The 42,206-nt window shown below is 70.1% G+C and carries 45 protein-coding genes and 4 pseudogenes; 13 read left to right on the forward strand and 36 right to left on the reverse strand.

The annotated features are described in order from the left end of the window. Window positions 1–307: 307 nt before the first annotated feature. Entirely contained in the window at window positions 308–622 is a 315-nt protein-coding gene (locus ACIBTS_RS16465) for a hypothetical protein (protein ID WP_399319926.1), read from the reverse strand. A gap of 142 nt (window positions 623–764) precedes the next feature. Here ACIBTS_RS16465 and ACIBTS_RS16470 point away from each other — a divergent pair. Beyond that, a pseudogene (locus tag ACIBTS_RS16470) lies at window positions 765–1,535 on the forward strand (aminotransferase class I/II-fold pyridoxal phosphate-dependent enzyme); the annotation flags it as partial. Between the two features lie 110 nt (window positions 1,536–1,645). Then, entirely contained in the window at window positions 1,646–2,812 is a 1,167-nt protein-coding gene (locus ACIBTS_RS16475; protein ID WP_399319928.1) for a pyridoxal phosphate-dependent aminotransferase, read from the forward strand. A gap of 453 nt (window positions 2,813–3,265) precedes the next feature. Here ACIBTS_RS16475 and ACIBTS_RS16480 read toward each other — a convergent pair whose 3' ends face one another. From ACIBTS_RS16480 to lxmK, 16 genes are all read right to left on the reverse strand, one after another. Further along, a complete protein-coding gene (locus ACIBTS_RS16480) occupies window positions 3,266–5,068 on the reverse strand; it encodes an ABC transporter ATP-binding protein (RefSeq protein WP_399319930.1) in 1,803 nt (600 codons plus the stop codon). Between the two features lie 73 nt (window positions 5,069–5,141). Next, window positions 5,142–5,339, reverse strand: coding sequence for an LxmA leader domain family RiPP (locus ACIBTS_RS16485; RefSeq protein ID WP_109497454.1), 198 nt, complete (start codon window positions 5,337–5,339; stop codon window positions 5,142–5,144). 248 nt (window positions 5,340–5,587) lie between these two features. Further along, the gene (locus ACIBTS_RS16490; RefSeq protein WP_399319932.1) at window positions 5,588–6,886 is read right to left on the reverse strand and encodes a M16 family metallopeptidase; all 1,299 of its coding nucleotides are present in this window, start codon (window positions 6,884–6,886) and stop codon (window positions 5,588–5,590) included. After that, entirely contained in the window at window positions 6,883–8,145 is a 1,263-nt protein-coding gene (locus tag ACIBTS_RS16495) for a M16 family metallopeptidase (RefSeq protein ID WP_399319934.1), read from the reverse strand. The genes ACIBTS_RS16490 and ACIBTS_RS16495 overlap by 4 nt, the downstream gene beginning before the upstream one ends. 129 nt (window positions 8,146–8,274) lie before the next feature. Beyond that, window positions 8,275–8,472, reverse strand: a complete 198-nt coding sequence (locus ACIBTS_RS16500; protein ID WP_109497451.1) for an LxmA leader domain family RiPP — start codon at window positions 8,470–8,472, stop codon at window positions 8,275–8,277. A 181-nt stretch (window positions 8,473–8,653) separates the two neighbouring features. Then, window positions 8,654–8,851, reverse strand: coding sequence for an LxmA leader domain family RiPP (locus ACIBTS_RS16505; RefSeq protein WP_109497451.1), 198 nt, complete (start codon window positions 8,849–8,851; stop codon window positions 8,654–8,656). 220 nt (window positions 8,852–9,071) lie between these two features. Continuing rightward, window positions 9,072–9,338 carry a hypothetical protein gene (locus ACIBTS_RS16510; protein WP_399319937.1) on the reverse strand — a complete coding sequence of 89 codons (267 nt, stop codon included), beginning with the start codon at window positions 9,336–9,338 and terminating at the stop codon, window positions 9,072–9,074. A gap of 73 nt (window positions 9,339–9,411) precedes the next feature. Beyond that, a complete protein-coding gene (locus tag ACIBTS_RS16515; protein WP_399319939.1) occupies window positions 9,412–10,155 on the reverse strand; it encodes a class I SAM-dependent methyltransferase in 744 nt (247 codons plus the stop codon). Next, window positions 10,152–11,201: a hypothetical protein gene (locus tag ACIBTS_RS16520; protein WP_399319941.1), complete on the reverse strand. Its 1,050-nt coding sequence runs from the start codon at window positions 11,199–11,201 to the stop codon at window positions 10,152–10,154. The genes ACIBTS_RS16515 and ACIBTS_RS16520 overlap by 4 nt, the downstream gene beginning before the upstream one ends. Before the next feature lie 47 nt (window positions 11,202–11,248). Further along, complete coding sequence (locus ACIBTS_RS16525) at window positions 11,249–11,896, reverse strand: flavoprotein (RefSeq protein WP_399319943.1); 648 nt, start codon at window positions 11,894–11,896, stop codon at window positions 11,249–11,251. Beyond that, window positions 11,889–12,872 (reverse strand): LLM class flavin-dependent oxidoreductase, encoded by a 984-nt coding sequence (locus ACIBTS_RS16530; RefSeq protein WP_399319945.1) that lies wholly within the window; start codon window positions 12,870–12,872, stop codon window positions 11,889–11,891. Before ACIBTS_RS16530 ends, ACIBTS_RS16525 begins: the two co-directional genes overlap by 8 nt. Next, window positions 12,869–13,747: an ABC transporter permease gene (locus ACIBTS_RS16535; RefSeq protein WP_399319946.1), complete on the reverse strand. Its 879-nt coding sequence runs from the start codon at window positions 13,745–13,747 to the stop codon at window positions 12,869–12,871. Before ACIBTS_RS16535 ends, ACIBTS_RS16530 begins: the two co-directional genes overlap by 4 nt. A 2-nt stretch (window positions 13,748–13,749) precedes the next feature. Next, the gene (locus tag ACIBTS_RS16540; protein WP_399319948.1) at window positions 13,750–14,619 is read right to left on the reverse strand and encodes an ABC transporter ATP-binding protein; all 870 of its coding nucleotides are present in this window, start codon (window positions 14,617–14,619) and stop codon (window positions 13,750–13,752) included. Between the two features lie 63 nt (window positions 14,620–14,682). Further along, entirely contained in the window at window positions 14,683–15,045 is a 363-nt protein-coding gene (locus ACIBTS_RS16545) for a transposase (RefSeq protein WP_399319951.1), read from the reverse strand. A 2-nt stretch (window positions 15,046–15,047) separates the two neighbouring features. Then, on the reverse strand, window positions 15,048–16,097 hold the full coding sequence (locus ACIBTS_RS16550) for a T3SS effector HopA1 family protein (protein ID WP_399319953.1): 1,050 nt from the start codon (window positions 16,095–16,097) through the stop codon (window positions 15,048–15,050). After that, window positions 16,094–17,230, reverse strand: a complete 1,137-nt coding sequence (lxmK, locus tag ACIBTS_RS16555; RefSeq protein ID WP_399319955.1) for a class V lanthionine synthetase subunit LxmK — start codon at window positions 17,228–17,230, stop codon at window positions 16,094–16,096. Before lxmK ends, ACIBTS_RS16550 begins: the two co-directional genes overlap by 4 nt. Before the next feature lie 454 nt (window positions 17,231–17,684). Here lxmK and ACIBTS_RS16560 point away from each other — a divergent pair, with 454 nt between their 5' ends. Further along, a complete protein-coding gene (locus ACIBTS_RS16560) occupies window positions 17,685–18,341 on the forward strand; it encodes a LuxR C-terminal-related transcriptional regulator (protein ID WP_399319956.1) in 657 nt (218 codons plus the stop codon). Window positions 18,342–18,599: 258 nt separating this feature from the next. Here the strand turns inward: ACIBTS_RS16560 and ACIBTS_RS16565 are convergent, their stop codons facing one another. The 6 genes from ACIBTS_RS16565 to ACIBTS_RS16590 all read right to left on the reverse strand — a co-directional run bounded on the left by ACIBTS_RS16565 (window position 18,600) and on the right by ACIBTS_RS16590 (window position 23,922). Next, window positions 18,600–18,836, reverse strand: coding sequence for a hypothetical protein (locus ACIBTS_RS16565; RefSeq protein ID WP_399319958.1), 237 nt, complete (start codon window positions 18,834–18,836; stop codon window positions 18,600–18,602). Window positions 18,837–18,885: 49 nt separating this feature from the next. Then, window positions 18,886–20,142 (reverse strand): hypothetical protein, encoded by a 1,257-nt coding sequence (locus ACIBTS_RS16570; protein WP_399319960.1) that lies wholly within the window; start codon window positions 20,140–20,142, stop codon window positions 18,886–18,888. Beyond that, window positions 20,139–20,828 (reverse strand): hypothetical protein, encoded by a 690-nt coding sequence (locus tag ACIBTS_RS16575; RefSeq protein WP_399319963.1) that lies wholly within the window; start codon window positions 20,826–20,828, stop codon window positions 20,139–20,141. Before ACIBTS_RS16575 ends, ACIBTS_RS16570 begins: the two co-directional genes overlap by 4 nt. Before the next feature lie 9 nt (window positions 20,829–20,837). Beyond that, a complete protein-coding gene (locus ACIBTS_RS16580; RefSeq protein WP_399319965.1) occupies window positions 20,838–21,680 on the reverse strand; it encodes a helix-turn-helix domain-containing protein in 843 nt (280 codons plus the stop codon). A 412-nt stretch (window positions 21,681–22,092) separates the two neighbouring features. Further along, complete coding sequence (locus ACIBTS_RS16585) at window positions 22,093–22,296, reverse strand: hypothetical protein (protein WP_356151694.1); 204 nt, start codon at window positions 22,294–22,296, stop codon at window positions 22,093–22,095. Window positions 22,297–22,473: 177 nt separating this feature from the next. Further along, window positions 22,474–23,922: a recombinase family protein gene (locus tag ACIBTS_RS16590; RefSeq protein WP_399319967.1), complete on the reverse strand. Its 1,449-nt coding sequence runs from the start codon at window positions 23,920–23,922 to the stop codon at window positions 22,474–22,476. A 23-nt stretch (window positions 23,923–23,945) separates the two neighbouring features. On the opposite strand from ACIBTS_RS16590, the pseudogene ACIBTS_RS16595 reads away from it, so the two are divergent. Continuing rightward, window positions 23,946–24,383: pseudogene (locus ACIBTS_RS16595) on the forward strand (aminotransferase class I/II-fold pyridoxal phosphate-dependent enzyme); the annotation flags it as partial. A 783-nt stretch (window positions 24,384–25,166) separates the two neighbouring features. Here ACIBTS_RS16595 and ACIBTS_RS16600 read toward each other — a convergent pair. Continuing rightward, entirely contained in the window at window positions 25,167–25,517 is a 351-nt protein-coding gene (locus ACIBTS_RS16600) for a hypothetical protein (RefSeq protein ID WP_188287761.1), read from the reverse strand. Next, the gene (locus tag ACIBTS_RS16605; RefSeq protein ID WP_399319970.1) at window positions 25,514–25,999 is read right to left on the reverse strand and encodes a prevent-host-death family protein; all 486 of its coding nucleotides are present in this window, start codon (window positions 25,997–25,999) and stop codon (window positions 25,514–25,516) included. Before ACIBTS_RS16605 ends, ACIBTS_RS16600 begins: the two co-directional genes overlap by 4 nt. Before the next feature lie 177 nt (window positions 26,000–26,176). Between ACIBTS_RS16605 and ACIBTS_RS16610 the strand changes: the two are divergent. The 4 genes and pseudogenes from ACIBTS_RS16610 to ACIBTS_RS16625 all read left to right on the forward strand — a co-directional run. Further along, a pseudogene (locus ACIBTS_RS16610) lies at window positions 26,177–26,602 on the forward strand (aminotransferase class I/II-fold pyridoxal phosphate-dependent enzyme); the annotation flags it as partial. A gap of 164 nt (window positions 26,603–26,766) precedes the next feature. Next, on the forward strand, window positions 26,767–27,024 hold the full coding sequence (locus ACIBTS_RS16615) for a type II toxin-antitoxin system Phd/YefM family antitoxin (protein WP_399319972.1): 258 nt from the start codon (window positions 26,767–26,769) through the stop codon (window positions 27,022–27,024). Window positions 27,025–27,034: 10 nt separating this feature from the next. Further along, window positions 27,035–27,295, forward strand: coding sequence for a Txe/YoeB family addiction module toxin (locus tag ACIBTS_RS16620; RefSeq protein WP_103544660.1), 261 nt, complete (start codon window positions 27,035–27,037; stop codon window positions 27,293–27,295). A 76-nt stretch (window positions 27,296–27,371) separates the two neighbouring features. Next, window positions 27,372–27,580 (forward strand): annotated as a pseudogene (locus tag ACIBTS_RS16625) (aminotransferase); the annotation flags it as partial. 410 nt (window positions 27,581–27,990) lie between these two features. Here ACIBTS_RS16625 and ACIBTS_RS16630 read toward each other — a convergent pair. Beyond that, the gene (locus ACIBTS_RS16630; protein WP_399319974.1) at window positions 27,991–28,545 is read right to left on the reverse strand and encodes a Uma2 family endonuclease; all 555 of its coding nucleotides are present in this window, start codon (window positions 28,543–28,545) and stop codon (window positions 27,991–27,993) included. Between the two features lie 239 nt (window positions 28,546–28,784). On the opposite strand from ACIBTS_RS16630, the gene ACIBTS_RS16635 reads away from it, so the two are divergent. Continuing rightward, window positions 28,785–29,633, forward strand: coding sequence for a serine protease (locus ACIBTS_RS16635; protein ID WP_399319976.1), 849 nt, complete (start codon window positions 28,785–28,787; stop codon window positions 29,631–29,633). 204 nt (window positions 29,634–29,837) lie between these two features. Here ACIBTS_RS16635 and ACIBTS_RS16640 read toward each other — a convergent pair whose 3' ends face one another. The 10 genes from ACIBTS_RS16640 to ACIBTS_RS16685 all read right to left on the reverse strand — a co-directional run bounded on the left by ACIBTS_RS16640 (window position 29,838) and on the right by ACIBTS_RS16685 (window position 38,752). Beyond that, on the reverse strand, window positions 29,838–31,484 hold the full coding sequence (locus ACIBTS_RS16640) for a M4 family metallopeptidase (RefSeq protein WP_399319978.1): 1,647 nt from the start codon (window positions 31,482–31,484) through the stop codon (window positions 29,838–29,840). 467 nt (window positions 31,485–31,951) lie between these two features. Then, the gene (locus tag ACIBTS_RS16645; protein ID WP_399319980.1) at window positions 31,952–32,506 is read right to left on the reverse strand and encodes a hypothetical protein; all 555 of its coding nucleotides are present in this window, start codon (window positions 32,504–32,506) and stop codon (window positions 31,952–31,954) included. Beyond that, a complete protein-coding gene (locus ACIBTS_RS16650; protein ID WP_399319982.1) occupies window positions 32,503–33,126 on the reverse strand; it encodes an alpha/beta hydrolase in 624 nt (207 codons plus the stop codon). The genes ACIBTS_RS16645 and ACIBTS_RS16650 overlap by 4 nt, the downstream gene beginning before the upstream one ends. Before the next feature lie 33 nt (window positions 33,127–33,159). Next, a complete protein-coding gene (locus tag ACIBTS_RS16655) occupies window positions 33,160–34,326 on the reverse strand; it encodes a hypothetical protein (RefSeq protein ID WP_399319984.1) in 1,167 nt (388 codons plus the stop codon). A 9-nt stretch (window positions 34,327–34,335) separates the two neighbouring features. Then, window positions 34,336–34,800 (reverse strand): hypothetical protein, encoded by a 465-nt coding sequence (locus ACIBTS_RS16660; protein WP_399319986.1) that lies wholly within the window; start codon window positions 34,798–34,800, stop codon window positions 34,336–34,338. Window positions 34,801–34,998: 198 nt separating this feature from the next. Then, on the reverse strand, window positions 34,999–35,271 hold the full coding sequence (locus ACIBTS_RS16665) for a toxin-antitoxin system, toxin component, PIN family protein (protein ID WP_399319988.1): 273 nt from the start codon (window positions 35,269–35,271) through the stop codon (window positions 34,999–35,001). Further along, a complete protein-coding gene (locus ACIBTS_RS16670; protein ID WP_399319990.1) occupies window positions 35,156–35,563 on the reverse strand; it encodes a hypothetical protein in 408 nt (135 codons plus the stop codon). The genes ACIBTS_RS16665 and ACIBTS_RS16670 overlap by 116 nt, the downstream gene beginning before the upstream one ends. 58 nt (window positions 35,564–35,621) lie before the next feature. After that, window positions 35,622–36,521 carry a hypothetical protein gene (locus ACIBTS_RS16675; protein ID WP_399319992.1) on the reverse strand — a complete coding sequence of 300 codons (900 nt, stop codon included), beginning with the start codon at window positions 36,519–36,521 and terminating at the stop codon, window positions 35,622–35,624. A 338-nt stretch (window positions 36,522–36,859) separates the two neighbouring features. Next, a complete protein-coding gene (locus ACIBTS_RS16680) occupies window positions 36,860–37,360 on the reverse strand; it encodes an NUDIX domain-containing protein (RefSeq protein WP_399319994.1) in 501 nt (166 codons plus the stop codon). A 36-nt stretch (window positions 37,361–37,396) separates the two neighbouring features. Then, window positions 37,397–38,752 (reverse strand): tetratricopeptide repeat protein, encoded by a 1,356-nt coding sequence (locus ACIBTS_RS16685; RefSeq protein WP_399319996.1) that lies wholly within the window; start codon window positions 38,750–38,752, stop codon window positions 37,397–37,399. A 224-nt stretch (window positions 38,753–38,976) separates the two neighbouring features. On the opposite strand from ACIBTS_RS16685, the gene ACIBTS_RS16690 reads away from it, so the two are divergent. The 4 genes from ACIBTS_RS16690 to ACIBTS_RS16705 all read left to right on the forward strand — a co-directional run bounded on the left by ACIBTS_RS16690 (window position 38,977) and on the right by ACIBTS_RS16705 (window position 42,021). Further along, window positions 38,977–39,726, forward strand: a complete 750-nt coding sequence (locus tag ACIBTS_RS16690; RefSeq protein WP_399319998.1) for a hypothetical protein — start codon at window positions 38,977–38,979, stop codon at window positions 39,724–39,726. Window positions 39,727–39,800: 74 nt separating this feature from the next. Further along, on the forward strand, window positions 39,801–40,712 hold the full coding sequence (locus tag ACIBTS_RS16695; RefSeq protein WP_399320000.1) for a phosphotransferase family protein: 912 nt from the start codon (window positions 39,801–39,803) through the stop codon (window positions 40,710–40,712). Beyond that, a complete protein-coding gene (locus ACIBTS_RS16700; protein ID WP_399320002.1) occupies window positions 40,713–41,405 on the forward strand; it encodes a class I SAM-dependent methyltransferase in 693 nt (230 codons plus the stop codon). A gap of 31 nt (window positions 41,406–41,436) precedes the next feature. Beyond that, the gene (locus tag ACIBTS_RS16705; RefSeq protein ID WP_399320004.1) at window positions 41,437–42,021 is read left to right on the forward strand and encodes an HAD domain-containing protein; all 585 of its coding nucleotides are present in this window, start codon (window positions 41,437–41,439) and stop codon (window positions 42,019–42,021) included. Window positions 42,022–42,206: the final 185 nt, after the last annotated feature.

Raw genomic sequence — 42,206 nt, forward strand, 5'->3', positions numbered from 1 at the left:
CGCTCGGGACGTCCGAAGGGGTCCGAGGGGCTGCGTTGGTGTTTTAGAGGGAATCATGAACTGTGGTGCCGCCACAGCGTTTTTACCCAACTTCGTGGGGTTTCCATCCCTCGGGGGGTTCCACAGCTCAACTGTTCAACTGTGGCGCACGCCAGGCGGTGGGAGATGCATCCGCGCGCCCCACATGAACGGCGTGACCGCGGGTACACGCTGCGGCCGCCAGAGACGTGGCGCGACCGCGGAGCCCGTGGTCGGCCGGGCCCCGCGGTCCGGATGCGGCTCCCCCCGGGAGCTCAGCTGCCCCGTGTCAGCTGCCTCCGCCGCATCCGCCGCCGCCTCCGCCGCAGGACGACCCGCCCCCGCAGGACGACCCGCCGCCGCACGAGTGACCGCCGTGACCACCGCCGTGACCGCCACCGTGACCGCCGTGGTGGCCGCCGCCGGAGCCGCCGTCTCCCCCGCCGGCCCACCAGCTGCCGCCGGCGGCTGCGCTGCCGCTGCTGCTGTGTCCGTGGGACCGGCCGCCGCGGTGCGACCTCGCGGCGTTGCTCTTCCCCGCGTTGACCACCAGGGCCGCCACGAACACGATTCCGATCACCGCCAGGATGATGCCGAAGACCATGGCGCCACCCTCCTTCCCTCTCTCCCCCGAAGCGGCCCCCCGTGGGCGCCTCGCGCGCCGCGTGAGCGTTGCGTGAACGGGGGATGCCCGACCGTCCCGGCCGTCAAAGCAGAGTTGAGGAACTCCAGAGCTTCGGCGCAGGATGACGGGCATGACCTCCACCGCGCGCCCCCTCCTCAACCGTCGCCTCGCCGAGTTCGGGACGACGATCTTCGCCGAGATGTCCGCCCTGGCTCTCACGACGGGCTCGATCAACCTGGGCCAGGGTTTCCCGGACACGGACGGCCCCGAGGAGGTCCGCGAGGCGGCCGTGCGGGCGCTGCGGGACGGGCGCGGCAACCAGTACCCGCCGGGACCGGGCGTCCCCGAGCTGCGCACGGCGATCGCCGACCACCAGTCCCGCCGCTACGGCCTGTCCTTCGACCCGGACACCGAGGTCCTGGTCACCGCGGGCGCCACGGAGGCCATCGCCGCCACCCTGCTGGCCCTCCTGGAGCCCGGCGACGAGGTGGTGGCCCTGGAGCCGTACTACGACTCCTACGCGGCCTGCATCGCCATGGCGGGCGCCGCGCGCGTGCCCGTCACGCTGCGTCCGGACCCCGAGCAGGCCCGGTTCCGCCTCGACCTGGACGAGCTGCGCGACGCGGTGACGGACCGCACCCGGCTGCTGCTGATCAACACCCCGCACAACCCGACCGGCACGGTCCTCACCCGCGAGGAGCTGACCGCGATCGCCGAGCTGGCGGTGGAGCGGAACCTGCTGGTCGTCACGGACGAGGTGTACGAGCACCTGGTCTTCGACGAGGCCGAGCACGTGCCGCTGGCGACCCTCCCCGGGATGCGGGAGCGCACGGTCACCATCGGGTCGAGCGGCAAGACGTTCTCGTTCACCGGCTGGAAGGTCGGCTGGGTCAAGGGTTTTTCACCTGCCTATTGGACTCTGGCCGCGTGAACGCCTTGCCGGGCATCGGCCAGGATGGTCTCCGAAGGATCGACGGATACCCGGGTGAGGACGGTGGAGACATGAGCGGCAGGCCGCTGCTGAACCGCAGGCTGGACGGACTCGGGACGACGATCTTCGCGGAGATGTCGGCGCTCGCGACCGCGACTGGCGCGATCAACCTGGGCCAAGGCTTCCCAGATACGGACGGGCCGGAGGCCGTACGTGAGGCCGCCGTCCGTGCCCTGCGAGAGGGCTGCGGCAATCAGTACCCGCCTGGACCGGGCGTCCCGGAGCTGCGCACGGCCATCAGCGACCACCAGCGCCGCTTCTACGACCTGAACTACGACCCCGACACGGAGGTCCTGGTCACCGCAGGTGCTACGGAGGCAATCGCTGCGGCCATGCTCGCCCTCCTCGAACCGGGAGACGAGGTGATCGCCTTCGAGCCCTTCTACGACTCCTACGCCGCCTGCATCGCGATGGCCGGAGCGAAGCGCGTACCGCTCACCCTGTGTGCCCCGTCCTTCCGCCCGGACCTGGACGAGCTGCAAGCCAAGATCACCCCGCGGACGCGCCTTCTCCTCCTCAACACCCCCCACAACCCAACCGGAATGGTCCTCACCGCCGAAGAGCAGAGCGCCATCGCCGCACTCGCCGTCGAACACGATCTCCTCGTGGTCACCGACGAGGTGTACGAGCACTTGGTCTACGAAGGCACGCACCGCCCCATCGCTGCCCTGCCGGGCATGCGTGAGCGCACCGTCTCCATCTCCTCCGCCGGCAAGACCTTCTCCTTCACCGGTTGGAAGGTTGGCTGGGTCATGGCTGACGGCCCGCTCGTCTCCGCCGTCCGAACGGCCAAGCAGTACCTGACTTACGTCAGCGCGGGCCCCTTCCAGTACGCGATCGCCGAAGCACTGCGCCTGCCGGACGCCTACTTCGACAGCTTCCGCACCGACCTCCGCCGCAAGCGCGACCTGCTCGGCAACGGCCTACGCGCCGCCGGGTTCGAGGTCTACCAGCCCCAGGGCACCTACTTCATCACCACCGACATCACGCCCTTCGGCGAGAAGGACGCCTACGCCTTCTGCCGCGCCCTCCCCGAACGCTGCGGCGTCGTCGCCATCCCCAACTCCGTCTTCTACGACGACCCCGACGCCGGCCGCAGCCAGGTCCGCTTCACCTTCTGCAAGAAGGACGACGTCCTCCGCGAGGCGGCCGGCCGCTTGCGGCACCTGGCGTCCTGACCCACACCCTCTTCGTCCCGAAGGATCGGTTAATGAGCTTTCCTGCCTGGATTGTGTTTGCGCAGGTCAGGTGGGTGGTCCCGGTTGATCTCGGGTGGTGTGGAGGGGGCATCGGGAGCAGGGCGGCTCCCAGATGGCTCCAAGAGAAGGGGGATGCCGTGTCCCTCAGCTGGGAGGCTTCGCGGGGCCTATGCGTTGTCCGCGGCGCGGCGTCGAAGGTCATCAATGTAGTCCGTACGGAGAATGCGGCGGCATCGTGGTCGCTTCCCTGCGTTGATGTTCTCCACATACTGGGCAAGGCGTTCCGGACGACGTCGCCCAGGTCCACGCTCTGGGGAGAGGATTCGGCGAGGTACAGCGGTGCGCTGTCTGGCGGCCGGATCCGGTCCGCCCCCGGCGCGTCCTGGGGGAAGGACGCGCCGGGGGCGGCGTGTGGGGCGGGCCGGCCGGGGGTCAGGCTCCGGCGCCCACCTGTTCGAGGGGCGCCCACTGCTGCTTCTCAACCAGGTCGCGGTAGTGGGCGTCGGCCGTGATCAGGGCGGTGTGCGTGCCAGTGGCGGCCACCGTCCCGTCCTTCAGCACCACCACGTGATCCGCGTGCATGATCGTCGACATGCGGTGCGCGATGACCAGGACGGACCGTTCGCGGGCCAACTCGTCGACGGCGTCCCGCAGGCGCAGTTCGTTGTCCGCGTCCATCTGTGACGTCGGCTCGTCCAGGAGCAGTATCTCGGCGGGGCTGAGAAGCGCCCGGGCAAGCGCGAGCCGCTGCCGCTGGCCGCCCGACAGGTCCGTCTCCCGGCCCAGCGTGGTGTCCAGGCCCTGTGGCAGAGCCCGTACCGCGTCGTCGAGTCCTACCGACGCGAGGGCCGCCATCAGCCGCTCGTCCAGGGCGGCCGGGTCCTCGTCGCGGGTGTCGCCGAGACCGAGCAGCAGATTCTCCCGGACGGTGCTCTCCAGCAGGGTGAAGGACTGGTCGACGTAACCGATCCGCGAGCGCAACTCGCCCAGCGGCCAGCGGGCCACGTCATGGCCGAACACGCTCAGCGTGCCCTGGTCACAGTCCAGGAAGCGCTCGATCAGGTGGAACAGAGTCGACTTGCCTGCCCCCGAGTGGCCGACGACGGCGGTCAGTCCGCGGCGCGGCGCGCTGAACGACACGTCTCGCAGGGCGGGCCGGCCGGGGTAGGAGAACGACACGTGCTCGAACCGGACGGCGTGGGTCGCGGAGTCGTCAGAAGGGATGCCGGTGAGCGGTCCGGCGTGCGCCTCGTCGGGCTCAGTCGGTGCGGACAGCAGGTCCTCGAAGCGGGCCTTCGCGGCGAGGCCGGTCTGGAGCCGGCCGAACCCCAGAACGAGGATGGTGACCGGGCTGACCAACTGGAGCAGGTAGAGGATGAAGGCGATGAAGTCCGCCAGGGACAGCGCGCCGTCGGTGATCCGGGCGCTGCCGGCGATCACGATGCCGGCCAGCGCAACCTCCTGGCCGAGCGACATCAGCGGCAGCACCACCGACTGCAGACGGGACGCGCGCAGCATCTGGTCGGTGAGGGCGGCGGCGTCACCGGTGAGCGCCTCGGCTGTGCGCCGCTCCGCCCGGTATGCCTTCACCGTCAGGAGCGAGGTGAGGGCGGTGGTGAACCGCTGGGCGAGCGTCCCGGTGGCGATCTGGATCGACTCGTAGCCCTTGCGGACCCGGCGCAGCACGTACCAGATGGCCAGGCCGGCGAGGGCGAAGGCGGCGAAGGCCAGCCCCACGAGCAGCAGGTCGATCATCGCCATCAGGACGATGGTGCCGAGGATTGAGGCCAGGGCGACCGGCACCTGCACAGCTCCGACGTCGACCACCGATCGCAGCAGCATTGCGTCCGAGGTGATCCGGGCGACGAGGTTGCCGGGACCGGCCGCGCGAACGGCGGGCAGCGGCATCCGCAGCGAGTGTTCCATGACCCGCGAGCGCAGCCGCAGGACGAACCGTTCACCGGTGCGGGCCAGCAGGTACCCCGAGAGGGAGGAGGCCGCGGCGCCGCCCAGTGCCAGTGGCACCATCCAGGCCAGCACATCGATGACCGAGTCGTTCTGGCCGAGGGCCTTGATGAGGTCCCGGACCAGGAGCGGGACGGCCAAGGTGGCGGCGGTCGCCGCCAGGCTCAGGAGCAGGGCGGTGACGACCGATGCGGAGTTGTCCCGGACCAGGTCGCGGAAGACCTGGACGCGGTGTGCGGCGGTCGCCGGGGTGGTGAGGCCGGTCTTCATGCGGGAGTCCCTTCCGAGGACGGTCGTGAGGACGCCCGGCCGGCGCCCCATTGGGCGCCGGCCGGGCACCGGATCAGCAGCCGGACGAGACCGTGTAACCCGCGCTGAAGCTGGCGGACGCACCGATCGACGCGAGCACGGACTCGACCGAGACGATGGTGATCGTGGTCGTCGGGCTGATGGCCGGGGCCTCGGCCGTGGCGTCCGCGGCGATCTCGGCCGAGTCGGTGTACGCGGTGTAGCCGGCGATGAGCTGGTCCGCGGTGTTCATGATTCCTCCGTTGGCGATCTGGTGGAAAAGAAGCTGACGCTGGAATTTCTCTCACGGACGCCGCCGACGGGCCACCCCCTTTCTTTGGGTGAATCGCGCGACTGGCTGCGCGAATGCATGGGAAAGATTCTTTACTGGCCCACTTTCGTGACTTTCATGCTTTGGTCAGGGGTAACGGAAAAGGCCGGTGGAACAGTCCGTCGGGACTGTTCCACCGGCCTTCTTGGCGCGGGGTTTCACGTTCCTTCTCACTCCAGGGCGCACTCGGCCCGCTCGCCGGGCGGTATGCCCAGGGCGACGCCGGTGAACCGGTGCGGACCGTAGTGTGCGGCGGCGGCCTGCGCGACCTGCGCGGGTGTCACCTGCCGCAGCAGTTCGGGGAAGGTGGTCAGCCAGCCGGGGTCCAGGCCGTGCCCGAGCACCCCGGCGTACGCGGAAGCCAGGCCCGACTGGGAGGTCTGTCCGATCCAGGTGAGGCCGGTCATGTGCGCGCGGGCGGCGTCGATCTCCGCCGCGCCGGGCGGGCGTGACGTCAGATCTCGCAATTCGCGTTTCACTGCGTGCAGAGATCGCGTGACATTTTCCGGAGCGGTCGCATAAGAGATCAGGATGGAGGGGCGGGGAAAAGAATCGTCGATGGTTGATTCGATCTGGTAGGCCAGCCCTTCATTCTCCCGCAGTTCCCGCATGAGTCGCGACGAGAAATACCCGCCGAACAGGCAGTTGGTGAGTGAGAGCGCGGCGAACGAGGGATCGTTCCGGTCCGGTGCAGGGGCGGCGAGCAGAACCTGCGCCGTCGTCGCGTCGCCGCCCCACGAGACGGCGCGTATCCCGTGCCCGGCCGGCGGCGGCGCGGGCGGCGGCGCGGCCGGCCGCGTCGCGGTGCCAGTCCACAGGGCGTACGCACGCGACGCCTCTTCGGCGAGGTCGTCGGGTGCCACGACCACCGCGTACGCGCCCCGGGGGTGGATGTGCGCCGCGTGCAGCGCTGTCACGTCGGCGGCGGTGACGGCGAGCAGCGCGTCCGGTCCCGGATGTCGCTCCCGGCACCCCGGGTAGGCGTGCGCGTACAGGGCCGCGTGCGCCGCGGTGCGCGGATGGGCGAGCCGCCCCGGTGCCCGGGCGGCGAGAGCACGGGCCGCGGCCGCGCACGCCTCCTCGGTGAGCCGGGGCCGGGCGAGCACGCGGGCGAGCAGCCGCAGGGCCCACGGCGCGGCGGTCGCCGGCACCGACGCGTTCAGGGCGAGCCAGGTGCCCGTCCAGGCGACGGAGACGAGCGTGCCCTCGCGGCGGGGGTCCGCGTCGACGCCCGCGGTGACCTCTCGGGCGCACTCCTGCGCGGTCAGGGTGGCCAGGACGTCGGCTGTGGCCGGATCGACGGCGTGCGCGGGCAGGGGTGCGAGCATCCGGATCTCGGCCAGCGGCACCGTCTTGGACCGCACGGCCACCAGGCGCAGACCGGTGCCGAGCACGGCGTCGGTGTACGGCGGCGGGACGAATGTGCGGGGCGGGCCCAACGGCGGCAGCGCGGTGGCGCGCGCGGTCATACGGGGGCCACCTCCCGGACGCGCAGGCGCAGGACCGCGCGGGGGACTGCCAGCAGGTTCCAGGCCGCGGCGGCGACTTCGTCGGCGGTGCAGCGGCCAATCAGGCCGGGTAGCACGTCGACCAGGTGCGGGCGGCCGTGCAACAGTGTGAACGCGCCGATGTGCCGGGTGCGATGCACCAGGCTGTCGTAGGTCCGGGAGAGGGAGACGCACAGCTGGGCTCGGGTGCGCGTCAGCTCGTCGGCCGCCGGGCCGTGCTCGGCGAGCCAGGTCAGGACCCGGTCGGTCTCCGCGCGGACGTCTTCGGCGTCCGCGTCCGGCCGCAGGGTGACGACGGTCTGGAAGGTGTCGGGGTCGCGGGCCTGGAGTGGTCCGAAGAAGCCGCAGCCGGACCGAACGGCTGTGGCCAGGCCGGTCCCGGTGACCAGGCGGGCGGTCAGCCGGGCCCGGTCGGTGCCGCTCAGCAGTGCCGCGAGCACCATGTGGGCGACGTACGCGGGCAGCGCGTGGGACGGATCCGGAAGCCGGTGGCCCAGGGCGAGGGCGGGCAGGGGGGCGCGGGCGTCCTCGTGGTCGCCGGTGCGTTCGCGGACCGGGGGCGCTTCGGCGAGGTCGGGCAGGGGAGCGGCGGGCCGCGGGGGCAGGGCGGCGAAGTGGTGGAGCACCAGGCGTTCGGCCTCGACCTCGTCGAAGCCGCCGCACACGGTGAGCACGGCGCGGGACGGTGCGTAGTGCGCGGCGTGGAAGGCGGTGCACTCCTCGGGCGTCACCTGACGCAACCCCGCCAGATCCCCGTAACCGTCGTGGGCGTTGGCGAACGACGCGTACAGCACGGACGGGAGGACGGTCCAGGGGAAGCCGCCGTAGGGGCGGCCGGTGACCTGTGTGGCGATCTCCTCACGGATCACCCGCAGTTGGATGCCCAGGCCGTGCGCGTCCAGCCGGACGCCCGCCATCCTGTCGGCCTCCAGGAAGAGCAGCCGGTCCAGTGCCGCGGTAGGGGCGACCTGGTAGAAGTCCGTGTAATCCTGGTGCGTCGATGCGCCGGCGGTTCCGCCCGAACCCTGTACGGCCCGGATGTGTTCGCCGGGACCGACCGAGGCGCTGCCCTGGAACATGGCGTGCTCGAAGAGGTGGGCGAAACCGCTGCGTCCAGCGGGGTCGCCGCGAAATCCGGTGCCGTAGTGGACGGCCACGCCGACGGCGGGCGCGCCGCCCCGGGCGTCGAGTACGACGCGCAGTCCGTTCTCGAGAGTCAACTGCCGCACGGTGCGCGTCCCTTCGGGTATTCGGTTACGGGCGGTAGGGAGTCGGCGAGGGCGACCGCCGCCCCGGCACCCGGGTCAGGGTGCCGGGCCGGCCGGGTCGCAAGAAGCCGGGGTGCTTGGTCAGCAGCCCTTGCCGACGGTCACGCCCACGCTCATGCTGAGGCCCGCGCTGCAGGCGTAGGAGGACTCGGCGATGGAGACGGCGATCGAGAGGCTGACCGGGCTGATCTCCGGCGCTCCGCCGTCCTGGGCGGCGGCGATCTCGTCGGCGGAGGTGTACGCGGCGTAGCCGGCGAGCAGGGTGTCGGTGGTGTTCACGGTGACTCCTTTTCGGGATGGGAATGCGGCGCTGTGCTCCGCGATTGGAGGGAATTACATTCCGGTCCGGCCGGACATCCGAATGCGGTCCTGAATTCTCCGACTCGACCGGATCCCGGAATTCCTCGACCCTGTGAACCGAGACCGGAACGATGGAATCGAGGGGTTTTTGGCGGCAGGCTCAGCAGCCCTTGCCGACGGTCACGCCCACGCTCATGCTGAGGCCCGCGCTGCAGGCGTAGGAGGACTCGGCGATGGAGACGGCGATCGAGAGGCTGACCGGGCTGATCTCCGGCGCTCCGCCGTCCTGGGCGGCGGCGATCTCGTCGGCGGAGGTGTACGCGGCGTAGCCGGCGAGCAGGGTGTCGGTGGTGTTCACCAAGACTCCTCGGGAGAAGGCGATTCGGCGGAACCGTTCCGCCGTCGACTCCTTTTCTATACGATTCACCGGGGATAACACCATGGAAAAAAAATATGACTCACCGGAATTACGGTGAAGCTTTACCTCCGCTTTTTGCTCGGGTCTCTCCGCTCTTTGTGCCCCGTGAGAGGCGCCGCCGGGAGAAAGGTCCGCGGCGGCGCCGGGCGGGCAGGGACCGTCAGGCGGGCAGTTGCTCCACGTAACGCTTGGCCATCGGCAGCGAGACGTAGGGGTAGTTGTCACGCACCTCCTTGATCGCCGCCACCTTCCCGCGGGTCCTGAGGATCCCCTGGACGCGGTCCTCGTCCACCTGCTGCCGGAATCCCTCGTAGGACCCGTAGCGCTTGGTGAACGCCTGAACGCGCTTCTTCGACGTGTGCTCACCGGCCACGCCCAGGACCGTCGAGATGCCGACGGCGATGGCCCCTGAGATGTTCTCGATCATGCTTGGCCTCCCTTGTTTCGTGTATCGGCCCCGGTTTCCTGGCCGGAGCTCGGTGGGTCTCCGATAAACCCGGCTATTCTGCCCGTTCGAACACGGACACATGCCGGGGGCTGAGTGCCGTGAAGGGTTCCTTGCGCCAGCCGGCAGTGCGTTCCACCAGCCGAAGCCCGGCCAACTCGGCCAGCAGGTCGATCTCCTGGGGGAACGCGTAGCGCAGCACATGCTGGGTGGTCTGCGGCGCTCCGCCGTCCAGGATCGTATGCGTGGCGACCATGAGCTGCTGTGAGCGGTCCACCATCAGGGTGTCCAGCATGATCGCGTTCTCGCCGAGGAAGCGCATCGACAGGTCCGGCTTGGTGAGCACGTGGTAGGGCGACGGGTCGAAGGCTTCCAGAACGAAACGGCCCCCGGGTGCCAACTGGTCGCGCACGTTGCGCAGGCAGTTGAGCTGTGCCTCCCGCGAGACGGCCACGAAGAACGTGTTCAGGACGAGTGTCACGAGCGGGAAATCGCCACCCATGTCGAGCCCCGGCTGGGTGAAGTCCCCAAGCTCCACGGTGACTTCGCCCTTGCTGTCCCGCTCGACCAATTTGGCGATCATCGACTCGGACGCGTCGACGCCGAAGACGCGGTAACCCCGCTCGGCCATCGGGACCGCGATCCTTCCGGTGCCGACACCGAGTTCGAGTACCCGCGCGCCGGGCTCCGCGAGCGTGGCGAAGAACTCCAGGGCCGCGTCCGTGTCGAAGCCGATGGGGTACATCTGCTCGTAGACGCTGGCCATCTTCTCGTTGTAATGGGCGTTCTGCGCTATCACGGTTCCTCCGTTTCCAAGGCCACGTCCGGTGCCGCGGGTGCGCCAGTGAGGCCGTCGATGGTGCCCATGGGGTGGTCCAACAGCGCGGCGAGCACGTCCAGGTGATCGGTGAGCCGGTCGTCCCAGCCGACGAACGCCGCGTAGTCGAGGCAGTGCGTGAACATGCGGAGCACGGCCGACCGTGCCACCGCGTCGAGGCCGGCGGACGCCGGAAGAGGTCCCGGGCCGTCGGCGTAGCCGCGCAGCAGAGCCGTGGTCGCCGAAGCGCAGTGGGCGGCGGCGTCCTCGGCCAGCCCGGTGAAGTGCAGCAGCCGGAACTCGGCCAGCTCGCCGACGATCCAGCCCAGATCGTGGGAGGCGGGCCCGGCTGCGAGTTCCTCGCCGGTCAGCAAGACGCAGTCGGCCGCATCAGGGGTGGGCACCTGGGAGCCCAGGCCGGTACCACCGAGCAGCAGCACGGGCGGTGCCGTGCTCGCGCCCGGATCCGTGCACCAGGAGGCAGCCACGGCCATCCGCTCGGGCCCCAGGACTCGGCGGGCCTCCTGCCATAACCGCGTTGCCCGGCCGACGTTCTGACGACCCGCCAGCCAATGCGCCAGCCTGCGCGGTCCGGCTGGGCCCCCGGCCACGGGAACGTCGGCGAAGGAGGTGTGCACCTGCCGCAGTACCTCTCCCACCCGCTCCAGCAGCCGCGGCAGGGCGGCCCAGTGCGTGGGAGCCGCTGCCCGGTTGCCCAGTACATGTCCGAGCGAGTACGGCGCGGGCGCCGGGTAGCGGCGCTCGACGGCGCCCGCTCCCCGTATCGGCAGCGGCCCGTAGTCCTCGGCGCGCACCCGCTCCTCGGCACCCAGCACCACCCGGGTGCCCCCAACGGCCCAGCCCCGCGCGGCGCGCGCTGCGTGGGCCAGAGCCGCGGGCACCGGCGTGAAGTCCTCCGGCCGGTCCGGCCCGGCGGTACGGGACCACAGGAAGCCGTCGCCGGCCCGCGTCACCCGCGTCGCCAGGTATCCGGTGCCGAACAGGGCGAGGGCGGGCGGCCTCCGCACGGTTTCCGGGTCCCCGGGGGTAGCTCGCGCCAAGGCGCTCCGGGAGGTCACGACGCGGCCCGGGTGTCCGGACGGCCGGCGGTCCGCTGCCGTGCGATCGCCGTCCGGAGCCGTTCGGCTGTCGCGATCACCGTCGGCATCGGCGCGTTGAGCGCGGCGTCCCAGCGACCGGTGGTGCTGCTCAGCCCCGCGACCGGCGGCACCACCGCCACGTGCGGCGCCTCGGCCAGCATTTCCCGGGCCCGCTCGTACGCCCGGGAGGTCAGACCGCCGGGCGGCAGCGCGGGCGCCAGCACCTGCGGGACCGTACTGCACTGCATAGCCAGCAGGACGGGGCTGTCGCACATGCCGTTCGCCAGCCGTGTACAGAAGCTGAGCGTCGCGGGTGCCACCACGAACGTGTCTGCCCACTCCGCCAGTTCGACGTGCAGGGCGCTCGTGGAGGGCTCGTCCGGCCAGAGGTCCATCTCGACCGCGGTACCGCTGAGCGGGGCCAGCGCCTGCCGAGTCACGAACCGGCCCGCCGAGCGCGTCAGCACCACCCGCAGTTCCGTCTCCGGGTACGCGCGACGCAGCCAGTTCGTCCAGAACGGCGTGTGCGCCGCGGGAAGGGAACCGGTCACCACGAGGATCAGCCGCCGTCCACGGAACACCGGGATCTCGCCCAACTCCGGATGGAGCGTCGTGTCAGTCATCGGTGGCGACCGCTTCCAGGATCTCGCCGAGGTCCTCCATGGCCGCCCGATCGCCCTCGGTGAGATAGACACCGCAGACGTTGAGCACCACTTCGTCGACCCCCGCCTCGCGATGCGCACGGACCACCTTCGCGATGTCCTGCGCCGTGCCCGTGGCGAACACCTGCTGCTCGATGAGTGCCTCCGCGCCCTTGACCGGTTCGGCCAGGTCCGCCGGCACGCCGGCACGGCGCAGCATGTCCGTGTAGTGCTCCGACGACAGGTGCGGTCCGGTCGCCGTGAAGACGGTGCGGCGCAGGTTGCGGCCGGGCCGCTCCAGCGCGGCGTGCAGCACCGACACGACCCGCGGCGGACGGACTCGCCCGGCCTGCTCGGCCCCCCGCACCATGGCGGGGATCAACGCGTCCTTGATGTACCAGTGCGGTGTCAACCAGGTGATCGCGACGTCCGCGACCTCGCCCACTGTGCGGGCCATGCCGGTGCGCAGCACCCCGAGGCCCACCTCGATGGGCGGCGCCGGTACGTGCATGAGCGGCGCCGTCGACGTGAAGTACTCGCCCTCGTGCACGACCCGTTCGCTGTCCAACAGCCGGCGCATCACCGTCACGTACTCCCGCATGGCGCGCAGCGGCTTCGGGTACGGCTCGCCGAGCAGTTGGCGCTGGAAACCCACCGGTCCCGGGCCGAACCCCGCCACGTACGGGGCGCCCGACAGCGCGCTGATCGAGCGGGCCTCGACAGCCGCCTGGTACGGGTGGCGCAGGATCGTCAGCGCCACGCTGGTGCCGAGCGCCACCCCGGGGACCCGGGCGGCGAACGCCGCGAGCGCCAGGTGCGTCTCGACCCGCAGCGACTGCCCGAGCCAGAGTCGGCGCACCCCGGCCTCGCGGGCGAACGTGCCGATCTCCACCATCGGGTCCAGTGCGTCGGGCTGGATCGGGAAGATCGCGGATATGTGCTTCAGGGGACGGTTCATGCCTCAGCCTCGGCTTTCTCGGGTCGGGCGCCGGTCGCGCGCCGGGTCATCCGGCGCAGGACGCGCGGGGCAACCAGGAAGCCCGCGAGGGCCCAAGCGCCGTTGATCAGGTACACCTTCGGCAGATCCCAGGTGCTGCCGGCCTCCGCGGCGAGAGCTGCGTCGGGCAGCATCGCGGCCCGTATGCCCTGGGCCGTCCACTTCAGGGGGAAGCCCTGGACGACGTCCTGCACGGCGCCCGGCAGCGAGGTGACGGGGAAGTAGATGCCCGAGAACAGCATCAGGGCCAGCAGCGGGATCATCAGGAAGCCCAGCGCCTCACGGGCGTTGGGCAGTACGGCCCCGAGCACCGCGCCCAGCGGAACCAGGGCGAGCAACCCGACGGCGGGCACGGACAGCAGCACGAGCCAGTCCCGGACGCTCCCGGGCCCCGATGTGCCCAGCACAAGCACTCCCGCTGCCAGGGTGAGCGCGCCACCGCCCACCGCGGTCGTCACCACCACGACGGTCTTGGCCACGAGATAGGCGGGCATGCCGTGCGGCACCGCCCGCATGCGCAGCAGGGTGCCGTCCTCCCGCTCCACGGCCAGCGTCTGCACCAACGTCAGGAGCCCCGCCTGGACCACCATCGTGGTCACGCCGCCGGCCACCAGCAGATCAGCCATCGGCACGGTCGAGCCGGGGATGTCGCCGTTGACGACCGCCCCCAGCACGATGAACAGCAGCGGGGTGCTCAGCAGCGTGAACGCCTCACGCGGAGTGCGCACCAGCTGGTGCACCTCGATCAGCCCCCGGCGGACCCCGACTGCCAGCACCCGTCCGAACCCGTGTCCGGCGCCGCGTGGCCCCGGCGACGTCCCGTCCACACGTTTCATGTTCACCCCTCCGCTTCCGCGACCATGCGCAGGTACACGTCCTCCAGCGTGGGCCGGTGGACCTCCAGCCCAGGGATCGGCCCGCCGAACTTCTGGTGCAGCTCCCACACCAGACGGGACGGGTCCGCCGCCCGTTGCTCCCGGCGTTCCCCGCCGTCGGTCCAGACGACCCGGGCCCGTGCCCGCGCCTCCTCGGCGAGCTGCGCGCCCGTGCCGAAGGCGGCGATCCGGCCGTCGATCAGCACGGCCGTGCGGTCGGCGAGCCGCTCCGCCTCGTTCAGGTCGTGCGTGGTCAGCACCATCGTCATGCCGTCCTCCCGCAGCCGCTCGATCAGCTCGTGGAACTCGCGGCGCGCCACAGGGTCGAATCCCGCCGTCGGCTCGTCCAGGAACAGCAGTCGCGGGTCGCCGATGATCCCCAGGGCGACGTCCAGGCGTCGCCGCTGGCCGCCGGAGAGTTCCCGGCACGTCTTGCGGGCCTGCGCGGTCAGCCCCAGCGTGTCGAGGGTCCCGGCCACGGAACGCGGCGCGGGGTAGTACGAGGCGACGTGCTCCAGCAGTTCGCCCACCCGCCACCGCGCGTGGTCGCGCCAGGACTGGAGCACCACGCCGACCTGCGCGCGCCACCGTTCGTCCGCGCGCGCCGGATCCTGGCCCAGCACCTCGACGTGTCCTTCGGTCGGCGTCCGGAAGCCCTCGAGGATCTCGACGGTGGTGGTCTTCCCCGCCCCGTTGGGGCCGAGCAGGGCCAGCAACTCCCCCTGCTCGACCGTCAGATCGACTCCCCGCAGCACGTCCTGTCGCCCGTACCGCATGGTCAGGTCCCGTACGGTGATAGCCGGCGCGACGTCAGTCGGACCGTGCATCGTCATGCCCCTCCCGCGTTCGATGTTGTTGCAGTCGCCGGGTGTAGGTCCGGCGAGGGATTCCCAAGATCACGCAGTACCTCGAAACGGGGATTCCCAGTTCGGTGCGGAGCGCTTCGAGGTCCTCGAAGGGACCCTGGGGCGGTCCCCCGTGCGCCGCCAGGCCATCACTTCCACGTACGCCTCGCCGAGCGCCTGCTTGAGCCGGTGCACCTCCTCGATGAGGGCCGCCTCGCGCTGCGAGCCCGACGGCGGAGCCGCACCGGCCAGCGCCATGCTGCCGCCCTCGAGGAATTGGCGGCGCCAGTTCGCGATGGACTGCTCCGACACCTGGGCCGCGCGGGCGGCCTCCGAGACCGTGCACTCCTTGGCCAGTACCGCGAGGACCAGCCGCGTCTTGTCCTTAGCCGGCAGCGCCGGCGGCCTGGGCACGCTCACGCCTCCTTGCGCGGACTCACCCGCGGATCGGCGTGCGGCTGGCGCAGCCCGCGCGCCGGGTGAGCCGGGTCGACGCCCGCCTCGCGCAGCGCGTGGGCGACCGCCGCGTCCCGGGACGGGTACTGCGGGGACAGGGCGTGCTCGACCAGAGCCTGCGCCATGAGGGCGGAGCGGTGCTCGCCGAAACTCATGTGGCGTCGGCCCGGCCGATCGTCGTCGGGCTCCCACGCGGCAGCGAAGCCCGGCGCGATCTCGTACGTGAACGGGGAGGTGTCGGGCCCCAGCCCCGGCACGTCCCGCACCGCCTCGCGCACCGCGTCCAGGGCGTGCAGCGCGCCGGTGTCCAGATAGACGACGAGCGCGTCACGGCGCGGGAACAGCAGCGGGGAGGAGGACACTTTGGCCCGGTAGGGGACCGCGGCCGACTCCAGTGCGCCCAGCACGACACCCCACACGTCCGCCGCGTACCGGGCCTGCGTGATGTGCGTGTACAGGCGCAGCACCGGCCCGGCGGCGGGCCGTCCTCGCGAGCCGTCCGCGAGGAAGAACCCCGGTGACAGCGCGGGCCGCGCGGCGGGCACCACGAGGTCGGCCCACACCGCCTCGGATGCCTGCGCCGCGCGCAGGGCCGCGGCGCGCAGGGTGCCGTCTGGGTCCGTCGGGCCGTGCGGACCAGTGGCCGGCACCAGCACGCGCACGCCCTCGATCTCCATCACGGGCTGGTCGTCATGCAGCCCGTGCACCCGAGCCCGGTACGGCGTCGTGGTGTGCGGGGTCGCCTCGTGCAGGGGCTGTTCGAAGGCTGTGTCGCGCAGGGTGCGCGGCAGCGTCTCCTCACCGCCTGGGCGGCCCGCGTGCAGGTTCTCGTAGATCGACACGGCCAGCCGGTCGCGCAGTTTCACCGGGGTGTCGGCGGTGACCTCGGCCGTTCCGACGCGGGCCGCCAGCCCGTCGTCAGCGATGTGCACCGTGCTGAGCGCCCGGGCCAGCCGGGGGGCGAGCCCGTCGACGGCGAGGGGCATCGGGTCGGTCCGCAGCGTCGTCATCGTCCGGCCTCCAGTCCGAGGGCCCCGACGAAGTTCTGCGGGGCGAGCAGTGCGGTGCGTCCCACGCCCATGGCCGCCCGGGTGACCGCGGGTAGTCGGCTGCCGCGGCCGGCCGTCGCCATGGCGCGGTCGATCATGTGCCAGCCCGCGAACGCGGTGGCGCGGGTGGCCAGTTGCGAGTCAGTGGTGGTCCGGGTCGAGCGGTAACCGGCCCAGAACGCGCTGATCAGCGGACGGACCCGGTCCATCTCCGCAACACCACGCGCGACGATCTCCTCGTGCGTGGCCTCGCGCACGTCGAGCGTGGCCGGCGGGGCGTCCCGCCCGGGTGAGGTGAGGCCGGTGATGGCCCGGAAAAGCCACTCGCCTGCCAGGGAGCCGATGTCGCGGGCCGCGTCCGCCCAGCGGAACTCCTCGCCGTCGGTCAGATGGAGCGTGCCGTGCGACAGCAGGAACTGGTCGAAGCGCAGGTCACAGTGGGCCGTGACCTGGGGCGCGGCCGCCTCCGAGCGGCGCAACGCGGCCAGAGCCTCGGTGAGTTCGGGGTCGCCGTGCAGGATGCGCCAGAGCGTGACCTCCGCGAAGGTCAGGTTCATGAAGCCGCTGAGGGGGAGCGCACGCAGCAGCCCCAGACTGGGGAAGGGGAAGGACGAGCGGTCCAGGCCGTCCACATGAGCCGTGCCGTCGAGGGCCTCGCCCAGGCTGTGCAGCACACCGACGGCCCGTCCGGCGCGCCGGGCCAGCGTCGCGTCCAGTTCTTCGTCCGCGGATAGTTCCGCGAACGTGCGCGTCTCGTCGAGCAGCCGGAACACCAGCACCTGGGACGTGTCGTCGCCCCCGACGAGTTCTGGAGTGTGAAGGTCGGGCGAACCGTGCGCCGCGATCATGGTGGCGAAGGACCGGCTGCGGGCGATCCGGAGCGCCGCGTCCTCGGGGCCGCCGTCGAGGGAGACCCGCTTGACGAACACGCCCACGCCCGCCGAGGTCGTCCCGGCCCAGTTCTCGTTGCGGCCGAAGAGAGACTCCACGTCCTCGGTCGCGAGCCGTCCGAGACCGAGCTGGCCCAGCAGAGCGTTGACCGCCGGCACCGCCTCCAGGTCCGACGGGGTGAATGTGGCGCGCTGTCCCTGCACTTGGCCCCCTGGTTGTGATGTTTCTGTAGGCATCGCGGGATGGATGATGCCCACGGCGGTCCGGGCGGCACATCGGCCGTACGGGGTTCGTCACCCCGCCGTCCGGCGGGGTGACGAATCCCGCGTGACGGCGGGGCGGCGGGCCCGCCGGGCGGGTACCGGCGCGGCGGCGCCTCCGGGCAGAAAGATCAGGTCAGTGCCGGAGTCGGGACTTCCGCGGGGCTGCGGCGCGGCGCGCCGGACGGGCCGGCACGGGACACCGGCGTCCGTGGCGCAGGTGTCGGAAGTTGGCTTGTTCTTCACCTAGTTCACACAGGCAACGGCTCACGAACCTCTGCACAAGCTCAACTTTGAGCGAAAACATTGAGATCTGTTCGTGGTGCCCGCACGATTGATCGCGAGGTTCCGCTTGACGACCAACAGGCGGGAACAAGACCACACATGGGGGAAGCGCGTGATTGGCGTTCTTGTGTCGCACGATGATCATCTGGCGCGGCTGGGCCTCGGTGCAGTGCTGGACGGGGCGCACCATGTGGAGGTCAAAGGCACGTGCAGCGAGAGCGACGTCGCCCTGGCCGCCCGCCGGTGCCGCCCCGACATCGTCGTGGCCGGCCTTTGTCCGTCCGCACGCAGGATTTCCCGCTATCTCAGCGCACTCCGGCGCCAGAGGCAGCAGCTCGAGATCATCCTGCTGGTGCGTGACGTCGATGCGGACGTCGCCAGTGAGGCGCTGCGCGGCGGGGCCGCGGCCGTCCTCCACCCGGACGCCGCGCCCGAGGTGCTGCACAACGCGATCGCCACCGTCGCCGCCGGCAACCGGGTCGTCACCTCGGCCGCCATGCTCTCCTTGATCGACGAGCTCCACCGCACCAGCCTGCCCGTGGAGGTCCGGGCCCGGGTCAGTGCCCTCACCCCCCGCGAGGCCCAGGTCTGCACCATGCTCGCCGAGGGACTGTCGAACGCCGAGATCGGCCGTCAGCTGGTGCTGAGCCCGGCCACGGTGAAGGACCACGTGAGCGTGATCTACAGCAAGCTCGGCACACGCAACCGCGTCGAAACGGCGGTCCTCGCCGACCGGCTCGGCCTGACCCGCCCCCTGCTCACCGCCTGAGCGCAGCGGGGTGACGACGGCGCCGGCACCCGGCCCGCGGTGGCATGCCCCGCCGCTCGCCACGAGGCCGGCTCCGGGCAGCTCTGCCCCGAAGCCCATGTCCGCGCCGCGTCGTCACCGACCTCGCCAACGGCGGCCAGCGGGAAGACAGCGATGCCGACCTCCTGGTCCTCTTCGACGCCGGCTACGACACCCCGCGTATCGCCTACCTGCTCGACGGCCTGCCGGTCGAAGTTCTCGGCCGGCTCCAGCACCGCCTCACGGGCACCTCACGTGGATCCCGTCACCGACTCCGCCCCTGAGCCGGCTCAGGTACTCGCCGCCGGCGGACAGGATGCCGCGCAGGGGGATGTCGTCGCCGGCCATCCAACGGCCCTGGTCGAGCAGCGTGAGGATGGCGCAACGCAGCAGGCTCATCTCGTCGCGTTCCAGAGCGGTGCAGATCGGGCAGGCGTCGTAGTCGCAGGTCCAGGCGGACACGGTCGAACGGGGCATGGCAGGTGGGCCTTTCAGCGATGGGTGGTTGGAAGTGCGGGGGGAGCGTTCAGTGGGGGTGGCCTGTACGGGCGGGCACCTGGTGCTCGGCCTTGACCGCGTTGACGACGCTCTGGGCAAGGTCGGTGCCGACCTGGTGGCCGTCGGCACGGACGGCTGCCTTAAGGGAGTCACGCGAGAGGCGACCCGTCTCGCGGTAGATGCGCTCCGCGTACGCGATGAGGACATCCCGCGGCAGGTCGGGCTTGCGACCCAAGCGTTTCGGCTCCGGCGCCTCGCCAAGCTCGGCACCCACGTCTCTGGCCATACTCACCTCCGCGCCCGCATCGGTAGCGGTTCGAGGGCGGACGATGGATTCCGGGCGGTTCGACCGGTGTACGCCTTCGTCGCCCGGATTCGGTACGGCCTTGGGGCGCTTGGGCCTTGCCCGCTTCGCCACGGCAGCGCTGGGCTGGCTGACTCGGTCTCCGGGCGTCTCCCACCGTTCGGGCAGCGGGAGCGAGGCCAACCGGGTGGCCTGCTGTCGAGTCCCGAGCTTCCGCAGCAGCAGCTCGTCCTGGCGAAGATCACCGTCAACATCGGCCCTCTCCAGCGCTTTGTGCAGGCGCCGAGTCGCACGCCGGCCACGCCCCTTGTTGCGCTTCATCTCGGGCATCGCCTCGATGCGGAGGATCAACGCGACGGCCCGGCTCAGGGCGCGCTCGCGGATGAGTCGTGCGGCATCGGCGTCCTGGTCGTGGATGCCCAGGCGCGCCAGCAGTCGCTCGCGTGCCTGCCGGCCGAGGATCGCGAGCAGGCTGCGTGAGGCGGCCTCGGGGGTGTGGTTGCGTAGCTCGATTCCCATGGCCAGGTGCCAGAGGACTGCGGCCATGACCGGGCCGATCAGGGCGCGGACCGTGCCACCGACGGGACCGGACTCGGCGTAGGCGGGGATGATCTGGCCTCCGGTGATCACCCATACCAGGACGCCAGGCGGCCCCGGCGCCTGCCTGGGACCCTTCAGGTTCTGGCGCGCCAGCAAGGCCATTGCGAACAAGGCCAGTTCAGCGATGGCGAACATGAAGGCGCGCTCGACGGTGCTGCCCATGCCGAGGTAGTCGGCGGCGAAGCGCCAGCTGGTGTCCGCGCTGTAGGCGGTGCAGCCGATCGCGGCGACAGCGGCAACCGGGATGGCGGCGGTGCCACGTCGCTGCCCGACACCAGGCTTCCGGGTGCGTCGGCGCAGCAGCCATCCAGCGAGCAAGGCAACGACGAGGAACGGCGCGCCGATCGCGAGCAGGGACGAGCGTTCGAAGGGGTAGGTCACGCAGCTCCCTGTCGGGTGATTTCCGCGGCGGCGAGGTCGAGGCGCGTCGGGTGAGGCGTGGCGCGGGGCGCATTGCCTCGGGCGCGGCCGTCGGGACCCACGAGTCGACTGCGGCAGGGTTCGCCCTCGCGGGCATGGCACCACGGGCACCCGACGCCAAGGGCGTCCGGGAGCCCTGCGGCGACGGCGGCCTCGCGTGCGGCACGGGCCGGACGGTAGGGGGCGAGCGCGGCGCGGATTGTCGGTGGGACGCACGATCCGATGGCGCGCACGCGGGCCTCCACGTCGGGGTGCGGGCCACCGTTGGTGAGCTGTCGGTGCGTCGAGGGCGCAGCCGTTCCGATGGCTACGGCCTGCCGGGTGCCGAGCAGTTCGGCCCGCCATGCGGTCGGGTCGTCGGGGTCGGCGGCCAGCGTGGGGTCGGTGTGCCGGTCGATACGGTCGCGGCGGTACGTGCGCCACGCGCGGGCGACGTCCACGGGCAGGATCGGGTAGGGCGAGCCGAGGACGTGCGCCCGAATCGCCTCGCGGACATCCCAGCCGTGGTCCGTGGCGAAGGGGACGTCGTGGAGCAGTTCGTGCCACTGGGCGAGCTGGTCGCGGGCCTCGCCTGGATCGGTACGGATCGTGCGGGGGTCCAGGCGGCCGATGTAGGCGAGGACGGCGGCGACTTCGCGGCGTTCCAAGGGGGTGGGTTACTCCATTCCTGTCGGTTCGTCGAGGGCGGCGAGGAGGGCGGCGGTGTGTGCTTCGGCGCGGGTCATGCCGCCTGCGAGTGGCGCGGCACCGCCGGGCAGGGCGCGCAGGTTGGGCCGTTCCGGGGTGGGAGTGCGTTCCCGGGCGATCCATGTGCGCCAGTCGGCGCCCCACGCGGCGACTGGGCGGGGCGCCCACGTCGCCCGGTAGGTGCGCCACTTCTCGTCGGCCGCCCGCAGGCCGTGCTCGCCGAGTCGGGCGAGGTGCCCGTCGTGCCGCAGCCAGGCCCAGGTGGCGTCGTCGATCTCCCACTGGGCGGCGTTGATAAGGGAGGCAGAGCTGCTGCTCTTACCGTTCACCTTCGGTTCACTACCGTTCTGGGGGTCGGAATCCGTGCCCCCGAAGGGCTGGAATCCGGTCCCCCCAGGGGTCGGAATCCGGTCCCCGGGGCCGTTATCCGGCTCCCCTTCGAAGACGTCGGCAGGGTCGGATTCCGGCCTTCCGAGGGTCGGAATCCGACCCCCCGGAGGGGCCGAATTCCGGTCCCCCTCGTCTGCTTGGTCGGCGAGGAAGGAGGCGGCGATCGGGAGGTGGTAGTACGTCTCTCCGCGCGGCCCCTTGCGGCCCGCGAGCTGCGTCAGCTCCCCGCTGGCGATCAGCTTCGTGAGGGCGTCGCGCACAGCCGTACGGGAGGCGTTCGAGCGCTTCATGAGGGTGGGCACGGACGCGTACGCGATGCAGCGGCGATCGCGGCACCGGTCGGCGATCAGGGCGAGGACCATGCGGGCGGTGCCCTTGCTGCTGCTGTGGTCCCACACCCATTCGCGGGCGTCGTAGCTCATCGGGTGGCGGCTCCTTCATCAGGGCAGGCGGGTGCGACGGGCCCTATTCGGGCGGTGCACAGGGTGGGGGTGGGGCACGGTCCCCGGTGCCGACGTGTCGGTGAGGGCCGCGAGGGCGCGGGGAGGGATGAGACCCGGCCACAGGTGATTCCTTGGCCCAGGGCCCGCTGGAGTTCCTGTCCGCGCGGGCCAGCGCTCCAGGCGGAACACCAAGACAGCCACACCCGCGCGCGAAGATCCAGCGTTCGGCCGAGAAACCACACAGCTCACGGCGAACGCGTCCTTGGCTGCGTATCCGAAGCTGCCAGCCGGTGCGCTGATGCCGGTTGCCAGCGGCTGCAGGGCCGCCCTGCGAGCTAGTGCCGGCCGTCCTCGGACCCGCGACGAGGCGGGACCGTTCCTCCGGCTCCGGTCAGGCTGCCTGGACGTAGGTCGAGGTGGAGAGCAGGTCCGCGAGCCGCGCGGCGCTCTGTGGGCTGATCGTCGTCGTGAACCCCGCGCATACGCGCTGGAGAGCGGCGTCCCTCGCCGAGTCCACCTTCTGACGGACGGCGCGGGCTTCTTCGGGGGCGATGACGGGCTGGATGACGGCGGGTTCGGTCTGGCGTTGGGGCATGGACGTCCTCAGGGCGGCGTTCGGTCGGCGACCCACCGGTGTGTGGTGAGGGCCGGCGGGTTGGCTGGGGAGGTCCATGGTCCGGAGAATCGCCGGTTAGGCTAACCGGCGATCGTCGGCTATGTTGCGCCCTTCATCGCCTCGGTCGGCAGGGCAAATTCCACCGGCCTCGCCCCGCTACAGCGGGTTCTGCTCGATGCCGATCCGGTCCCAGTCCATGTACCGGCCGAACTTCTTCGGCTCGTCGATGACAATCCCGGAGAACAGGAACCGCAGCACCGCGTTGCGCCGCTCGTCCGTCATGTCCTCAGCGTTCCAAGCCGCCCGCGCGCCCGCGCCCGTCAGACCGTCGAGGAGCACCATCGGCCGGACGACGACCTTGCGCTGCGCCTTGGCGATCCGGTCGGTGATCTCCTTGCGCATCTTGCGGTACTCCGCCGTAGAGATCTCCTTCGCGGTCCACATCTGGTTCAGCTCGCCGAGCAGCCGCTGGTCGTCCTCCAGCTCCTCGGTCACGCTCTCGGAGAGGTTGCTGCTGGCGAGTCGGCCGTCCACCCGCAGTTCGCCGAGAAGCTTGACCGCGGCGTCAGCGACGAAGTCCTCCAGCGTCTGGGCCATGATCGACCGGGTGCACTTCTTCTCGTCGTTCCGGCCCCGGCGGTTGCACTGGTAGACCGGCCCTGTGCCCTTGGCCGTACCGGACATCAGCGTCCCGCACCGCCCACACATCACCAAGCCACGCAGCAGGTAGTAGCGCTGCGCGGGCTTGCTGAGCGCCTCCCTGTACACCGCCGACCGGTACTCGCGCCGCGTCCGTACCTCCGCCCACACGCCCGCGTCGATGATCGCGGGCCAGGTGCCGGGGCCCACCTCCTCCCCCTGATGCATGCGGATTCCGGCGACGTGCCGGGAGTCGAGCAGCGCGCGGACGGTGCCGCCCGTCCATGCATTGCCGCCGGCCGTGTAGATGCCCCGGCTGTGCAGGTCTTTCGCGATCGGTGCCGGGCCCTCCCCCTTCAGGTAGCGGTCGAACACCTCCCTGACGATCTCGGCCTCCTCCTCGACGATCGTCATGCCGTCCTTGGCGTAACCGAACCGCCTCACGCCGCCCTGCGGCTTCCCCTCCCGCGCCCGGTCCTGCATCGCGGACTTCAGCCGCCGCGAGGTGTCGTCCGAGGAGCGGCAGGCGTGCGCGACCTCGATACGGAGGATGAAGCGGTCGTCGGGGTCGGCGAGGTCCCGCCGATTCGCCTCGCCGTGGAGGGTGATCGCCTGGTCGTCGGAGACCTGGAGCAGCTCCTCCAGGTCCCGGGGTTGCCGCATGAGCCGGTCGGGGTGGTAGGCGATGATGTGGCGGAAGCCTCGGTTCCGGGCCTCCTCCAACAGACGGTCCCAGCCGGGCCGCTTCCGCTTGCGGCTCCACGCCGAGCGACTGTTGTCGACGAAGACATGGGCGGGGTTGATGACCAGGCCCCGGCGCTCGGCGATCTCGCGGCAGATGCGCTCCTGACGGTCGACGCCCGTTTGGTCGTCATCGTCCGCCTGGGATATGCGGCAGTAGATCGCCGCCGGCTCACCGGCGGCGATGGTGCTGGAGTTGCCCCTGGTGGGCCTGTTGCGCGACATGTGAATGAGTGTACGAACGAGGAGTGGCCTGGGCTACCGGCAGCCGGGAACTCGTGACCGCCGCCCGGACCGCCAAGCAGTACCTGACGTACGTCAGCGCAGGACCGTTCCAGTACGCGGTCGCCGAGGCGCTACGCCTCCCGGACACGTACTACGACACCTTCCGCGCCGACCTGCAACGCAAGCGCGACCTGCTCGGCGACGGCCTGCGGGCGGCCGGATTCGAGGTCTACCAACCCCAGGGCACCTACTTCATCACCACCGACATCACCCCCCTCGGCGAGAAGGACGCCTACGCCTTCTGCCGCACCCTCCCCGAACGCTGCGGCGTCGTCGCCATCCCCAACTCCGTCTTCTACGACGACACCGACGCCGGCCGCAGCCAGGTCCGCTTCACTTTCTGCAAGCAGGACGACGTCCTCACCGAGGCCGCCGGTCGGCTACGACGCCTGACCGACTGAACTCACGGCTCGCCTGCAGCTGCTTCCAGTGCGTTGTACAAGATCTGCCTGACATAGCAGCCATGTTCGTGACGGTGCTCAGGGTCGGACGCCGTCCCATACGAGCGGGCGCGTCCGAAGACACGCAGCCGGCGCGGCTCACTCGCACACGGATGTCGACGTGTCGCAGCTCTCGGCACCCTTGAGGGTGCGCTGGAGGAGGTCGCGGGCGAGACGGACGGCATCGTCGGAGGTGGCGCCCGTGCGCGTGTGCCCGCCTGGACCCGGATTTCGCACGCGCCCTCGAGTCCTGGCGGCGCACGGCCGAGAGGGCGGCTGCCCCTGTCACAAGCCCCGGCGACGTACACCAGGAGATCTCCGGTGGAACCCAGGGGACCGTCATCATGACCAGGAACGTCCACGGCTCCCTGCACATCGAGTGAGTCGCGCAGACCCGACGACTGGACACCTCGCCCAGCCCGGACACCGCTGGTTCTCGCAGCAGCCGGTGTCAATGGTCATGTGAAGCCGGCGGCCCCAGTGCACGTCAGCAGCGTGAGCAGCGTGAGCAGCTCGACAGTGAATCCCCGGACTGAGTTCGCGTTCTGCAGGCAGGAGGGCGTCCTGGCGGACGCGGCGGAACGGCTCCGCAAGGCGTTCGCGCACTGACCGCCGCTCCATGGGGCCGGCGTCCTTGGCACGGCCGTCCTCCGACTCCGGTCGGCCCGCCACCTGCACCGCAAGAGCCCATCGCAACCCGCGCCCCGGTTCGCTTCGCCTTCTGCACGGGCGAAGCGCCGGAGGCTATTCGGTGTCCTTCGGGTGTCGCGGAGAGGCGTACACCAGGATCACAGTCGAGGTATCCGGACTGACCAGATAGCGGACCCGGCCGCCGCTGGTGATCTCGTACTCCCACTGCTCCAGCTCGGAGCCCTTCCATTCCCTGGTGGCGTGCCTGCCGCGGAGCTGGTGCTGGCGATTCCAGTTGGCCCGCGACAGCGGGTCTGTGCGAAGGGCCTCCAGGCAGCGATGGGCGTTCGGCAACGCCACCCGGCACAGCTCCTCCCAACCGGTCGCGGCCTCCGTCGTCCCGTGGATGACGTTCCAGCCACTCAGCGGAGGGACGCTGACCCGATCGCCCTTCTTCGGGCTCACTCGTGCACCTCGACTGGGCCGAGGTCGACCTCACCAAGCGGACGGAGCGCTTCCCTGAGTTGGTCGGGGTCGGCGTTGATGCGAGCGGTGGCCCGCCATGAGACGATCGCTCGGTGCACAGCCTCCCTGGCGCCCAGTTCGGCGGCGTCGGACAGCGCTTCCAGAAGCTCGACGGTGAATTCCCGGACTTCCTCGGCGTCCAGGTGCCGCACCCACGGGAACACCTCGGGCAGCGCGAGCAACAGCGACTTGGCACCGTCGTCCTGCTTCAAAAGTGCAAGGAACAGCCGGGACGCCGTGGTCAGGTTCTCCTCGGCGCGCTCTGCGTATATGGCCGTGGTCAACACCATGTCGGGCGCGTCTCGGTGCGTGACACGCAGGCATCCCAGGGCGGCGGCCCTGGCAGCGACAGCCTTCGGGTTCCGCGACAGATCGGTGAACGAGACAGACTCCGATTCGAATGCCAAGGGTGCGATGCTCATACTCAGACTGTACTCTGATTGCGCTCTGATTTCTAGCGTGCGAGGTGAGTAGCGGCTGAAAGCCCTACTCCTGCGACAGGACCCGCCCCCTCCGACGCTGCTGCTGCTGCAACGAGTTCACGGGGGGCGACCTGGCCCGACGCGGAGCCAGGAAACAAATGGGTGCATGAACACGGAGTGGCCTGGATCACATCGACACCGGACCTGGTGACCGCCGTCCGTTCCGCCAAGCAGTTCCTGACGTACGTCGCCTCCGGGCCGTTCCAGTACGCCGTCGCCGAGGCGCTCGCGCTGCCGGACAGCTACTTCGAGGCGTTCCGCGCCGACATGCCGACCAAGAGGGACCTACTGGCGACGGGGCTCGCGGACGCCGGGTTCGAGGTGTTCCGGACGGCCGGCACGTACTTCATCACCACCGACATCCGACCCCTCGGCGAGAGCGACGGCTTCGCCTTCTGCCGGGCCCTGCCGGAGCACGCCGGGGTCGTCGCCATTCCGAACGCCGTCTTCTACGACCACCGCGAGGCCGGCGCCCCGTTCGCGCGGTTCGCGTTCTGCAAACGTGTCGAGGTACTGGCGGACGCAGCGGAACGGCTCCGCAAGGCATTCGCGCACCGACCACCGCCCCGCGGGACTGGTCGACGCGTTCCCCGCCGGCTGCCACGCTCGCCCGCCCGGCACCTTCGCGCCGCAGGCCGTCATTTCGGCGCTTGCCGCACCGACAGGGACCGACGTACAATTTTCTGTACGTGAGAGGAGGGTCGATCGTGAAGACCATGACGTATTCCGAGTCGCGCGCGCGGTACGCCGAGGTGCTCAACTCGGTGACCGACGATCGCGAAGAGGTCGTCATCACCCGGGCCGGACATGAGCCGGTCGTCATCGTCTCCCTTGAGGACTACGAGTCCCTGAAGGAGACGGCGTACCTGCTGCGCAGTCCGGCCAACGCCCGGCGCCTGCTCGCGTCCATCGACGAGCTGGAAAACGGCGGCGGCACCGTGCGCGAGCTGGCGCCCGACGAATAAGGGCCGCGAGTTGAAGATCACCTTCTCTTCCCGCGCCTGGGAGGACTACCTGTGGTGGCAGCTTCAGGACCGGAAGATCCTTAAGCGTATCAACACGCTCATCGCGGACATCACCCGGAACGGCAACGAGGGGATCGGCAAGCCGGAACCGCTCAAGCACGGATTCCAGGGCTACTGGTCGCGCCGCATCAACGACGAGCACCGCCTGATCTACAAGGCCACCGAGGACGGCGTCCTGATCGCACAGTGCCGCTACCACTACGAAAGCTGACGGGACTCGGGGGTCGGGCACGGCGTCCTTCTCGCAACGCACCCGCGCCGCACACGGATAGGTGTGCGAATACGGAGTGGCCTGGGTTACCGGCGCTCCCGATCTCGTCGCCGCCGTCCGCTCGGCCAAGCAGTTCCTGACGTATGGCGCCTCCGAGCGGGCGGGCTTCAAGGTCTTCCGCCCGGCGGCACGTACTTCATCACCACCGATATCCGGCCCCTTGGTGAGAGCGACGGTTTCACCTTCTGCCGTGCGCTGCCGGAGCGCTGCGGGGTGGTCGCGATCCGAGCCGCCGCGCACCCGCACTCGATTGCCGCCTGGTCGACCGGGACACCGATGATCGGCAGTCATCCCTTGCACCTGTGTTCGAACCGCATCCGCATGAAATCTCGTCCACCTGCCTGCAGCAGTCGTTGCCGTGCCACGCTATCGCCGAACCGGGGCCGGCAACTCGGCCGAGGACGAGCGGGCCCACTACCTCAGGGCAGTACGTGGTGGTTGTCGCCCGCAGCAAACACGGCTTCGAACCTCCTTGCGGCGAACCGGACTTCGTCGCACGGACTCACGGCACAGAACGACACGCCCCCTGGCCGATCCCGATCGACGAAAGGCCAGGCCATCCCAGTCGGCTGTGCCGGCCAGGAACGACCAGGCCCGTGCCGACGGCACGGGCCTGGACAGCGGGGAGTGCCTCGTCAGCGGGCGTCTGCCTCAGGCTCCGGGCGCGGGAGTTCGTCGAGGTCGAGGGTGAAGGTGCGGCCGTCGGCCAGGGGGATGGGAAGCTTGCCCGTGCCGTACCTGTGGGTGTGTGCGGCGATGTAACCGGTGGCAGTCGGCTGGGTGTGGAGGACGACTTCCTGGGCGTAGGGGTCCACGACCAGGTAGATCGGGATGCCATAGCGGCCGTGCTTCGCGGTGCAGTCGTCGTAGTCCTTGCGTGCGGAGGAGGTCGAGACGACCTCGGAGATCAGCAGGACGTCCTCGAAGCTGTAGCGCTTGCCCTCCCGGCGGGCGTCCTCGCGAAGGATCGCCAGATCAGGGGCGGAGTTCTCGTCGGCGGGGAAGTCGATGCAGACGTCGGAGACGGTCTTCGCATGGCGTCCGAGGGACACGATCGTGTCGTACTGCATCGACTTGATCGTGCTGGAGTGCTCGAAGCTCCGCGGAGTCATGATCACCTTTCCCTCGGCCCCGAACAGGACCGTGTACCCCTTGGGGAACTCGGTGTGCACGATCGCGTCGACACTCATCGACGGCTCCTTCCCGTGTGTGGTCAGGATAGGGCGGACAGCGCTCTGTCACCGAGTCCGGCGGTACTGCCGCCGCCCTATGGGGCCGGCCGCCGGGAACGGCTGCCCGGCCTTACGGGCGTCCTCGCGGCTGAAAGGCGAGCCTTGATCTCTTGCGCCCCTACATCAACAATGCACATGACAAAACAGTCGGTGGTCGGAAGGTTTTCGGTCGCCTTGTCATAAGAGGGGACCCCCACGTGAGAAAGCCTGTCGTCGCCGCGATCTTCGCTCTGGCCGTCGCCGGGGCGGGCGCGGCGCCCGCGGTCGCGGCGCCCGTCGGCGCCAAGCCCGCGGCCAAGGCGGCCGAGCCGACGCTCAAGGCCGTCAGCCTCGCCGGCACCGTGGCGCTCAGCAACTGCTCCGGCTCGCTCGTCCGCTTCCCGAACTCCGTGGACGCCGACCCGGCGCTGGTGCTCTCCAACGGCCACTGCAGCAGCCTCATGGACCCGGGGGTGGTCATCACCGACCGGCCGGCCAACCGGCCGTTCGGCCTGCTCGACTCCTCAGGCGCCCAGGTCGCCACGCTGAAGGCCGCCAAGCTCGCGTACGGCACGATGACCGACACGGACGTGGCGATCTACGAGCTCACCACCACCTACGCGGCGATCAAGAGCTCGTACGGCGTGTCGGCGCTGACTGTGCAGGACACGCACCCGGTCGCCGGCACCGCTGTCACCGTGGCGTCCGGCGCCTGGAAGAAGCTCCTCGACTGCAACGTCGACGGGTTCGTGCACCGCCTCAAGGAGGGCAAGTGGACCTGGAAGGACTCGGTCCGCTACACCTCCGCCTGCCAGACCATCGGCGGCACCTCCGGCTCTCCGGTGATCGACCAGGCCACCGGAGAGGTCGTCGCCGTCCACAACACCGGCAACGAGAACGGCGGTTCCTGCACGCGGGACAACCCCTGCGAGGTGGACCAGAGGGGCGACGTCACCGTTCGCAAAGGCATCAACTACGGCCAGCAGACCTACCAGATCCCGGCCTGCTTCACGACCGGCAACCAGTTGGACCTGAGCGCCGCCGGGTGCACCCTGCCGAAGCCGTAGCTCCGCCGGGACAGCCCGGTCCGGTCCGGGTGCGTGGGCCGCTTGTCCAGCACGATCTCAGTAGGGCCCGGGTCGATTCGGAAGTGTCCGTCCCAGAACTCCCGAAGGTGTCCACATCTGACGGCCGCTCCGGTCCCGGGCTCGGAGCGGCCGCGTGACGCGTGACGCGTCCGGCGCACGGTGGCGCTCGGTTGACGTTGACGCTCAGTTCACGTTGACCGCGCTCCAGGCCGCCGCCACCGTGTCGTACTCCGTGCTGCCCGCGCCATAGAGGTCCCGGGCCGCGTTCAGGGTGGCCGTCCTGGCTCCGGCGTAGTTCGTCGAGGACGTCATGTAGACGGTCAGGGCGCGGTACCAGATCGCGCCGAGCTTGGCGCGGCCGATACCGGTGACGGTCGAGCCTTTGTACGTCGGGGAGTTGTAGGTGACCCCGTTGATCGTCCTGGTGCCGCTGCCCTCCGCGAGGAGGTAGGCGAAGTGGTTGGCGACGCCGGACGAGAAGTGGACACTGAGGTTGGCGACCGAACTGCTCCAGTAGTCCGCGGAGCCGCCGTCCCTGCTCGGCTTGTCCATGTAGCGCAGAGCGTCATGCCCGAAGCCGGAGCGGACGACCTTCTCGCCGATCAGGTAGTCACCGGGGTCCTGCGCGTTCCCCGCGTAGAACTCGACCAGCGTTCCGAAGATGTCGGACGTCGCCTCGTTCAGGCCGCCCGACTCGCCCGAGTAGACCAGTCTGGCGGTTCTCGAGGTCACGCCGTGGGACATCTCGTGGGCGGCCACGTCCAGCCCGACCATCGGCCCGAAATGGGTGCCGTTGCCGTCGCCGTAGGTCATGCAGAAGCAGTCGTCGTTCCAGAAGGCGTTGGAGTAGTTGTTGCCGTAGTGGACGCGGTTGTAGGAGCCCTTGCCGTCGTTGCCGATGCCGTTGCGGCCGTGGACGTCCTTGTAGTAGTCCCAGGTCATGTCGCTGCCGTACTGGGCGTCGACAGCGACTGTCGAGCGGTCGGCGGTCGTGCCCGTGCCCCAGTGGTTGTCGTCGTTCGTGAAGAGGGTCACGGGGGCACGGCTGCTGCAGCTACCGCCGCCGCACACGTCGGTCTTGCCGGCCGCGTCACCGGTGTAAGTGTTGCCGCGCGTGGGGTCCTTGAGCTGGTACGTCGCCCCCGAGAGGGTCGTCTCCAGCGGGACGGTGCCGCTGTACAGGGACTTGCCGTCGCCGGTGGCCGTCTCCATGGTGTCCCAGGCGTCGATCTGGGCACCGGTGCGGGCGTCGGACAGCACCGTGCGGGCGACCGGGTTGCCGAGCGAGTCCAGCCCGTCGGCGTTCGTGCGCCAGGCCAGTCTCGGGGCACCGTGCAGGGCGTCGACGACGAGTCGGGGCTTGGCGTTCACCTGCTTCAGCGCGTCGCCCGGCTTGGCCGCGCGCAGAGCGTTCACGGCGGCGTCGGCCGCCTCGGTGGCCGACACCTTCGGGGTGGTGCTCGGCAGTGCGATCGCCGCCCTCGTCGCCCGTTCCGCGCTGCGGTATGAGCCGTCGGGGGCCAGATGGACGACGAAGTCACCGCCGAGCACGGGGAGTTGGCGGTAGGTACGGTCGTAGCGAACGTGCTGGGCGCCGTCCTTGTCCACGACCACGTCACTCACGGAGGTGTCCTGCGCGGAGGTGAGGCCCAGGGCCGCGGCCCGGCCGGCGAGGACCGCCGCCGCGTTGTCGAGGGCGGTGGCCCGGGTCGGCCTGTCGGCCGCGTCGGCGGCCGGGGAGAGTGCGGCGGCCAGAAGTGTGGCGGTGGTGGCGGCGATGCCGGCGGTGGCGAGACGGGAACCTCGGACGTGCTGCCGTATCCGACTCATCAGTGTCTTCTGTCTCCTTGAGGAGGCGCCGTGGGGCGCGTGCGGGGGGGCACAGGGGGGTGGCACGAAGGGGTGGCGCATGAGAGGTGGCACATGAAGGGGCGCTGAGGGCGGCGCTGATCTTGCCCTGGCATTCAAGAGGCCACAGGCCTGTCATGTCCATACCCGCTCCACGGATGGACGGGAGAAGCACAGCAACGGGAGAGGACCATTCCCGCGACCGCCCTCGACACCCCTGAACTGGGGCCTCGGAACTGGTGGGTTCACGTATCCAACGGTCGCGAGCGCAGGTCGTTCAGAGCCCTCCTGCCGCGCCCTGCCCGAGCGCGCGGGCGTGGTCGCCATCCCCAACGCGGTCTTCTACGACCACCGCGACTGGCGGGCTGACCGAACACAGAACGAGGCGCCCGTCCACAGCCTGTGGACGGGCGCCTCTCGACGGCCCGGACCTCCGGATGCCGTCTCCGTCAACTCGACAGAGGCGTGTCACCCGACCAGAACGTCGACCGCACGTTCGGCTCCGGCAACTTCTGCTTCGAGTAGTCGGGGCCATTCGGCCTGCTGGTCGGCGGAGCGACGTCGGACTTCTCCACGCAGGGGGTGGTGACGCTCAGATGTGCCTGCCCATTGGGCCCGATCAGGACTTCGAGCTGGAAGCCGTCCTGCGTCTCGAAATTGGCCGCCAGCCCGTTCGGACTCGTGGCGACGAGCTTGTAGCCTTTGCTCTTCCAGTGGCGCTCCAGCACGCCGAGAAAACTGCCCCGCCGTTCGGCGGAGATGATCGTCATGACGGAACGATCACGGTCCACGTAGCAGTCTCCCGGCATGGAGTACAAGTGCGTCCACTGAACGGGAGGCTTGATGGCCGCAAACGCCTCGTCCAGGATCGCGTCGGCCCTGTCGGCGGCCTCTTGCAGGTTCATCTTCGAATGGCTTTCCTTGCTCGAGGAAGCGCCGCCTGTCGCGCCGCATCCGGAAAGAAGCAGAGCCAGTACGGCAGCGGCTGCAACCCTTGTTCTCATCGCGGCGTCTCCCTCGCGACGTATCCCGGCTGCCCTGCGACAATGGCAGCGATGTTTCGCGCAGAAACCTTGTCCTTCCCTTCCTCCGGGGAGAAGTAATTGCTATGGGCCTCGATATCCAGCTTCGAGTCCCACACGTCTGGGAAGGAAGGCTGCGCCAGCTCGGGACCGGGCAGGGTCACGAATCTGTTGGCACCGAACGCCTTACTTGCCGGATCCTTGCCGAACCAGATGTCGTCGTCACCCTGGTCGGCCATATCTCCTCCGAGGTACGCGCCGAGCGGTCCTCCCCCGAAGAATCCCATGGCTCCGGCCGTGGCTTCCTTCGACGAAGGGAGCTTGGTGACGATGTCGTTCTCAGCCGCACCCACCCAGACGTGATCCCTGCCCACGCCCAGGTCCTCCGCCTTGTCCACGCCGACGCCGGGGCTTCCGACGAGGATGATGTCGTCGGCGCCCGCGATTCCTCCTGCCTCCTGCGTGGCGGCCCCGACCAGTCGGGAACCATAGGAATGGCCGATAGCAGTGACGTGGGGGTCGGCATTTTCATTGGTCGCCGAAATTCCACTCATGAAACTGTTGTAGGCGGGGGCGCCACGCTCGGCGTCGGCCGTGGTCATCACGTCGAGCGATTGAGGGGCGTCGTAGCCGAGCTATACGATCGCGGATGAGGAGGGATCGAATTTCTGGGCACCCTGAGCCGTATAGAAGGCGCGCTTCACCGTGCCATCGGCAAATCCGGAGTCGAGTTTTGTGCCCAGCCCAGGAACGTAAGCCGAGACGTTCTTCGAGGTGTCAGGGTTCCCGTAGGCGACGATCGCTCTTCCGTTTCCTTCGAGACCGACGCCCAGGAGGAACATGGGCGGCTGGCTTCCCGCGTTGAGCTTGGTCTGTATGCCTTTCAGCCCTTCGAGCTTTTCCTTGGACGCATCACCGGGCTGGCCCTCCAGCTGCGCGATGAGGAGGTGGATGTTCTCCCGGTTCGCCTCGTCCCGGACCGTTGACGGGATCCCGTCCAAGTTGCCGATGATCTCCGGGAAGGCCGTCCTGTACTCCTCGCGCTCCTCATCGCTCAGGCTGTCCCACCACTCCTTGCGGTCGGCGGGCGTCTTGTCCAACGGGATATGGCTCTGAAGGTACTTACTGGCCGCTGTGCTCACCGCATCGACATCGGACGCCACGTCCGCCCACGTCTTGGTGGTGACGTTCAGCCCCGGCGCTGCCTTGAGCCTGTTCAGTGCCTTGCTGTACCGATCGTCGATCTCCTGAGCTTCCCGCACGGCGTGGGCGATGCGGTCGGCGATGTCCACTGCTTTGGCGTGGTGCGGGTTCGGGTTCTTGAACTGGGGGTTGTTCGGCACCAGCCCGGGTGATTGAAATCCCGTGTTGTCGCCCGTGATGAGGCCGTTGTTGCCCAGGACGGTGCCGCCGGGGATCGGCTCACCGGTGAGTTCGTTCTTACCGCCGGCGGGATACGTGACTGTGCCGTCCTCGTTGACGGTGTATGCCAGGGCGGCTGCGTCGTCCAAAGCCTCAATCAGACGTCGCTGAGGAGCGGTGATCTCGGACGAGAATCCGTCGAGGGCTCCGGTGATCAGGCCGCACTCGACCTGGGTGTAGTGGAAGTTCTCCGACAGCTTTCGCAACTGCTTGAGTGCCGCGTCCGCGGCCTCGCCCTCATTGGCCTTCCGCATGGCCGCGGTGATCTGCTTGTCGATCCGGTCCACGGCCGCGTCGGCCGTGCCACTGATCGCGCGGTACCCGTCCGCCGCCTCCGTGTACTCGGTCGGTTTGAGCGCCTTGAGCGTCAGGTGATCCATGGGTCCAGGTCACCGCCCCTTGGCCTGGCCGCCGCCGGACGTGTCCCCGTAGTACTCGGACCTCAGCTTGGCGATCTCCGCCTCGATGGCCTCGTCGGTGCGCAGCTGGTCGTTGCCCGCCTTCTCCAGCACGTCGGCAAGCTCGCACACCTCGCTCACGTCCGTGACGTAGCGCTTCCAGGAGTCGTAGACGCCCTGCTGGGCCGCCGCGGTCAGGCACCCGGGCACCTTCCCGAGGCCCGTCTGGCCCGACTCCGCCTTCACCCATGCCTTGCCAAGGTTCTCCCCCAACGTCCCGACGCCTTCCCCCGCCTTGGTCCACGCCCCCTTGTCGGACCTCAGCTTGCCGGCGCCGCCGCCGCTGCCACCGGAGCGGGTGCCGCTCTGGTCGGCGGGCAGTTGGTTGAGCTGCAGCTGCGTGGTGTGCCGCTCGGTCGCCGCGGCCTTGAGTTGCTCCCACTCGTCCCACGCCATGCGTGGCCCCCTCCCGACGGCCCGTCCGGCAACGACGAGCTGATGTGAACGTGCGACAGCGATCTTGCGATGGTCGAGAAGTACCGTAGCGGCCGCTCATCGCATGCCCACCCGCCTCGGTGACCATCGCGCATGAGTATCCGTACTCATGCGTACCAGGGCCTCGGGCGGACGGGCGGCCTCAGGGGTGCCTGCCCGTCACGGCCATGTGCGCTCGATGCGGTCTCTCCTCACCGCGTAGGCAGCCGGCCCGCCCTTCTCTACAGCCACGTGGATCACCTCACGGCGCGCCACGAGACGTTCGATCATCTCGGGGGCGCGAAGCTGCTGGTTGTCTAGATAGAAGAGCACTGCCTCACGGTCCAGGACAGGCTGGATCTCCAGGTCCCGCGTCTTGATCCGCCCGTCCTTCGAGAGCGGGATCCACAACCGGTCGAGACCGTGAGCGATCCAGTCCTCGTTCGGCGACATCCTGCCCGTCGTCAGGGATGACGTCTCCGATGCGGTGAACGCTCCACCCGCAAGCCCTCAGTCCTTCGGCGACGCGGCGACGCGGCGACCGAGACTCCGGGAGCACATGTGCCTCGGCCGCCGCGATGAACGGTACGGAGGGCTGCCCCTTGCGCAGCGGCTCCACCTGGTGGACGAGAGGCGCTCCGGCGGCCCTGCCCTTCAACCACGAGGTGAGCGTCGACTGCGGAATCTGCAGGTAGGAGGCTGTTTCCGTGGACGTCAGGAGCCCGTCCTTGAACCTGTCGACCATGCCCCACCTCCACACCAAGCCTCCCACCTGCGGGTGGACCGCACGCCCAGTCACCGGCTCAACCGGCCGCAACGAGTCGGTCGCGGGACCGGCAGTCCCGGCAACGGCCGGGTTCCGCCGCGCGGAACCCCCGGTCGCAACCGTCACAGTTCCGCATGCGCACAACTTCCGGACGCACCGGCGGTTCAGTGCTTCTGGCCGGTGCGGGCAGGGGTGTCTCCTTGAGCCGGAAGGCGAGGATGCCTGCCGGACGGCTCTTGAAACGGTCGGGGAGTCGTGCAGTGAGCAGCTCGGTGATCTCGGGCGCCGCTACCCCCGCTGCCAGCCACTGGGTCACGGCCGGGGCCAGTCGGGCGGCCTCCTGCGCGGACAGGATCAGGCGCGGGTCGACCCGGCGCAGCGCGGTGAGTACGGCGACTGCCTGCGGGTCGGCGTCGTCGAGTGGCGCTGGCGCTGGTTCCTCAGCCTCTGTCTGAGCGGGTTCTGTCTGAGCGGGTGCGGGCGTTGCTTCGCGTACGGCCGCGGAAGGGGGCGCGGCCTTCGCGGTGTCCTGCTGCGTCCGGGGGCGGCGCGGCTTCGGCGGCTCGGGCGGGCCGTCGTCGGGGTCGCCGCCCGGGACGTCGTAGAAGTACATCCGGGTGCGGATCTGCCCGGCGGGCAGGCGCTCGCGGCGGCGCTCCAGGTACCCGGCGGCTTCGAGCTCTCTGAGCGCCCGCGAGATCAGGATCTCGCCCTCGGTGAAGTGGTCGCACAGGGCGGCGATGCTGATGGGGGAGCCGTCGGGGAGGGAGAGGATGTACGCCGCGACGCCGATCGTGACCGCGCTGCCGCGCCGCTGGGCGAGGGCGTTGGAGATCACCGTGAAGTCGGCCGTGAGCCGGGTGCGGACGTGGATCACGCCGGAAGTCGGAGCTCCGGCGTCGGCGCGCAGGCGCGCGTTAGACTGCGATTCAGCCATTGGGAAGGTTGGAGCTTCCTGATCGGTCAGGCCCTCGTTCGGGATTGCAGTCCCGGCCGGGGGCCGTATTCGTTTGCGGTTGTCGCGGCGAACGTAACCGCCCGCATCCCGCGCCTGCAAGCCGGTCACTCGGACGGGTGACGTGGGCCTCGCGGCCGGGGAGGGTGGGTGGGCGGGTAGTTCTTTCCCCCGGTTCTTTGGGGAGGTCAGTGGCCCGCCGGACCCTCACGGCCAAGGGTCCGGTGAGCCCGGAAGACGGACCGCGGCCGGGACCCGGCCACCTCAGGGACGGTGATGCCCGGCCTTGACTGGCATATGAGGGCGGGCCAGTAACTCGCCTACTCCCACCCATCCAGCGACACCTGGGCCCCGCCGATGAGGTAGTGGTTCAGGGCACTGGCGGTTGTCTCCACGAACTCCTCAGGAATCGCATCGGCGTCGACCCACCGAACCTGAGCATGCTTGCGCGGCTCGCGGTTTTCGGGTTCGCCGGCCCATTCATGGGTGGCGAAAACGACGGTGAGGAAGCCGTTGGGGGCCTCGACGCCCCAGGCACCGTGGATGACGTGGGCGACCTTCAGAGACTCGGGCTTCACGGTCATGCCGGTCTCCTCGTACAGCTCGCGTACGGCGGTTGCGGTGATGGGCTCACCGGGTTCGCTCTTGCCGACGGGGAGGTCCCACATGCCCTGGGCGAACTTGGCGTCCTGGCTGCGCTGGAGGAGGACGACGCGGTTGGTTGCCTGGTCGTGGACGATGACGGCGGCGACCAGCAGGGTCATGGATTCGAGTGCGGGCGGGAGGGCTTTGGGCTGGTCGTCGGTTGTCCGCTGAGCCACGGCTGGTGTCCCTTCGTCGGCCGGTTGGTGGGCAGCTTAGGCCAGGGCTTCGCGTGCGCGGCGGGCGAGTTCGGTAGCACCGGGCACTTTGCGGCGCTGGTAGAGGGAGAGGGTGGAGCGGAGTGAGGTGATGGCCTTGCGGGTGCGGTCGGAGGTCAAGCCTTCCATGAGGGTCAGGGCCCGGGACCAGGCGGCGACGGCCTCGTCTGCGCGGGCCTGGGCGGCAAGGCTGTCGCCGAGATCGGCGTAGGTGAGGGCGTGGACGCGCTTGTACTTCTCAGGATCCCAGCGGATCAGAGCGTCGCGGTGCTGTTGCTCGGTGCCGACGTGGTCCGCGAGATCGGTCAGGGTGCGGGCCGTGTGGCTGGCGACCGTGCCGGCGGCTGGGCCACTGACGCGGGAGTAGCTGGGCTGGGGTCCGTCTTCGCGCAGTAGGGCGTCCTCGGCGGCGAGCAGGGCGCGGGCCGCTCCGGGCTTCTCACCGACGGCGGCGTAGGCGCGGGCGTGGGTGATGTGCAACAGGGCTTCGGTCTGGCCGTCGACATGGCTGAGTCCCCGCTGGAGGGCGCCTTCGACGAGGTCGACGCAGTGGTGGGGCTGCTTGAGGCTGAGGGCCTGGTGGGCGAGGGCACGCATCATCCAGGCGGCGTGGCCGTGCGGGTCGGCTTCGCAGGCGAGCTGGTAGCCGACCTGGTAGTAGCGCTGGGCAGCGCCTTCCTGGCCGAGGTCGTGGTGCTTCCAGCCTGCCAGGTAAGCAAGTTCTGCGACCGCGCCGAAGGCAGCCTGCCGTAAGGCTTCGTTCGCGAAGCGGCCCCGGAGCATGGGCGCGGCGGTGTCTGCGAGATAGGCAGTGACCGTAGTCAGGCCGTGGCCGCCGCCAAGGCGTTCGTCGGCTGCGCTGAAGGCTGCGGTGATCTGGCGCACGACGTCCACGTCCTCTGCTCCGACCACGGATGTGCCAGTGCGGGCGCGGAGCATGCGGGCAGTGGCCTCGTGGTCGTGGGCGAGCGGCATGGCGACGCCGGCAGTGGTGAAAGCGGCTACGGCGAGGAAGCGGCGGCGCTCGACGTCGGCGCGGCCCAGGTCGGTGGCGGCCAGGACGGGGTCCCGGTCGTCCGACCCGTCGGTGTTGGGCGTGCGTAGGCCGATCTCGGTCTGGGGGACGGTGTGGCCTGATCGGCGGGACAAGGCTTCGGCGAGGTATAGCCCTGTTCGGCCGGTGGGCCGGCGGGTGCCGTTCACCCAGTGGGAGACCGCCGACTTGTTGGTCTGGAGGATCTCGCCGTTCTCGGCCGCGATGCGCCGGACATCCCTTGCCAGGGCCTCGTACGTGCAGCCGGTAGCGTCGACGGTGTCACGCAGGCGGAAGTTGGGTTCCCTCGGCGCTGCCACGCTCGCCTCCCGTCCGGGCTGTAAACCGCGTATACCGCTTCAACTGCCTCTCACCGTACCCACTGTGCGTGACGAAGTGTTCACTAATCATCAGCCGCCCGGCTTGGTCCGACACCGCGACCAGGCTCCCCCCTTCGGCCGGACGGCACCCCGAAGTTCCGTACACCTACACCGGGTTCGGGCATTTCTGTGCCCGAACCCGGCCGATCAGAGACGGAGACACGGTGACCACCATCGACACCACGGCCATCACAGTCGAAATGCCCGAGACGTTCGACGAGCGCTGGAGCCGCCTGCCCGGCATCCAGGTCGACGGCCGGCGCATCACCATCGACCCGGCCGAGTACTTCTTCCGCTTCGAGTCCAGCACGTGGCTCGTCGCCGACTGGGAACTGGTCAAGTCCCAGCTCCTGGGGGTGGAGGAGACGACCGAGAGCGCGGTCGAGCAGCTCGCGCTGGAGTTCATCAAGAACCACACCGAGTCCACCTCGGACGCCGCCCGCGTCCTCGCCACCGCCTATGAGGTGTACGCGTACCTCTTCCGCAACGAACATCTCGCCGGCCTCGGGCTGCCGCAGATCACCGCCGAGCACCTGCGGATGCTGCGCGAGGCGGCCACGCTGATGGCGCTCAACAAGGTGGAGCTGGACGGGCGCATCTCCAACGTCGGCCCGTGCTGGTTCTTCCCCGCCGCCACCTCCGTCGTCTTCGACCTGAACGACGAGACGGGCGGCATGCTCGACGAGGTCTACCACGGCGGCTGGTTCAACGAGCACCGCCGCATCGAGTCCATCAAGGCCCACGCCGCCCTCGGCGGAAGGCTCGTGCACGGCTGCCAGTCCGTGCCGGACCAGTCCGGCGGCGTCGTAGCCCCCTACGGTGCGGCGATGACCGCCTTCCGCGACGACCTCGCGGCCTTCAAGGCCGGCTGGATCGAGCAGGTCTACGCCCACCGCGTGCCCCCCGCCGCGTAGCACCACAACCTGGCTCCGGGGCGGGCAGGCGCTCTTCGCCCGCCCCGGACGCCCCGATCGCACTGGAGCCCCCTATGGACACCACCCTCAACGCCGACCTCGTCGACAACCTCCTGACCATCGCCGGCCAATCCGCTGCGGAGCGCGAGGAGGTGCGCGTGTGGTCCATGTCCGGCGTCGAGCGCCTGACCTTCACCGACGGCACCACCGCCATCTTCAAGTACGCCAAGAAGCCGTTCGACAGCGAGGACCAGGCACTCCGGCTCGCACGCACCCTCGGCGTTCCGGTGCCGGCCGTTCAGGCCTCCGCAGTCGTGGACGGCTGGCTCGGGATGCTGCTGGAGGACCTCGGCCCCGCCGCCCGCGAGGCCGACGACCTCGACGGCGCTGCCGCTGCCGTGGTTCTGCATGGCACCCGCACGGCTGCCGCCCTGCCCGTCCTCGACCCGGAGAGGCTGCGCACCCTGCCGAGCCGGGCCTTGGAACACCTCGGGCGGCTCCGCAAGGCCGAGCGGTGGCAGGACGCGGACGACGTGGAGGTCGCGCTCGACCGGATCGCGCGGGCAGCCGAGGCGCGCTCGGCCGGTGCGACGGTCGCTCCGTTCGGCTGGGTGCACTCCGAGTTCCACCCCACCAGCCTCCACATCGGCCGACACGGCTGGAGGCTCCTGGACTTCGCCCGCGCCTTCACCGGCCCCGGCCTGCTCGACCTCGCCAGCTGGCACGGCACCCTCGACACCCCCGACCCCGTGCGCCTGCGGGTCTTCCTGGACACCTACGTCACCGAAGGCGGCGCCCCTGACGCCCTCACTCCGCGCGGCGGGCTCACCGCCGAGAACTGGGCACTGGGCTGGCACCGTATGTGGGCCGTCGAGTGGTTCATGGAGCAGTCCATCCGCTGGATCAACGACCCCGCCACCGACCCCGCCTACATCAAGGCGGTCCGCCGCCACCTCACCGACGTCCTCCACTTCCTGGAGGTCTAGGTGCTCGCCCACGCTTCCCCCTGGTACGTCCACGCCCTCCAACGCACCACGGCCAGCCCCGCCGAGCCGCTGACCGTGCCCGCACGGATGGAGTGGACCACACGTCCGGGCAGCGGGCCCGGCGCCGAGATCCTCGGCCCGGACCTGCGCCGCAAGCGCGTGGCGGAACTCGGCTGCGGCCCGGGCCACAACGCCGCCTACCTCGCCACCCACTACGGCGCCCAGGTCACCGGCGTCGACCTCGTCGGCCTCCAGGTCCGCCGAGCCCGCTCGCACTACGGGCGACTGAACAACCTGACCTTCGTCGCCGGCCACGCCCTGCACTACCTGCAAGCCTCCGACGAACACTTCGACGCCATCTACTCCGTCTTCGGAGCCATCGGACTCGTCACCCCCGAGCTTCTGCTCCCGGCCATCGCCCAGCACCTCACACCCGGGTGCACCCTCGCCTTCTCCGTCCCCCACCCCCAACGCGGCGGCCTACGCCCAGCCGCCGACGACCGGCCCCGCCGCGATTACGTCACCCTGCCCGACCGCACCCGACTACCCATCGCCCGCTGGGACTTCGACGCCGCCCGCTGGGAGAAACACCTTTACCGCGCCGACCTCTGGCTCACCTCGACCCAGGAGTTCCACGACGCCCGCCACGGCCGCTGGCCCACCACCCTGCTGATCACCGCGCGCAAGCTCTGACCCCCACCCCCGCTCCCCTTGGGAGAAAACAATGCGCCCGCCCTACCTGCTCCTCGACGTCGACGGCGTCCTCATCCCCTTCCCGGACACGGAAGGGGTCGGCCCGGCCACCCACGCCCGCCACGACGTCATGCCGACTGGCCGTACCGCCGACGACCCGGTCGCCATCTGGCTCAACCCTGCGCACGGCCCGTTGCTGATGCAGGTGATCCGGACCGGTCTGGTCACCCCCGTGTGGTGCACCAGCTGGCGTCAGGACGCCAGCACGTTCATCGGCCCGCTTCTCGGCCTCCCGCCCATGCCGTACGTCGACCTGCCACGTCCGCAGATCACCACCAGCCACCCCAACGGCTACCTCTGGAAACGCGACCACGTCGACACCTGGCTCGGCGACGCGCCCGTCATCTGGATCGACGACGACTTCACCAGCCTCGACCACGAATGGGCCGTAGAACGCACCGGCCGCGGCCAGGCGACCGCGCTTGTCCAGCCTGATCCCCACGTTGGGCTGCTGGCCGAGCACCTGGTCGAGGTCCTGGCCCGGGCCGCGCTGCTGCCGGTCGCGCAGGCTGATGTCCCAGGAGTTCCACTTGAAGCCGAAGCCGAAGCCGCGTAGCGGGGGCGAGCCGCAGAAGTCGTGAGCCGGTCGTTCGGGGTCTTCACGGCAGTACGGTCGCGGTATGGGTCGGGCGGGACGGGAGCGGGGGGGGGGGGGGGGGGGGGGGGGGGGGGGGGCGCCGCCGCCCCCCCCCCGCCGGGGGGGGGGGGGTAAAACCGGGCGCCGGAATTGACTCGGACGGC

It is taken from the genome of Streptomyces sp. NPDC050121, assembly GCF_044460385.1.
Lineage (GTDB): Bacteria > Actinomycetota > Actinomycetes > Streptomycetales > Streptomycetaceae > Streptomyces > Streptomyces soliscabiei.

What these genes read in the sequence shown, in the direction of transcription:
- ACIBTS_RS16630 (WP_399319974.1), bottom strand. Translation starts at nt 28,545, where the DNA reads ATGAGTGTCGACGCGATCGTGCACACCGAGTTCCCCAAGGGGTACACG.
- ACIBTS_RS16695 (WP_399320000.1), top strand. Translation starts at nt 39,801, where the DNA reads ATGGACACCACCCTCAACGCCGACCTCGTCGACAACCTCCTGACCATC.
- ACIBTS_RS16535 (WP_399319946.1), bottom strand. Translation starts at nt 13,747, where the DNA reads ATGAAACGTGTGGACGGGACGTCGCCGGGGCCACGCGGCGCCGGACAC.
- ACIBTS_RS16490 (WP_399319932.1), bottom strand. Translation starts at nt 6,886, where the DNA reads ATGACCGCGCGCGCCACCGCGCTGCCGCCGTTGGGCCCGCCCCGCACA.
- ACIBTS_RS16655 (WP_399319984.1), bottom strand. Translation starts at nt 34,326, where the DNA reads ATGGATCACCTGACGCTCAAGGCGCTCAAACCGACCGAGTACACGGAG.
- ACIBTS_RS16590 (WP_399319967.1), bottom strand. Translation starts at nt 23,922, where the DNA reads ATGTCGCGCAACAGGCCCACCAGGGGCAACTCCAGCACCATCGCCGCC.
- ACIBTS_RS16475 (WP_399319928.1), top strand. Translation starts at nt 1,646, where the DNA reads ATGAGCGGCAGGCCGCTGCTGAACCGCAGGCTGGACGGACTCGGGACG.
- ACIBTS_RS16580 (WP_399319965.1), bottom strand. Translation starts at nt 21,680, where the DNA reads ATGAGCTACGACGCCCGCGAATGGGTGTGGGACCACAGCAGCAGCAAG.
- ACIBTS_RS16640 (WP_399319978.1), bottom strand. Translation starts at nt 31,484, where the DNA reads ATGAGTCGGATACGGCAGCACGTCCGAGGTTCCCGTCTCGCCACCGCC.
- ACIBTS_RS16675 (WP_399319992.1), bottom strand. Translation starts at nt 36,521, where the DNA reads ATGGCTGAATCGCAGTCTAACGCGCGCCTGCGCGCCGACGCCGGAGCT.
- ACIBTS_RS16485 (WP_109497454.1), bottom strand. Translation starts at nt 5,339, where the DNA reads ATGAACACCGCGGACCAGCTCATCGCCGGCTACACCGCGTACACCGAC.
- ACIBTS_RS16665 (WP_399319988.1), bottom strand. Translation starts at nt 35,271, where the DNA reads ATGTCGCCGAACGAGGACTGGATCGCTCACGGTCTCGACCGGTTGTGG.
- ACIBTS_RS16645 (WP_399319980.1), bottom strand. Translation starts at nt 32,506, where the DNA reads ATGAGAACAAGGGTTGCAGCCGCTGCCGTACTGGCTCTGCTTCTTTCC.
- ACIBTS_RS16650 (WP_399319982.1), bottom strand. Translation starts at nt 33,126, where the DNA reads ATGACCACGGCCGACGCCGAGCGTGGCGCCCCCGCCTACAACAGTTTC.
- ACIBTS_RS16530 (WP_399319945.1), bottom strand. Translation starts at nt 12,872, where the DNA reads ATGAACCGTCCCCTGAAGCACATATCCGCGATCTTCCCGATCCAGCCC.
- ACIBTS_RS16480 (WP_399319930.1), bottom strand. Translation starts at nt 5,068, where the DNA reads ATGAAGACCGGCCTCACCACCCCGGCGACCGCCGCACACCGCGTCCAG.
- ACIBTS_RS16670 (WP_399319990.1), bottom strand. Translation starts at nt 35,563, where the DNA reads ATGGTCGACAGGTTCAAGGACGGGCTCCTGACGTCCACGGAAACAGCC.
- ACIBTS_RS16550 (WP_399319953.1), bottom strand. Translation starts at nt 16,097, where the DNA reads ATGACGACGCTGCGGACCGACCCGATGCCCCTCGCCGTCGACGGGCTC.
- ACIBTS_RS16525 (WP_399319943.1), bottom strand. Translation starts at nt 11,896, where the DNA reads ATGACTGACACGACGCTCCATCCGGAGTTGGGCGAGATCCCGGTGTTC.
- ACIBTS_RS16660 (WP_399319986.1), bottom strand. Translation starts at nt 34,800, where the DNA reads ATGGCGTGGGACGAGTGGGAGCAACTCAAGGCCGCGGCGACCGAGCGG.
- ACIBTS_RS16540 (WP_399319948.1), bottom strand. Translation starts at nt 14,619, where the DNA reads ATGACGATGCACGGTCCGACTGACGTCGCGCCGGCTATCACCGTACGG.
- ACIBTS_RS16510 (WP_399319937.1), bottom strand. Translation starts at nt 9,338, where the DNA reads ATGATCGAGAACATCTCAGGGGCCATCGCCGTCGGCATCTCGACGGTC.
- ACIBTS_RS16605 (WP_399319970.1), bottom strand. Translation starts at nt 25,999, where the DNA reads ATGAGCATCGCACCCTTGGCATTCGAATCGGAGTCTGTCTCGTTCACC.
- ACIBTS_RS16705 (WP_399320004.1), top strand. Translation starts at nt 41,437, where the DNA reads ATGCGCCCGCCCTACCTGCTCCTCGACGTCGACGGCGTCCTCATCCCC.
- ACIBTS_RS16465 (WP_399319926.1), bottom strand. Translation starts at nt 622, where the DNA reads ATGGTCTTCGGCATCATCCTGGCGGTGATCGGAATCGTGTTCGTGGCG.
- ACIBTS_RS16585 (WP_356151694.1), bottom strand. Translation starts at nt 22,296, where the DNA reads ATGCCCCAACGCCAGACCGAACCCGCCGTCATCCAGCCCGTCATCGCC.
- ACIBTS_RS16565 (WP_399319958.1), bottom strand. Translation starts at nt 18,836, where the DNA reads ATGCCCCGTTCGACCGTGTCCGCCTGGACCTGCGACTACGACGCCTGC.